Source organism: Streptomyces sp. NPDC006872 (assembly GCF_040635845.1).
Lineage (GTDB): Bacteria > Actinomycetota > Actinomycetes > Streptomycetales > Streptomycetaceae > Streptomyces.
Genome location: NZ_JBEYIL010000019.1, coordinates 113,901 through 170,774 on the forward strand (window position 1 = coordinate 113,901; position 56,874 = coordinate 170,774).

A 56,874-nucleotide genomic window follows, 5' to 3' on the forward strand; every position below is an offset into this window, starting at 1 on the left:
CCGCGCCGCCCTCGACGCCCTGAACGACCTCGGGCGCCCGCGCGCGGTGCAGCTCGCGGTCCTCGTCGACCGCGGCCACCGGGAACTGCCCATCCGCGCCGACTACGTCGGCAAGAACCTCCCCACGTCGTTGCGGGAGACGGTCAAGGTCCTGCTCGCCGAGGAGGACGGTCGCGACACCGTGCTGCTCGGTGTGAAGCAGACCCAGTAGCGGACGTCGCGCGCCCGCCGTTCCGGCGCGCCCTCGCCTGCCCGGAATCTCCCCCAATATCCTGAACTGCCTTACGGAGCCTGACAGATGCAGCGTCATCTCATCTCGGCCGCCGACCTCACCCGCGACGACGCCGTCCTGATCCTCGACACCGCCGAGGAGATGGCCCGGGTCGCCGACCGGCCCATCAAGAAACTGCCGACCCTGCGCGGCCGCACGATCGTCAACCTCTTCTTCGAGGACTCCACGCGCACGCGTATCTCGTTCGAGGCCGCCGAGAAGCGCCTCTCCGCGGACGTCATCAACTTCACCGCCAAGGGATCGTCGGTGTCCAAGGGCGAGTCCCTGAAGGACACCGCGCAGACGCTGGAGGCGATGGGCGTCGACGCGGTCGTCATCCGGCACGGAGCCTCCGGCGCGCCGTACCGCCTGGCCACCTCCGGCTGGATCGACGCGGTCGTGGTCAACGCCGGCGACGGCACCCACCAGCACCCCACCCAGGCGCTGCTGGACGCCTTCACCATGCGCCGCCGCCTGGTCGGACGGGACGCCGGGATCGGCCAGGACCTCGCGGGCAAGCGCATCACGCTCGTCGGGGACGTCCTGCACAGCCGGGTCGCCCGCTCCAACGTCGACCTGCTGCACACCCTGGGCGCCGAGGTCACCCTGGTCGCCCCGCCCACCCTGGTGCCGGTCGGCATCGAGTCCTGGCCCTGCGAGGTGTCGTACGACCTCGACAGCACGCTGCCCAAGTCCGACGCCGTGATGATGCTGCGCGTCCAGCGGGAGCGCATGAACGCCGCGTTCTTCCCGACCGAGCGCGAGTACTCGCGGCGCTACGGCCTCGACGGCGACCGGATGGCGCGGATGCCCGAGCACGCCATCGTGATGCACCCCGGCCCGATGGTCCGCGGCATGGAGATCACCGCCGAGGTCGCCGACTCCCCGCGCTGCACCGTCGTCGAACAGGTCGCCAACGGCGTGTCCATCCGGATGGCCGTCCTGTACCTGCTCCTGGGCGGCAACGAGCCCGCCGTCAGCCACGCCCGTACCACCGAGGAGAAGTAAGAACCCATGAGCAAGATCCTTATCCGTGGTGCGAAGGTGCTCGGCGGCGAGCCGCAGGACGTCCTCATCGACGGCGGCGTCATCGAGGCCGTGGGCGCGGGGCTGTCCGCCGAGGGCGCCGAGGTCGTCGAGGCCGGCGGCAAGGTGCTGCTGCCGGGCCTGGTCGACCTGCACACCCATCTGCGCGAGCCCGGCCGCGAGGACTCCGAGACCGTGCTGACGGGCACCCGCGCGGCCGCCTCCGGCGGCTACACGGCCGTCTTCGCCATGGCCAACACCTTCCCCGTCGCCGACACCGCCGGCGTGGTCGAGCAGGTCTGGCGACTGGGCCGGGAGCACGGCTACTGCGATGTGCAGCCCATCGGCGCGGTCACCGTCGGCCTGGAGGGCAGGAAGCTCGCCGAGCTCGGCGCCATGCACGAGTCGGCCGCCGGTGTCACCGTCTTCTCCGACGACGGCAAGTGCGTCGACGACGCCGTGATCATGCGCCGCGCCCTGGAGTACGTGAAGGCCTTCGGCGGGGTCGTCGCCCAGCACGCCCAGGAGCCGCGGCTGACCGAGGGCGCCCAGATGAACGAGGGCGTCGTCTCCGCCGAGCTGGGGCTCGGGGGCTGGCCCGCGGTGGCCGAAGAATCGATCATCGCCCGGGATGTCCTGCTCGCCGAGCACGTCGGCTCCCGCGTCCACATCTGCCACCTCTCCACCGCCGGGTCGGTCGAGATCGTCCGCTGGGCCAAGTCGCGCGGCATCGACGTCACCGCCGAGGTCACCCCGCACCACCTGCTCCTCACCGACGAGCTGGTGCGCAGCTACAACCCGGTCTACAAGGTGAACCCGCCGCTGCGCACCGAGCGCGACGTGCTGGCGCTGCGCGAGGCGCTCGCCGACGGCACGATCGACATCGTCGCCACCGACCACGCCCCGCACCCGCACGAGGACAAGGACTGCGAGTGGGCCGCGGCCGCCATGGGCATGGTCGGCCTGGAGACCGCGTTGTCGGTGGTCCAGGAGACGATGGTGGACACGGGCCTGCTGAACTGGGCCGGGGTCGCCGACCGCATGTCCTTCACGCCCGCCCGGATCGGACGGGCGACGGGCCATGGACGCCCCGTCTCGGCAGGTGAGCCCGCCAACCTCACGCTCGTCGACACGGAATACCGTGGGCCGGTGGACCCCGCGGGCTTCGCCTCGCGCAGCCGGAACACCCCCTACGAGGGGCGTGAGCTGCCGGGCCGTGTCACGCACACCTGGCTCCGGGGCAAGGCCACGCTCGTCGACGGGAAGCTCACGTGACATCTGCAGCACTACTGCTCGCGGCCGAGAAGGAATCGGCCGAAGTGACCGACTGGGCCGCCCGGCTCGGCTGGGTGGTCGGTCTCGGTCTCTTCGTCGCGCTCGTGTACTGGCTGATGCGCGAGGGCTGGAAGTGGCGCGGCACACTCCAGGGCGACCTGCCCGACCTCTCCACCGCGCCGGACGACCTCGGCCCGGTGAGACTGAGCATGAGCGGCCGCTACCACGGCTCCACCACCGCCGGGCAGTGGCTCGACCGCATCGTGGCGCACGGCCTGGGCACCCGCAGCCGGGTCGAGCTCACCCTGACGGACGCGGGACTGGACGTCGTACGGCCCGGCGCGACCGACTTCTTCGTCCCGGTCGGCGCACTGCGCGAGGCCCGGCTCGACAAGGGCATCGCCGGCAAGGTCCTCACCGAGGGCGGACTGCTGGTGGTGACCTGGGCGCACGGCGACAAGCTGCTCGACTCGGGCTTCCGCTCCGACCGCGCGGCCGAGCACAACGAGTGGGTCGCCACCCTCAACTCCATGATCGACAAGACGGAAACTCCGACGGAAACGGAAGGCGCACGATGACGACCTCCACCAGGGGAACCGCCAAGGTTCCCGCCGTACTCGTCCTGGAGGACGGCCGGATCTTCCGCGGCCGTGCCTACGGGGCCGTGGGGGAGACCTTCGGCGAAGCGGTGTTCTCCACCGGCATGACCGGCTACCAGGAGACCCTGACCGACCCGTCGTACGACCGCCAGATCGTGGTCGCGACCGCCCCGCAGATCGGCAACACCGGCTGGAACGACGAGGACGACGAGTCCGGTCGGATCTGGGTCTCCGGCTACGTCGTGCGCGACCCCGCGCGCGTGCCGTCCAACTGGCGCGCCAAGCGGTCCCTGGACGACGAGCTGGTCAAGCAGAGCGTCGTCGGCATCTCCGGCATCGACACCCGCGCCCTCACCCGCCATCTGCGCGAGCGCGGCTCGATGCGCGCCGGCATCTTCTCCGGCGAGGCGATCGGCACGGAGACCGAGCTCCTCGCGCGCGTGCAGACCCAGCCGCAGATGAAGGGGCTGAGCCTGTACGAGGAGGTCGCCACCAAGGAGGCCTACGTCGTCCCGGCGGTCGGCGAGAAGCGGTTCACCGTCGCCGCCGTCGACCTCGGCATCAAGGGCATGACCCCGCACCGCATGGCCGAGCGCGGCATCGAGGTGCACGTCCTCCCGGCCACGGCGACGGAGGAGGACGTGTACGCCGTCGCCCCCGACGGGGTCTTCTTCTCCAACGGCCCCGGCGACCCGGCCACGGCCGACGGCCCGGTCGCCCTCATGACCGCCGTCCTGGAACGGAAGACTCCGCTCTTCGGTATCTGCTTCGGCAACCAGATCCTCGGCCGCGCCCTCGGCTTCGGCACCTACAAGCTGAAGTACGGCCACCGGGGCATCAACCAGCCGGTCCAGGACCGTACGACCGGCAAGGTCGAGGTCACCGCGCACAACCACGGCTTCGCCGTGGACGCGCCGCTCGACAAGGTCAGCGAGACGCCCTTCGGCCGCGCCGAGGTCTCGCACATCTGCCTCAACGACGACGTCGTGGAGGGGCTGCAGCTGCTCGACCAGCCGGCCTTCTCCGTCCAGTACCACCCCGAAGCGGCAGCGGGCCCGCACGACGCCGCCTACCTGTTCGACCGCTTCGTATCCCTGATGGAGGGCCAGCGTGCCTAAGCGCACCGATATCCAGTCCGTCCTGGTCATCGGCTCCGGCCCGATCGTCATCGGCCAGGCCGCCGAGTTCGACTACTCCGGCACCCAGGCGTGCCGCATCCTGCGCGCCGAGGGCCTGCGGGTGATCCTGGTCAACTCCAACCCGGCGACGATCATGACCGACCCGGAGATCGCCGACGCCACCTACGTCGAGCCGATCACCCCGGAGTTCGTCGAGAAGATCATCGCCAAGGAGCGCCCCGACGCCCTGCTGCCCACCCTGGGCGGCCAGACGGCCCTCAACACGGCGATCTCGCTGGCCGAGAACGGCGTCCTGGAGAAGTACGGCGTCGAGCTGATCGGCGCCAACGTGGAGGCCATCAACAAGGGCGAGGACCGCGACCTGTTCAAGGGCGTCGTCGAGGCCGTCAAGGCGAAGATCGGGTACGGCGAGTCCGCCCGGTCCGTGATCTGCCACACCATGGACGAGGTCCTCGCCGGCGTCGACACGCTCGGCGGCTACCCGGTCGTCGTCCGCCCCTCCTTCACCATGGGCGGCGCCGGCTCCGGCTTCGCCCACGACGAGGAGGAGCTGCGCCGCATCGCCGGGCAGGGCCTCACCCTCTCGCCGACCACCGAGGTGCTCCTGGAGGAGTCCATCCTCGGCTGGAAGGAGTACGAGCTGGAGCTGATGCGCGACAAGCACGACAACGTCGTGGTCGTCTGCTCCATCGAGAACTTCGACCCCATGGGCGTGCACACCGGCGACTCGATCACCGTCGCGCCCGCCATGACGCTCACCGACCGCGAGTACCAGATCCTGCGCGACATCGGCATCGCCGTGATCCGCGAGGTCGGCGTGGACACCGGCGGCTGCAACATCCAGTTCGCGGTGGACCCCGAGGACGGCCGGGTCATCGTCATCGAGATGAACCCGCGCGTGTCGCGTTCCTCGGCGCTGGCCTCCAAGGCGACCGGCTTCCCGATCGCCAAGATCGCCGCCAAGCTCGCCGTCGGCTACACCCTCGACGAGATCCCGAACGACATCACGCGCGAGACGCCGGCCTCCTTCGAGCCGACGCTCGACTACGTGGTCGTGAAGGCCCCGCGGTTCGCCTTCGAGAAGTTCCCGAGCGCCGACTCCACGCTGACGACGACCATGAAGTCGGTCGGCGAGGCCATGGCCATCGGCCGCAACTTCACCGAGGCCTTCCAGAAGGCGCTGCGCTCGCTGGAGAAGAAGGGCAGCCAGTTCACCTTCGTCGGCGACCCCGGCGACAAGGCCGAGCTGCTGCGCGAGTCGGTCCGCCCGACCGACGGCCGGATCAACACCGTCATGCAGGCCATCCGCGCGGGCGCCACGCCCGAGGAGGTCTTCGAGTTCACGAAGATCGACCCCTGGTTCGTCGACCAGCTCTTCCTGATCAAGGAGACCGCCGACGACCTGGCCGCCGCCGACCGCCTGGACGCCGAGCTGCTCGCCGAGGCCAAGCGGCACGGCTTCTCCGACCAGCAGATCGCCGAGATCCGCGGTCTGCGCGAGGACGTCGTGCGCGAGGTCCGGCACGCGCTGGGCGTCCGCCCGGTCTACAAGACCGTCGACACCTGCGCCGCCGAGTTCGCCGCGAAGACGCCGTACTTCTACTCCTCCTACGACGAGGAGAGCGAGGTCGCGCCCCGCGAGAAGCCCGCGGTGATCATCCTGGGCTCCGGCCCCAACCGCATCGGCCAGGGCATCGAGTTCGACTACTCCTGCGTCCACGCCTCCTTCGCGCTGTCCGACGCCGGGTACGAGACCGTGATGGTCAACTGCAACCCGGAGACCGTCTCCACCGACTACGACACCTCCGACCGCCTGTACTTCGAGCCGCTGACGCTGGAGGACGTGCTGGAGATCGTGCACGCGGAGGCGCAGGCCGGCCCGATCGCGGGCGTGATCGTCCAGCTCGGCGGCCAGACCCCGCTGGGCCTGGCGCAGGCGCTCAAGGACAACGGCGTGCCGATCGTCGGCACCCCGCCCGAGGCGATCCACGCGGCCGAGGACCGGGGCGCGTTCGGGCGGGTGCTCGACGAGGCCGGCCTGCCGGCCCCGAAGCACGGCACGGCCACCACCTTCGCCGAGGCCAAGGCCATCGCCGACGAGATCGGCTACCCGGTCCTGGTCCGGCCCTCGTACGTGCTCGGCGGCCGCGGTATGGAGATCGTCTACGACGAGACCCGGCTGTCGTCCTACATCGCCGAGTCGACCGAGATCAGCCCCACCCGGCCGGTGCTCGTCGACCGCTTCCTCGACGACGCCATAGAGATCGACGTCGACGCGCTCTACGACGGCGAGGAGCTCTACCTCGGCGGCGTCATGGAGCACATCGAGGAGGCCGGCATCCACTCCGGCGACTCGGCGTGCGCCCTGCCCCCGATCACCCTGGGCGGCTTCGACATCAAGCGGCTGCGGGCCTCGACCGAGGCGATCGCCAAGGGCGTCGGCGTGCGCGGCCTGATCAACATCCAGTTCGCGATGGCCGGCGACATCCTCTACGTCCTGGAGGCCAACCCGCGCGCGTCCCGTACGGTCCCCTTCACCTCGAAGGCGACCGCGGTGCCGCTGGCCAAGGCCGCGGCGCGGATCTCGCTGGGCGCGACCGTCGCCGAACTGCGCGCCGAAGGCCTGCTCCCGGCCACCGGCGACGGCGGCGAGCTGCCACTGGACGCGCCGATCTCCGTCAAGGAGGCCGTGATGCCGTGGACCCGCTTCCGGGACACCTCCGGCCGCGGCGTCGACACGGTCCTCGGCCCGGAGATGCGCTCCACCGGCGAGGTCATGGGCATCGACTCCGTCTTCGGCACGGCGTACGCCAAGTCGCAGGCCGGCGCGTACGGCCCGCTGCCCACCAAGGGCCGCGCGTTCATCTCGGTCGCCAACCGCGACAAGCGCTCGATGATCTTCCCGGCGCGCGAGCTGGTCGCGCACGGCTTCGAACTGCTCGCCACCTCCGGCACCGCCGAGGTCCTCAAGCGCAACGGCATCAACGCGACGGTCGTGCGCAAGCAGTCCGAAGGCGTCGGCCCGAACGGCGAGAAGACCATCGTCCAGTGCATCCACGACGGCGAGGTCGACCTCATCGTCAACACCCCGTACGGCACCGGCGGCCGCCTCGACGGCTACGAGATCCGTACGGCGGCCGTGGCGCGGTCCGTGCCCTGTCTGACGACGGTCCAGGCGCTCGCCGCCGCCGTCCAGGGCATCGACGCCCTCAACCACGGTGACGTGGGCGTCCGCTCGCTCCAGGAACACGCGCAGCACCTGACCGCGGCCCGCGACTAGCAGCCGAAGAGGGGGACACCGGCAGACGGTGTCCCCCTCTTCGTGAGGGAACCATGTACAAGATCTTCTTCAACCTCGTGTTCAAGCGGATGGACCCGGAGCAGGCCCACCACCTGGCCTTCCGCTGGATCCGGCTCGCCGCCCGCATCCCGGTGCTGCGCACGTTCGTCGCGGCCGCCCTCGCCCCCCGATACCGGGAACTGCGCACGGAGGCCTTCGGGCTGCGCATGCACGGCCCGTTCGGGCTCGCCGCCGGCTTCGACAAGAACGCGGTCGCGATCGACGGGATGTCGATGCTGGGCTTCGACCACGTCGAGATCGGCACGGTCACCGGGGAGCCGCAGCCCGGCAACCCCAAGCAGCGGCTGTTCCGGCTCGTGAAGGACCGGGCGCTGATCAACCGCATGGGCTTCAACAACGAGGGCTCGCTGGTCGTGGCCGCGCGTCTCGCCTCCCGTACGGCCGTCTTCAAGCCCGTGGTCGGCGTGAACATCGGCAAGACCAAGGTCGTCCCCGAGGAGGAGGCCGTCGGCGACTACGTGAAGTCGGCAGAGCGGCTCGCGCCCTACGCCGACTACCTGGTCGTGAACGTGTCCTCGCCGAACACGCCGGGGCTGCGCAACCTCCAGGCCACCGAGGCGCTGCGACCGCTGCTGAGCGCCGTCCGCGAGGCCGCCGACCGTGCGGTGACCGCGCGCCGGGTCCCGCTGCTGGTGAAGATCGCCCCGGACCTCGCGGACGACGACGTCGACGCGGTCGCCGACCTGGCCGTGGAGCTGGGCCTGGACGGGATCATCGCCACGAACACCACCATCGCGCGCGAAGGTCTCGGTCTGACCTCCGAACCCTCCCTGGTGAAGGAGGCGGGCGGACTGTCCGGAGCGCCCCTCAAGGATCGCTCTCTGGAGGTACTGCGACGCCTCTACGCACGCGTGGGCGACCGCATCACCCTCGTGGGCGTCGGCGGCGTCGAGGACGCCGAGGACGCCTGGCAGCGCATCCTGGCCGGTGCCACGCTGGTCCAGGGGTACAGCGCCTTCGTCTACGAGGGCCCCTTCTGGGGCCGCGCGATCCACAAGGGCCTGGCCGCCCGTCTGCGGACGAGCCCCTACGCCACCCTCGCCGACGCCGTCGGCGCCGACGTGAGGAAGACGGCATGACCCTGGAGCCCTTCGGCGCACGGCTGCGTCGTGCCATGGACGAGCGTGGGCCCCTCTGCGTCGGCATCGACCCGCACGCCTCCCTGCTCGCCGAGTGGGGCCTGGACGACGACGTCGCGGGCCTCGAGCGGTTCAGCCGCACGGTCGTCGAGGCGACGGCGGACCGGGTCGCCCTGCTGAAGCCGCAGAGCGCCTTCTTCGAGCGGTTCGGCTCGCGCGGGATCGCCGTCCTGGAGAAGTCGGTGCAGGAGGCGCGGGCGGCCGGCGCCCTGGTCGTGATGGACGCCAAGCGCGGCGACATCGGCTCGACCATGGCCGCGTACGCCGAGTCGTTCCTGCACCCGGACGCCCCGCTGTTCTCCGACGCCCTCACCGTCTCGCCGTACCTCGGCTACGGGTCCCTGTCGCCGGCGGTGGCACTGGCGCGCGAGAGCGGCGCCGGACTGTTCGTACTGGCGCTGACCTCCAACCCGGAGGGCGGCGAGGTCCAGCACGCGGTGCGGGCGGACGGGCGCGACGTGGGCGCGACGATGCTGGCGCACCTGGCCGCCGAGAACGTGGGGGAGGAGCCGCTGGGCTCCTTCGGGGCGGTCGTCGGGGCCACGCTGGGCGACCTCTCGACATACGACCTCGACATCAACGGCCCGCTCCTCGCGCCGGGCGTCGGCGCCCAGGGGGCGACCCCGGCCGACCTTCCCCGGGTCTTCGGGTCCGCGGTGCGCAATGTCGTGCCGAACGTCAGTCGGGGTGTGTTGCGTCACGGTCCCGACGTCGTCGCTCTGCGTGACGCCGTGGAGCGGTTCGCGCAAGCGGTCAGGGTCGCGGTGGCCGCCGCCTGACGGGCGCCGACCGCCCGACCGGGGGCTCGGTCGGGCGGCCCTCGGCCGACTTGAGTCTGGATACATCCTCAAATCCGGGGCAGTATGTCTTAAATGTCCGGCCCTACGGAGGCTGACCAGGACTTTTCCTCTGTTCTCGCTGACTCCGGCGGAGTTGGCCGCTAGTCTCCGACGGAGAGTGAACGGGCAGCGCGTGTTGCTCGTAACTCACCAGGTGTGGGGCGACTAGGTTCCTCACCGGTCCGTATCCGACAGTTCGACATCCGAGGTGACGTAGGCGTGGCTCTTCCGCCCCTTACCCCCGAACAGCGCGCAGCCGCGCTCGAAAAGGCCGCCGCGGCTCGCCGGGAGCGGGCCGAGGTCAAGAATCGACTGAAGCACTCCGGCGCCTCGCTTCACGAGGTCATCAAGCAGGGTCAGGAAAACGACGTCATCGGCAAGATGAAGGTCTCCGCCCTCCTGGAGTCGCTTCCGGGCGTGGGCAAAGTCCGCGCCAAGCAGATCATGGAGCGACTCGGCATCTCCGAGAGCCGTCGCGTGCGCGGCCTCGGTTCCAACCAGATCGCCTCCCTGGAGCGTGAGTTCGGCAGCACCGGCTCCTGATTCCCGGGTCCTGCGGGAAGGGAGTCCCGGGCACTCCGGGATTGCTGGAATAATCGCTGCATGGCTGCAACATTCCGGGGGACGACCCCCGAGCCCCCGGACGTACGTCCGCGGCTGACCGTGCTCTCCGGCCCCTCAGGGGTCGGCAAGAGCACGGTCGTCGCCCATATGCGCAAGGAACACCCCGAGGTCTGGCTCTCGGTGTCGGCGACGACGCGGAGGCCCCGCCCCGGCGAGCAGCACGGAGTCCACTACTTCTTCGTCACCGACGAGGAGATGGACAAGCTGATCGCCAACGGCGAACTGCTGGAGTGGGCCGAGTTCGCCGGCAACCGCTACGGGACTCCGCGCACTGCCGTGCTGGAGCGCCTGGAGTCGGGCGAGCCGGTGCTCCTGGAGATCGACCTCCAGGGCGCCCGGCAGGTCCGCGAGTCCATGCCGGAGGCCCAACTGGTGTTCCTGGCTCCGCCCTCCTGGGAGGAGCTGGTGCGCAGACTGACCGGGCGGGGCACCGAGCCGCCCGAGGTGATCGAGCGCCGGCTCGAGGCCGCGAAGATCGAACTCGCGGCCGAGCCGGAGTTCGACGTGACCCTCGTCAACACCTCCGTCGAGGACGTGGCCCGTGAGCTGCTAGCCTTGATGGATGTTGTGTGATCGCTAATACCGAAACCATCGGTGTACTGATCACGACCGATCTTTTCCCATCCATCGGAAGGTAGAGCGTGTCCTCTTCCATCTCCGCGCCCGAGGGCATCATCAACCCGCCGATCGACGAGCTCCTCGAGGCCACCGACTCGAAGTACAGCCTCGTGATCTACGCGGCCAAGCGGGCCCGCCAGATCAATGCGTACTACTCGCAGCTCGGCGAGGGCCTCCTCGAGTACGTCGGTCCGCTCGTGGACACCCACGTCCACGAGAAGCCGCTCTCCATCGCCCTGCGCGAGATCAACGCCGGGCTGCTGACGTCCGAGGCCGTTGAGGGCCCCGCGCAGTAGTACTTTCAGATCGCGTGTGACTTATCCACAGGCCCGGCAGTGCTCCTGCCGGGCCTGTGGTGTGTGATGGACCCGTACGTTGCCGAGCCGGGGAGAGACGGTGGACAAGCCCAAGGTCGTCCTGGGGGTCAGCGGTGGAATCGCCGCCTACAAGGCCTGCGAGCTGCTGCGCAGACTGACGGAGTCGGGGCATGACGTCCGCGTCGTCCCCACCGCCTCCGCGCTGCACTTCGTCGGCGCCGCCACCTGGTCCGCCCTCTCCGGCCACCCCGTCTCCACGGAGGTCTGGGACGACGTCCACGAGGTCCCGCACGTCCGCATCGGCCAGCACGCCGACCTGGTCGTCGTCGCCCCGGCCACGGCCGACATGCTCGCCAAGGCCGCCCACGGGCTCGCCGACGACCTCCTCACCAACACCCTCCTCACGGCCCGCTGTCCGGTCGTCTTCGCCCCCGCGATGCACACGGAGATGTGGGAGCACCCGGCCACCCAGGAGAACGTGGCCACGCTGCGCCGCCGGGGCGCCGTGGTGATCGAGCCGGCCGTCGGCCGCCTCACCGGCGTCGACACCGGCAAGGGCCGGCTGCCCGACCCGGGCGAGATCTTCGAGGTCTGCCGCCGCGTGCTGGCCCGCGGGGTGCGCGAACCCGACCTGGCCGGCCGGCATGTGATGGTCAGCGCCGGCGGCACTCGCGAGCCCCTCGACCCGGTCCGATTCCTCGGCAACCGCTCCTCCGGCAAGCAGGGCTACGCCCTCGCCCGCACCGCCGCCGCGCGCGGCGCCCGGGTCACCCTGATCGCGGCGAACACCGGCCTGCCCGACCCGGCCGGGGTCGATGTCGTCCAGGTCGGCACGGCCGTGCAACTGCGCGAGGCGGTCCTGAAGGCGGCCGCCGACGCCGACGCGGTCGTCATGGCCGCCGCCGTGGCCGACTTCCGTCCGCAGACATACGCGGCCGGAAAGATAAAGAAGAAGGACGGACAGGAACCGGAACCGATCGTTCTTGTGCGTAATCCGGACATTCTCGCGGAGGTATCGGCCGACCGGGCGCGACCCAATCAGGTGGTCGTCGGCTTCGCGGCCGAGACCGACGACGTCCTCGCCAACGGCCGGGCGAAGCTGCGCCGCAAGGGGTGCGATCTGCTGGTGGTGAACGAGGTGGGGGAGCGCAAGACGTTCGGCTCCGAGGAGAACGAGGCCCTCGTGCTGGGCGCCGACGGCAGTGAAACCCCCGTGGCGCACGGCCCCAAGGAAGCCTTGGCCGAAACCGTGTGGGACCTGGTGACGCAGCGGCTGAGCTGACTGTTTGATGCGCTTCGCCGTTGCCGGTCACCGCGCTCGATTCGGGGCGTGGTGCCCTGGCCAAGGGCGTTCGGCATTCGGCAGAATGCCCGTGCCGCAGGTCACAGCGCTCCCGAGAGGCGAGACAGGTGGGCCGGTGGCAGGGCAGGACCGATAAACTGTTCTCGGACGACGCCGGGCGCAGCTCCCGTCGCGTCCGCCAATGATCAGCCAGCAGCCGCTGCAACCCCAGGGAGCGTTGTGTCCCGTCGCCTGTTCACTTCGGAGTCTGTGACCGAAGGTCACCCCGACAAGATCGCTGACCAGATCAGCGACACCATTCTCGATGCCCTGCTGCGCGAGGACCCGACCTCCCGGGTCGCCGTGGAGACCCTGATCACGACCGGTCTGGTGCATGTGGCCGGTGAGGTCACCACCAAGACCTACGCGCCGATCCCCCAGCTCGTGCGCGACAAGATCCTCGAGATCGGCTACGACTCCTCCAAGAAGGGCTTCGACGGCGCCTCCTGCGGCGTCTCGGTGTCCATCGGCGCACAGTCCCCGGACATCGCCCAGGGCGTCGACACCGCGTACGAGTCCCGGGTCGAGGGCGACGAGGACGAGCTGGACCGCCAGGGCGCCGGCGACCAGGGCCTGATGTTCGGCTACGCCTCCGACGAGACGCCGACCCTGATGCCGCTGCCGATCTTCCTCGCGCACCGGCTGTCGAAGCGTCTGTCGGACGTCCGCAAGAACGGGACCATCCCCTACCTGCGCCCCGACGGCAAGACCCAGGTCACCATCGAGTACGACGGCGACAAGGCGGTCCGCCTGGACACCGTCGTCGTCTCCTCGCAGCACGCGTCCGACATCGACCTGGACTCGCTGCTGGCCCCCGACATCCGCGAGTTCGTCGTGGAGGTGGAGCTGAAGGCTCTCCTGGACGACGGCATCAAGCTCGACACCGAGAACTACCGCCTGCTGGTCAACCCGACCGGGCGCTTCGAGATCGGCGGCCCGATGGGCGACGCCGGTCTCACCGGTCGCAAGATCATCATCGACACCTACGGCGGCATGGCCCGGCACGGCGGCGGCGCCTTCTCGGGCAAGGACCCGTCCAAGGTCGACCGCTCGGCCGCGTACGCGATGCGCTGGGTGGCGAAGAACGTGGTGGCGGCCGGTCTCGCGGCCCGCTGCGAGGTCCAGGTCGCCTACGCGATCGGCAAGGCCGAGCCGGTCGGTCTCTTCGTCGAGACCTTCGGCACCGCGAAGGTCGACGCCGAGAAGATCGAGAAGGCCATCGACGAGGTCTTCGACCTCCGCCCGGCCGCGATCATCCGTGACCTCGACCTGCTGCGTCCGATCTACGCCCAGACCGCCGCGTACGGCCACTTCGGCCGTGAGCTCCCCGACTTCACCTGGGAGCGCACGGACCGCGTGGACGCGCTGCGCAAGGCCGCGGGGCTGTAGGACCGCACGCCCACGGTGTTCCGACTGCATTGACGCAGGGGCCCGGCCTCCTTGGGGAGGCCGGGCTTCGGCGTCTGTCAGTGCTGTTTGGTAGGAATGCAGGTGTGAGCAGCGAGAACGGGCAGGGGGGCGGTGGCGCGGCCGGGGAGGGCGCGCCGCCGGAGCAGCTCGCGCTGATCCGGGAAAGCGTGCGGCAGGCCAAGGTGCCCCGGGCCAAGCCCCGGACATGGCGGGGGGCCGCGCTGGCCGGGGAGCTGCCGGTCGCGCGGGTGCTCGTCGACAAGGGCGTGCTGCATCTGGACCGGTACTTCGACTACGCGGTGCCGGCCGAGCTGGACGCCGACGCGCAGCCGGGCGTGCGGGTGCGGGTGCGCTTCGGCGCCGGGCGAGGGCGGGTGCGGGAAGGGCGGCGCGAGGGCGGCGGACTCATCGACGGGTTCCTCGTCGAGCGGCTCGCCGCCTCGGACTACCCCGGGCCGCTCGCCGCGCTCGCCCAGGTGGTGTCGCCCGAGCCGGTGCTCAGCGAGGAACTGCTGGGGCTCGCGCGGGCCGTCGCCGACCGGTACGCGGGAAGCCTGGCCGATGTGCTGCAGCTGGCCGTGCCGCCGCGCAACGCACGCGCCGAGCAGAAACCCTCGCCCGCGCTGCTGCCGCCGCCGAAGGCGCCGGAGCCCGGCACCTGGGAGCGGTACGAGCGGGGAGGCGCGTTTCTGGCGTCGCTGGCGTCCGGGGGCGCGCCCCGCGCGGTGTGGAACGCGCTGCCCGGGCCCGAGTGGAGCGAGGGGCTCGCCCGGGCCGTCGCCGCGACCCTCGCCTCCGGTCGCGGGGCACTGGTCGTCGTCCCGGACGGGCGGGTCGCCGCGCGGGTCGACGCGGCGCTGACGGCGTTGCTGGGGGCGGGCCGTCATGCGCACCTCACCGCGGAAGCCGGGCCCGAGAAGCGGTACCGGGAGTGGCTCGCCGTGCGGCGCGGGTCGGTGCGGGCGGTCGTCGGGACGCGTGCCGCGATGTTCGCCCCGGTGCACAACCTCGGGCTGGTCGCGCTCTGGGACGACGGGGACGACAGCCACAGCGAGCAGCACGCGCCGCAGCCCCATGCCCGGGAGGTGCTGCTGCTGCGGGCCGCGCAGGACAAGTGCGGTTTCCTGCTGGGGGGTTGGAGCTGCACCGTGGAGGCCGCCCAGCTCGTCGAGAGCGGGTGGGCGCGGCCGCTGGTCGCCGCGCGGGAGGAGGTGCGGCGCAGCGCTCCGCTGGTGCGGACCGTGGGCGACCAGGACCTCGCACGCGACGAGGCCGCCCGGGCCGCCCGGCTGCCCACCCTCGCCTGGCAGGCGGTCCGGGAGGGGCTGCGGCACGGCCCGGTGCTCGTGCAGGTGCCCCGGCGGGGGTATGTGCCGCGGATGGCGTGCGCGCAGTGTCGCGCCGCCGCCCGGTGCCGGCACTGCTCCGGACCGCTGGAGGCGCGGGACGGCGGCCGCGACGGGGGCGCACTGTGGTGCGGGTGGTGCGGGCGGGAGGAGAACGCCTGGCACTGTCCCGACTGCGGGTCGTTCCGGCTGCGCGCTCAGGTCGTGGGGGCGCGGCGGACGGCCGAGGAGCTGGGCCGGGCGTTTCCCGCCGTCCCGGTGCGGACGTCGGGGCGCGAACAGGTGCTGGACACCGTGCCCGGGGCGCCCGCGCTCGTCGTGTCCACGCCCGGGGCGGAGCCGGTCGCCGAGGGCGGCTACGCGGCCGCGCTGCTGCTGGACGGCTGGGCCATGCTGGGGCGGCCCGATCTGCGGGCCGGGGAGGACGCGCTGCGCCGCTGGATCGCGGCCGCCGCGCTCGTCCGGCCGCAGGGGGACGGCGGAACCGTGGTCGTCGTCGCCGAGCCGACCCTGCGGCCCGTGCAGGCGTTGGTGCGGTGGGACCCCGTGGGGCATGCGGTGCGCGAGCTCGCCGAGCGGGCCGAGCTGGGCTTCCCGCCGGTGTCGCGGATGGCGGCGGTGTCGGGGACGGCGGAGGCGGTGGCCGGGTTCCTGGGCGCCGTCGAACTGCCGCGGGAGGCGGAGGTGCTGGGGCCGGTTCCGGTGCCGGCCGGCCCTGCGGGACGGCCTCGGCGGCCGGGGGCGCCGCCGCCCGGGGAGGAGTGGGAGCGGGCGTTGGTCCGGGTGCCGCCGGGGCGGGGGGCCGCGCTGGCCGCCGCCCTGAAGGCGGCGCAGGCGGCCCGGATGGCTCGGGGCGGGGAGGAGGCCGCGCGGGTGCGGGTGCGGATCGATCCGCCGGACATCGGGTGAGGGCGGCGCATTCGGCGGCGGGTGTGCGGCTGCCCTCTCGGGGTGGGCCGAGAGGGCAGGGGCGGGGCGGGGTGGGCTGGTGCGGGTGGGTCAGCCGTTGCGCGGGCCGGGGAAGGCGGTCGGCCGCACCTCGTCGCGCAGGGACGGGCTGCCGGCCGTCGGCTGGGTCGGCATCGAGCGGGCGGCGGGGACCGTGGGAACCGTCGGGATGCCCGTGCTCACGCTGACCGTGCGGGCGCCGGACGGCTCCGTCGGCCGCTCGGCCTCGGCGGTGGTCGCCGTCGCGGCGCCGGAGGCGGAGGTGGTGGCGCGGCGGGCGCCGTAGCGGCGGTGGACCGCCTGCTTGGTGACCCCGAGCGCGGAGCCCACCGCGTCCCACGAGAAGCCGAGCGAGCGGTCGAAGTCCACCGCGGCGGTGACCAGCGTCTCGACGCTGTCGCGCAGTTCCTGGGCGAGGCGGACCGTCGGGGCGGGGGCGCGTCCGTAGACGACGAAGCCCGTGGAGGGGCCGGAGCGGCGGGGGCGGTAGACGTTGCCCAGCTGGGCGGTGAGGGTGCGCAGTGCGTCCACCTGCCGGCGGACCCGCTCGATGTCCCGCACCAGCAAGTGCAGGCTGGCCCGGGCCTGGGCGTCGTGGGTTGCATGGTCGGCCATGAACAAGCCTCTCGAACCGGCGTTGAAGAAGGTGTGGTCAACTCTTTCTTGACCAACGCGGGTTCGCTCCGCTGGTCACGGTGTGGGGGCGTATGGGCATATGCGTACGCCCCCTGGGGCGGGGTGTGCGCGGCTCCCGCGGGGCTTCTCGCCGACGGGGGCCGTTCCGCTCGTCCGTCCTAAACTTGTGCGTTGCCCGTCGTCCGCTTTCCCGAGAGGTCCCGCCCACTCATGAAGCTCGTCTTCGCCGGCACCCCCGAGGTCGCCGTTCCCGCTCTGGACGCTCTCATCGCCTCCGGGCGGCACGAGGTGGCCGCCGTCGTCACGCGGCCCGACGCGCCGGCCGGGCGGGGGCGGCGGCTGGTCGCCTCTCCTGTCGCCCAGCGGGCCGAGGAGGCCGGGATCGAGGTGCTGAAGCCGATCAAGCCCCGGGATCCGGAGTTCCTGGAGCGGCTGCGGGAGATCGCGCCGGACTGCTGTCCCGTGGTGGCCTACGGCGCGCTGCTGCCCAGGGTGGCGCTGGACATCCCGGCCCATGGCTGGGTCAACCTGCACTTCTCACTGCTGCCCGCCTGGCGTGGGGCGGCCCCCGTGCAGCACTCCGTCATGGCCGGGGACGAGATCACCGGCGCCTCCACCTTCCTCATCGAGGAGGGGCTCGACTCCGGGCCGGTGTACGGGACGGTCACCGAGGAGATCCGGCCCACCGACACCAGCGGTGACCTGCTCACCAGGCTCGCCTTCGCGGGCAGCGGGCTGCTCGCCGCGACCATGGACGGCATCGAGGACGGCACCCTGAAGGCCGTCCCGCAGCCGGCCGAGGGGATCACTCTCGCGCCGAAGATCAACGTCGAGGACGCCCAGGTCGACTGGGCCGCCCCGGCTCTTCGCGTCGACCGCGTCGTGCGCGGTTGCACTCCCGCTCCCGGCGCCTGGACCGTCTTCCGGGGTGAACGGCTCAAGCTCATCCACGTTCAGCCGGTGCCCGAGCGGACCGATCTCGCCGCGGGCGCGCTCTCCGTCGGCAAGAACAGCGTGCACGTCGGCACGGGCTCGTACGCCGTCGAGCTGTTGTGGGTGCAGGCGCAGGGCAAGAAGCCGATGCGCGCCGCGGACTGGGCGCGGGGCGTCCGCATCGGGGCCGACGAGGTCGTCGGCGCGTGACACCGGCGAACCCGCGGACCCGCCGACCCGCGGACCCCCAACCCGCGGACCCGCGAACCCGCCCCGCGTCGCCGTCGACGTACGCTGGACGCATCTTTCATCCTGCAATCCGGAGCACCTTTTCGTGAGCGATCAGTCCCACCGTTCCCGCACGCCGGGCAAGCCCTACCGCCGGCCCCAGAAGGACCCCGTCCGTCTGCTCGCCTTCGAGGCGTTGCGGGCGGTGGACGAGCGGGACGCGTACGCCAACCTCGTGCTTCCGCCGCTGCTGCGCAAAGCGCGCGAGAAGGAGGGGCCGGAGAAGTTCGACGCGCGGGACGCGGCCCTCGCCACCGAGCTGGTCTACGGGACGCTGCGTCGGCAGGGGACGTACGACGCCGTCATCTCCGCCTGTGTCGACCGGCCGCTGCGCGAGGTCGATCCGCCGGTCCTCGACGTGCTGAGCCTCGGCGTGCATCAGCTGCTCGGGACGCGCATCCCGACCCATGCCGCCGTCTCCGCCTCCGTCGACCTCGCCCGGATCGTGCTCGGCGACGGGCGGGCCAAGTTCGTCAACGCCGTGCTGCGCAAGGTCGCGGCGCACGATCTCGACGAGTGGATCGAGAAGGTCGCGCCGCCCTACGACGACGACCCCGAGGACCACCTCGCCGTCGTGCACTCGCACCCGCGGTGGGTCGTCTCGGCGCTGTGGGACTCCCTCGGCGGTGGGCGGGCCGGCATCGAGGACCTGTTGGAGGCCGACAACGAGCGGCCCGAGGTGACGCTCGTCGCCCGGCCCGGGCGCGCCACGACCGATGAACTGCTCCGGGAGGAGGCCGCGGTCGCCGGGCGCTGGTCGCCCTACGCGGTGCGGCTCACCGAGGGCGGTGAGCCCGGCGCGATCGACGCCGTTCGGGACGGACGGGCCGGCGTGCAGGACGAGGGCAGTCAGCTGGTGGCGCTCGCGCTGGCCAACGCACCGCTCGACGGCCGTGACGAGAAGTGGCTCGACGGGTGCGCCGGGCCCGGCGGCAAGGCGGCGCTGCTCGCCGCCCTCGCCGCCCAGCGGGGGGCCGCCCTCCTCGCCTCCGAGAAGCAGCCGCACCGGGCGGGGCTCGTCGCCAAGGCACTGGCCGGCAACCCGGGGCCGTATCAGGTCATCGCCGCCGACGGGACGCGGCCGCCGTGGCGGCCCGGGTCGTTCGACCGGGTGCTGATGGACGTGCCGTGCACCGGGCTCGGCGCGCTGCGCAGACGGCCCGAGGCGCGCTGGCGGCGTCGGCCGGAGGACCTCGACGGGTTCGGTCCGCTGCAGCGCGGGCTGCTGCGGACCGCGCTGGATTCCGTCCGGGTCGGGGGCGTCGTCGGGTACGCGACCTGCTCGCCGCATCTCGCCGAGACCCGGGCCGTCGTCTCCGACGTGCTCAAGCAGTACCCGGAGGCCGAGCTGATCGACGCGCGGCCCCTGCTGCCCGGCGTACCGGCGCTGGGGGAGGGGCCCGACATCCAGCTGTGGCCGCATCTGCACGGCACCGACGCCATGTACCTGGCATTGATCAGGAAGACCGGCTGAGAGCCGGGCACCACCGACGGCAGAGGCCGGCTCGAACGCCCAGGGCGTCCGAGCCGGCCTCTGCCGTCGGCAGTCCGTCCCCTCGGGGGTCAGTCCGTGCCGAACTCCATCGCCGCGCGGTCCAGCAGCGCGTCGTCCTCGGAGACCTCGCCGCGTGAGGCGATGGCCTCGGCGCCGCCTTCGGGCAGTTCCGGCATGGTGCCGATGAGTCCGGTCGCGGCCGCCTGGGAGGCGCCGACGGTGGGGCTGCCGGTGCCGATCAGGCCGAGGCCGACGTACTGCTCCAGCTTGGCGCGCGAGTCGGCGATGTCGAGGTTGCGCATGGTGAGCTGGCCGATCCGGTCCACCGGACCGAACGCGGAGTCCTCGGTGCGCTCCATGGACAGCTTGTCCGGGTGGTAGCTGAACGCCGGGCCGGTCGTGTCGAGGAGCGAGTAGTCCTCGCCGCGGCGCAGGCGCAGGGTGACCTCGCCGGTGACGGCCGCGCCGACCCAGCGCTGCAGCGACTCGCGGATCATCAGCGCCTGCGGGTCCAGCCAGCGGCCCTCGTACATGAGGCGGCCCAGGCGCCGGCCCTCGTTGTGGTACTGGGCGAGGGTGTCCTCGTTGTGGATCGCGTTGACGAGACGCTCGTAGGCGGCGTGCAGCAGGGCCATGCCCGGGGCCTCGTAGATGCCGCGGCTCTTGGCCTCGATGATGCGGTTCTCGATCTGGTCGGACATGCCCAGGCCGTGCCGGCCGCCGATGGCGTTGGCCTCCATCACCAGGTCGACGGGGGAGGCGAACTCCTTGCCGTTGATCGTGACCGGGCGGCCCTGGTCGAAGCCGATCGTCACGTCCTCGGGGGCGATCTCGACCAACGGGTCCCAGAACCGCACGCCCATGATGGGCTCGACGGTCTCGACGCCGGTGTCCAGGTGCTCCAGGGTCTTGGCCTCGTGGGTGGCGCCCCAGATGTTGGCGTCGGTGGAGTACGCCTTCTCCGTGCTGTCGCGGTAGGGCAGGTCATGGGCGACCAGCCACTCCGACATCTCCTTGCGCCCGCCCAGTTCGGTCACGAAGTCCGCGTCCAGCCAGGGCTTGTAGATCCGCAGGTGCGGGTTGGCGAGCAGGCCGTAGCGGTAGAACCGCTCGATGTCGTTGCCCTTGAAGGTCGAGCCGTCGCCCCAGATCTGGACGTTGTCCTCGAGCATCGCCCGGACCAGGAGGGTGCCCGTGACGGCACGGCCGAGCGGCGTCGTGTTGAAGTAGGCGCGCCCGCCCGAGCGGATGTGGAACGCCCCGCAGGTGAGCGCGGCAAGGCCCTCCTCGACCAGCGCGGCGCGGCAGTCGACCAGGCGCGCGATCTCGGCGCCGTAGCTCATCGCGCGGCCGGGCACCGAGGCGATGTCGGGCTCGTCGTACTGGCCGATGTCGGCGGTGTAGGTGCACGGGACGGCGCCCTTGTCGCGCATCCACGCGACCGCGACCGAGGTGTCGAGCCCGCCGGAGAAGGCGATGCCGACGCGCTCGCCGGCGGGAAGGGAGGTGAGGACCTTGGACATAGGAAGATTATGCATCAACTCGCATGGTCATGCAAAGAGCCTTGGGGTTCCTCGGTTTTCGCCAGCTCGTTCGGCCACCACACCTTTGCTCCGATGTCCAGGAACAGCGAGGTGACCAGCACCGACCGCACGATGAGGGTGTCCAGGAGCACGCCCAGGGCCACCGCGAAGCCGATCTCCGCGAAGGCGACCATGGGCAGCGTGCCGAGGGCCGCGAACGTGCCGGCCAGGACCAGACCCGCCGAGGTGATCACCGCGCCGGTCGCCGCCAGGCCCGTCACCACGCCCTGCCGGGTGCCCAGGTGGCCGGCCTCCTCGCGGATGCGGGTGGTCAGGAAGATGTTGTAGTCGATGCCCAGGGCCACCAGGAAGACGAAGACGAAGAGCGGGAAGTCCGTGGACTCGCCCGCGTAGTCGAAGACATGGCGGAACGCGAGCGCGCTGATGCCCAGGGCCGCCGCGAAGGACAGGATCACCGTCCCGACCAGCAGCAGCGGGGCGATCAGGGCGCGCAGCAGACCGCAGAGGATGAGCAGGACCACGACCAGGACCAGCGGGATGATCAGCAGGTTGTCGTGCGTGGTCGCCTTGTCCATGTCCAGCAGGGCCGCCGTGCCGCCGCCCACCTGGGCGTCGGCGTCGGGCACCGCGTGCACGGCGTCCCGGACCCGCTCCACGGTCTGTTTCGCGGCCTCGCTGTCGGCCGGGTCGGTCATCGTCGCCTCGAACAGCACCTGGCCGTCGTGGACCGGTTTCGTGCCCGGCGGCAGCCCGAGCGACGTCGGCACGACGCCTTCCGTGGCGGCCACCGCCTGGCCCACCTGCCGGGCCTGGGCCTGGTGGGAGACGATGACGAGCGGATCGCCGCTGCCCGCCGGGAAGTACTTCTCGGACACCTCCTGGCCGGTGACCGAGTCGGGTGTGCCGGTGAAGGCGTCCGCGTTGCTGATGCCCTCCGCGCGCAGCTGGATCAGGCCGAGCGAACAGATCGCCAGGACGAGCGCCGTCACGGCCCAGGTCATGCGCGGGCGGCGGGCGATGCCCTGGCCCGTGCGGGCCCAGACGCCGCGCTCGGTCGGATCGGCGGAGCCGAAGTGCGGGATCACCGGCCAGAAGATCCAGCGGCCGCAGATCACCAGCAGGGCGGGGAAGAGCGTCGTCATCGCCAGCAGCGCCACCGCCACCCCGATGGCCGCGACGGGGCCGAGACCGCGGGTGGAGTTCATCTCGGCGGCCAGCAGCACCAGCATGCTCAGGACGACCGTGGCCCCCGAGGCCAGCACGGCGGGGCCCGCCCGGTGCAGCGCCAGAGCCATCGCCTCGTGCCGGTCCTCGTGACGGCGCAGCTCCTCCCGGTAGCGGGCCACCAGCAGCAGGGCGTAGTCCGTCCCCGCGCCGAACACGAGCACCGTCAGGATCCCGGCGCTCTGTCCGTTCACCGTCAGGCCCGCGTGTTCGGCCAGGAAGTAGATGAGGGCCTGCGCGGTGAACAGCGCGGCGACCACCGCCAGCACCGGGACCAGAAGCAGGGTCGGACTGCGGTAGGTGATCAGGAGCATGACGACGACGACCGCCATCGCCGACAGCAGCAGGGTCGAGTCGATGCCCTCGAAGGCCTCGGAGAAGTCGGCGGAGGTGCCGCCGGGTCCGGTGATGTGCACGGCCAGCCCGGCCCCGCCGTCGCCGACGACGTCACGGATCGAGTCGACGGCCGGGGCGATCCGCTCCCAGCCCTCCTCGTCCATGGTGATCGGCACCTGGATCTGGGCGGCGCGCGGGTCGGCCGGGCGGTCGTAGACCGGGCCGCGGGTCTCGGCGCCCCGGATGCCGTGGTCGGTGAGCTGCTTGAGCTGGACGACGTCACTGTCGATCTGCGCCCGGTCCTGTGCCGTCAGACCCGCTTCACGGGCGTAGACGACGACCGCGGGGATCTGCTCGGGCCGGAAGTCCTCCGAGATCTCCAGCACCTGGGTCGACTCGGCCGACCCCGGCAGCCAGGAGGCCGCGTCGTTGTCCTGGGCGTCGGTGAGCTTCGAGACGAACGGCGCCGTCAGAAACAACAGCACCACCCACAACCCCAGCACCACCCACTTCGCCCGCCGCCCACAGACAAGATGCCCGACCCCACGGTTCCCAGTCATTCCCACCCCCGCACCAGTGCCCCGTAAGGGGCGCGGGGAACTGCGCGACAAGCCACGACGCACCCGCACCCGACAACGAACCCGACTGACCCGAGACCGATGCCGCCGACCCCCGGAGGGCATGGCAGGCTTGGGGCATGGCCGTGCAGATCAACCCCAGCATCCTGTCCGCCGACTTCGCCCGCCTTGCGGACGAGGCGAAGGCGGTCGAAGGAGCCGACTGGCTCCACGTCGACGTCATGGACAACCATTTCGTCCCGAACCTCACGCTAGGTGTGCCGGTCGTAGAGTCACTGGCCCGTGCGACGGACACTCCGCTGGACTGCCATCTGATGATCGAGGCCCCCGATCGCTGGGCCCCGCAGTACGTCGAGGCGGGTGCCTCGTCCGTCACGTTCCACGTCGAGGCGGCTGCCGCGCCCGTGCGACTCGCCCGCGAGATCCGGGCGAAGGGCGCCCGTGCCTCCATGGCGCTCAGGCCTGCGACGCCGATCGAGCCGTACGAAGACCTGCTGCCCGAACTCGACATGCTGCTGATCATGACGGTCGAACCGGGCTTCGGGGGCCAGGCGTTCCTCGACATCATGCTGCCGAAGATCCGCCGCACCCGCGAGTTGATCAGCAAGCACGGCCTCGACCTGTGGCTCCAGATCGACGGCGGGGTCTCGGCCGCGACGATCGAGCGCTGCGCCGAGGCGGGCGCCGACGTGTTCGTGGCCGGTTCCGCCGTATACGGGGCCGATGACCCGGCCGCGGCGGTCCGTGGCCTGCGGGCTCAGGCGGAGGCGGCGACCGCCGGGGCCTCCTGGGCTTGTGAACACTGAACCAACCACTTACCGACAGGAATGTGAACGGCTCCCATCAGAGCTGATCAACTGCGCCGGATCTGCGAGGATGAACGGCGTATCCAGAGTGTGAACAGCAGTGAGGAGATCGCCGTGTCGGGTATGTCGGCGGGCCGGTCAGCCATGCGGATGGGGCCCGCTGAGCTGGTGCAGGCGGCGGCCATGGCCCGCCGCTTCTACCTCGAGGGCAAGTCCAAGATCCAGATCGCGGAGGAGTTCGGCGTCAGCCGCTTCAAGGTGGCCCGGGTCCTGGAGACCGCCCTCGAACGGGATCTCGTACGGATCGAGATCCGCGTGCCGGCCGAACTGGACGCGGAGCGCTCGGACGCGCTCCGCGCCCGCTACGGCCTCAGGCACGCCGTCGTGGTCGAGTCCCCGGCCGAGGCCGAGGAGACCACGGACCCCGAGAACCTCGGGGAAGTGGCCGCCGACCTGCTCGGCGAACTGGTCAACGAGGGGGATGTACTGGGGCTGGCCTGGGGCCGGTCCACGATTCACATGGCGGCGGCGCTGGACCGGCTGCCGCCCTGCACGGTCGTGCAGCTGACGGGTGTGTACGACGCCGGCACCGCCGAGCGCGGCTCGGTCGAGGCCGTCCGCCGCGCCGCCCAGGTGTCCGGCGGCGACGCGCACCCCATCTACGCGCCGATGCTGCTGCCGGACGCGGCCACCGCGATCGCGCTGCGCCACCAGACGGGGATCGCCCGGGCCTTCGAGTACTTCGACAAGGTCACGGTCGCCTGTGTCTCCATCGGCTCCTGGGAGGCGGGCATCTCGACGGTGCACGACATGCTCAGCGACGAGGAGCGGGGCCACTACGCCTCGCTCGGGGTCGCCGCCGAGATGTCCGCGCACCTCTTCGACTCCGAGGGCCGCAGGGTCGGACGCGACCTGGGCGAGCGGTGCATCACGGTGAAGGCCGACCAGCTGCGCCGGGTCCCCGAGGTCGTCGCGATCGCGGGCGGTCAGCGCAAGGCGGCCGCGATCGACGCGGTGCTGCGGTCCGGGCTCGTCACCAGCCTGGTGACGGACACGTCCGCGGCCGACTATCTGATGACGGCGGGCCCGACGCCCAAGCCCGCCCTCAACCGGACGGACCCGGACGGGATCTGACCGGCCCCGGCCGCAGGTCTTGAGGGGGCGGTCGCCACGGCCGTCCCCTCGTTCGTCCCCCTCCGCATTTGTTCGTTCCCCACATCGCTCGTTCCCCCCCCACAACCACGATCGCTTCAGGACGGTGCCGGATGACGGAGCACGTGCTCACGCTGGACCTCGACGGGGTCACGGACAAGGCGGCCCTGATGGACCGCTGCGCCAAGCATCTGGAGCTGCCCGACTGGTTCGGGCGCAACTGGGACGCCCTCGCCGACAGCCTCACCGACCTCCCGGACGGGCCCGAGTCCGGGCCGGTGCTGGTCGTCGTACGGAACTGGCGGTCGTACGCGAAGGCGCGGCCGGAGGAGTGGGAGATCGCGCAGGAGGTGTTCACCTCGGCGGTGAACCAGGTGGCCGCCCTGTCGATCGTGCTCGCTCTCGGAGGAACCTCCTAAGACCCCGGTGAGCTGCTTGGACGTTCGGTCCGGGCATCGCGGCACGGCCCACGTGGGACAATCAAGTACGTGCTTCTCCCCCTGGCTGACCTGTCCGGGGGTCACCTCTGAACGACTGGGATGTGCAGCACGTGCGTTTCCTCAACGACATCCAGCCCGCGTACGACCTCACCTACGACGACGTCTTCATGGTGCCGAGCCGCAGCGCCGTCGGGTCGCGTCAGGGCGTGGACCTGGGCGCCCCGGACGGCACGGGCACCACGATTCCGCTGGTCGTCGCCAACATGACCGCCGTGGCCGGACGCCGGATGGCCGAGACCATGGCCCGGCGCGGCGGGCTCGTGGTGATCCCGCAGGACATTCCGATCGACGTCGTCGCCGACGTCGTCGCCTGGGTCAAGAGCCGGCACCTGGTGCTGGACACCCCGATCGTGCTCGCCCCGCACCAGACGGTGGCCGACGCGCTCGCGCTGCTGCCCAAGCGCGCGCACAACGCGGGCGTCGTCGTCGACGAGGACTCCCGTCCGGTCGGCGTCGTCACCGACTCGGACCTGAGCGGGGTCGACCGCTTCACGCAGCTCGAGGTCGTCATGTCCCGCGACCTGCTGCTCCTCGACGCCGACATCGACCCGCGCGAGGCCTTCAACACGCTCGACGCGGCCAACCGGCGCTACGCTCCCGCCGTCGACGGCGGCGGCAGGCTCGCCGGCATCCTCACCCGCAAGGGCGCCCTGCGCGCCACGCTGTACACGCCGGCCGTCGACAAGGACGGCAGGCTGCGCATCGCCGCGGCCGTCGGCATCAACGGCGATGTCGCGGGCAAGGCCAAGCAGCTGCTCGACGCGGGCGTGGACACGCTCGTCATCGACACGGCGCACGGCCACCAGGAGTCGATGATCAGCGCGGTCCGTACCGTGCGCGCGCTCGACCCGCAGGTGCCGATCGTGGCCGGCAACATCGTCTCGGCCGAGGGCGTCAAGGACCTGATCGACGCGGGCGCCGACATCATCAAGGTCGGCGTCGGCCCCGGTGCGATGTGCACCACCCGCATGATGACCGGCGTGGGCCGGCCGCAGTTCTCGGCCGTCCTGGAGTGCGCGGCCGAGGCGAGGAAGCACGGCAAGCACGTATGGGCCGACGGCGGGGTCCGCCACCCCCGCGATGTCGCCATGGCGCTGGCCGCGGGCGCCTCCAACGTGATGGTCGGCTCCTGGTTCGCGGGCACCTACGAGTCGCCGGGCGACCTTCAGCACGACGCGAACGGCCGCCCCTACAAGGAGTCGTTCGGCATGGCGTCCGCGCGCGCGGTCCGCAACCGCACGTCGGAGGAGTCGGCCTACGACCGCGCCCGCAAGGCGCTGTTCGAGGAGGGCATCTCCACCTCCCGCATGTTCCTCGACCCGGCCCGGCCGGGCGTCGAGGACCTGATCGACTCGATCATCACGGGCGTCCGTTCCTCCTGCACGTACGCCGGCGCGGCCTCCTTGGAGGAGTTCGCCGAGAAGGCCGTCGTGGGCATCCAGAGCGCGGCCGGCTACGCCGAGGGCAAGCCGCTGCACTCGAGCTGGTAGCGCCGTGCTGAACGATCTCGACGAACGCATCGTCCACGCCCTCGCCGAGGACGCCCGCCGCTCCTTCGCGGACATCGGGCAACTGGTCGGCCTGTCCGCGCCCGCCGTCAAGCGGCGCGTGGACCGGCTGCGGGCCACCGGAGCCATCACCGGCTTCACCGTACGGGTCGACCCGGCGGCCCTCGGCTGGGAGACCGAGGGGTTCGTCGAGATCTACTGCCGGCGCAACACCTCCCCGGAGACCATCCAGCGGGGCCTGGAGCGCTACCAGGAGGTCGTGGCCGCCTCCACCGTCACCGGCGAGGCGGACGCGGTCGCCCAGGTCTTCGCCGCCGACATGCGCCACTTCGAGAGAGTCCTGGAGCGGATCGCCGGGGAACCCTTCGTGGAGCGCACGAAGTCGGTGCTGGTCCTCTCCCCACTGCTCCGCCGCTTCTCGCCGACCTAGGGCCTGTCCGGCCGGTCACGTCGCAGGCTTGCGGGCCAGGGCGTTGTTGTCGATCGAGTTGTGCACGCTGAAGCTCACCGCGTCCGAGCGGTAGCGGTCGTCCGACCATTCGACCGGGCGGCCCTCGTACGTCGTGGTGACCCGGCGGACCCGTAGCAGCGGGCTGGTGCGGCGGATGCCGAGCAGCTCGGCGTCCTGCGCGCCCGCCGCCACGGCGTCGATCACATGCTCGCCGTAGGCGAAGACCAGCCCGGTGTCGTCCAGCAGCCGTTGGGTGACGGACGGGCAGTCCGGCTCGATCGGCTCGACGGCAGGGGCGATCCAGTCCGCGTACACGGTCCGTTCGAGGAGCACCGGCTCGCCGTCCAGACCGCGTACCCGCAGGACCTGCAACACCTGTGCGCCCGGGGCGAGTTGGAGCCGCACCGTGTCCTCCGTGCTCGCCGGGCGGTACTCCTGCGCGACCACCAGCCCCGTCGCCTCGCGGCCCATCGCGCGCGCCCACTGGGCGAAGCTGCGCAGTTCGGCGAAGCTCTGGCTGCGGCGGCTGGCCAGGACCACGCGGCGGGCGCCCTGGCGGGAGCCGATGAGGCCTTCGGCGGTGAGGGCGGCGACCGCCTGGCGGACCGTGCCGCGGGAGACGCCGTAGTGGGCCGCGAGATCGGTCTCGGCGGGCAGCAGTGCGCCCACGGTGTACTCCTCGCGGTCGATCGCCCGGCGCAGCTCGTCGGCGATCTCCTCATGTCGCGCAGCCATGCTTCCCCTCTGATCAAGCCCCTGTGCACAGCGTGACCAGCCTAGACGACTCCGGTCCGGGGCGGCCTCCGACTCGGATTGTGCGAGAAATCAGGGCTCAGGGTTTCGCCAGAGTTTACGAAGGGGACACCAGCGGCAGGCGTACTGAGGCCAACTTGTTCAGACAAGTTGCCTCGCCTCCCGCGCTCTCACGCGTCCCCTGGAGTAGCCGTGACCGTGTCCCTGCCGAGAACCGCCGCCCTCGGCGTCATCGCCGCCCTCGCCCTGAGTGCGTGCGGCGCCGCTCCCGACAACACCTCCACCACCGCCGACGGCAAGAACGCCGCCACGGCCGCCTCCGCCGCCGACTTCGGCGGCCTCGACGCCCTCGTCGAGGCCGCGAAGAAGGAGGGCAAGCTCAACGCCATCGCACTGCCCCGCGACTGGGCCAACTACGGCGCCCTCATCGACGGCTTCGAGAAGAAGTACGGCATCAAGATCGCCGTCGAGAACCCGGACGGCGCCAGCCAGGACGAGATCAACGCCGTCACGTCGAGGAAGGGCCAGGACCGGGCCCCCGACGTCCTCGACCTGGGCAGCTCGTTCGCGATCAGCGCCGCCCAGCAGGGGCTGCTCGCGCCGTACAAGGTCGCCGCGTACGCCGACATCCCCGAGGGGCAGAAGGACGCGCAGGCCCGCTGGTACAACGACTACGGCGGCTACATCTCCATCGGCTGCGACGCCAAGCGGGTCAAGACCTGTCCGACCACCTTCGCGGACCTGCTCAAACCGCAGTACAAGGGCCAGGTCGCCCTCAACGGCAACCCCACCAAGTCGGGTTCGGCCTTCGGCGGCGTCTACGCGGCGGCCCTCGCCAGTGGCGGCTCCTTCGACGACATCCAGCCCGGCCTCGACTTCTTCGCCAAGCTGAAGAAGAACGGCAACTACACGCCCGTCGAGTCGACCCCGGCCACCGTCGAGAAGGGCGAGACGCCGATCAGCATCGACTGGGACTACCTCAACGCCGGGTACGCCGACGAGTTCAAGTCCAAGGGCGTGGACTGGAAGGTCGCGGTCCCCAGCGACGGCCAGTTCTCGCAGTTCTACTCCCAGGCGATCAACAAGGACGCCCCGCACCCGGCGGCCGCCCGGCTCTGGCAGGAGTACCTCTACAGCGCCGAGGGCCAGAACCTGTGGCTCAAGGGCTACGCCCGTCCGGCCCTGATGACCGCCATGGAGAAGGCCGGCACCCTCGACAAGACGGCCGCCGCCAAGCTGCCCGAGGTCTCCGGGACCCCCGCCTTCCCGACCGAGGCCCAGCAGAGCAAGGCCAAGACGGTCCTCGGGCAGGGCTGGGCGAAGGCCGTCTCCGGATGACCTCCACCGCCGTACGGGTCGACCTGGGAGCCGCCGCAGAGGTGAAGCGGCGGCGGCTCCCCGGCTGGCTGGCCGTCGTCCCGCTGCTCGCCTTCACCGCGCTCGCCTTCGGGCTGCCCGCCCTGGCCATGCTGGACGGCGCGTTCACCGTCAAGGACCCGGCGACCGGCGCCACGTCGTACACGGCCGACAACCTGACGGCCTCCCTGCGCGGCGCGTATCTGACCGCCCTGCTCGGCAGCGTGAAGCTGTCCGCCGTGTCGGCGCTTCTCGGCGCGCTGCTCGGACTGCCGCTCGCCCAGGCCGTCGTGTCCTCCCGCTTCCGTACGCTGCGCGAGGCCGTGCTCACCGCGTCCGGGGTGCTCGCCAACTTCGGCGGCGTCCCGCTGGCCTTCGCCTTCGTCGCCACGCTCGGCAACGCCGGTGTGCTGACCCGGCACTTCGGCCTCCAGGACAAGGGCTGGGACCTCTACAGCTTCTGGGGCCTGGTCATCGTCTACCTGTACTTCCTGATCCCGCTGATGGTCCTCACCATCACCCCCGCCCTGGACGGCCTGCGCGCCCAGTGGCGCGAGGCCGCGCAGAACAACGGCGCGACTCCCGTGCAGTACTGGCGGCATGTCGCCCTGCCGGTCCTGCTGCCCTCGCTCCTCGGCGGGCTGGTGCTGCTCTTCGGCAGCGCCTTCGCCGCGTACGCCACCGCCGCCGCCATGGTGGGCAGCTCCATCCCGCTGGTCACGCTGCAGATCGCCGACGCCATCTCCGGCAATGTGCTCGTCGGCCAGGAGAACGTGGCGCTCGCCCTCAGCCTCGACATGGTCCTGGTGGCGGGCCTGGTCATGGCCGTGTACCTGCCCCTGCAACGGAGGAGCGCGCGATGGCTCGCCTGACCCTGTGGCGGTGGGGCGTCCTCGGCCTCGCCGGGCTGTACTTCCTGGTGCCGCTGGCCGCGTCGGTCGTCTTCACGGTCGACGTGCCCGGACAGGGGATCACCTTCGACGCCTACCGCCAGATCCTCGCCACCGACGGGTTCGCCTCCAGCCTGCTGCTCTCGCTGGAGCTGGCGCTGGCCACCATCGTCGTCGTCCTGCTGCTGATGGTGCCCGCGACGGTCGCGCTGCGCCTCGGCGCGCCCCGGCTGCGGCCGGTCGTCGAGGTGGTGTGCTCGCTGCCGCTGGTCGTGCCGCCGATCGCGTTCGTCGCCGGCATCGGCACCGTGCTCAAGTGGGGTCCCGAGCACCTCTCCCGGACCCCGCTCTTCCAGACCTTCGTCGCGATCCAGAATCCCGACTTCCCCTTCGTCCTCGTCCTGGCCTACGTCGTGATGGCGCTGCCGTTCGTGTACCGGGCGCTGGACGCCGGGCTGCGCTCCGTCGACGTACGCACCCTCGTCGAAGCCGCCCGCAGCTGCGGGGCCGGCTGGCCGCAGGCGCTCTTGCGGGTCGTCCTGCCCAACCTGCGCGGCGCGCTGCTCAACGCGTCCTTCCTCACGCTGGCCCTGGTCCTCGGCGAGTTCACCGTCGCCCAGCTGCTGGGCTTCCAGCCGTTCGCCGTGTGGATCGTGAACGTCAGCGGCTCGCAGGCCCAGCTCTCCGTCGCCGTGTCCGTGCTCAGCCTGCTCGTGACATGGGTCCTGCTCCTCGCGCTCGCCGGCTTCGGCGGACGCGCCCGTACCGCATCCCGGGGATGACTGCCATGACCGTGCTTGAGAAGACAGCGACGAGGACCGGGGCCGCCACCGTCGAATTCCGGGGCCTGCGCCGGGAGTTCGGCCCGACCGTCGCCCTCGACGGCCTCGACCTGACCGTCCGGCCGGGTGAACTCCTCGCTCTGCTCGGCCCCTCCGGCTGCGGCAAGACCACCGCCCTGCGGATGCTCGCCGGCTTCGAACACCCCGACGCCGGCGAGGTGTTGGTGGACGGCGAGGACGTCACCCGGGTCCCGGCCCATCGCCGTGACGCCGGGATGGTCTTCCAGTCGTACAGCCTCTTCCCGCATCTCGACGCGCTCGACAACGTCGCCTTCGGGCTGCGGATGCGGAAGGTGAGCAAGGCCGAACGGCGGTTCCGGGCCAACGAGTTGCTCCATCTGGTCGGACTCGGCGACAAGGGCGGCCGCTTCCCGCACCAGCTCTCCGGCGGCCAGCAGCAGCGCGTCGCCCTGGCCCGCGCCCTCGCCCTGCGCCCCCGCGTACTGCTCCTGGACGAGCCGTTGTCGGCGCTCGACGCCAAGGTCCGGCTCACCCTGCGCGAGGAGATCCGGCGGCTCCAGCAGGAGCTCGGCATCACCACCCTGTTCGTCACCCACGACCAGGAGGAGGCCCTGTCCATGGCGGACCGGGTCGCCGTCATGCACGCCGGGCGGCTCGAACAGTGCGCCGCCCCGGCCGAGTTGTACGGCCGGCCCGCCACCGCCTTCGTCGCCGAGTTCGTCGGCACGATGAGCCGGATCCCGGGACGGCTCGACGGCGACACCGTCGAGGTGCTCGGGCGGCGGCTGCCGGTCGACGGCCAGGCACCGGCCGACGCTGAGGTGGACGTGCTGGTGCGGCCGGAGGCCGTGGGCGTGCGGCCCGCGGAGGACGGCGACGCGCGTGTGGTCGCCACATCCTTCCTGGGCGCGGCCGTCCGCGTCACCGTCCGGCTCGCCGACGGCACCGAGGTCAAGGCCGACCTGCCCGCCCACGAGGCCACCGCCCTCACCGCGGGCGCGCCGGTGCGCGTCTCGCTGCCGGACCGCCCGGTGCTCGTCGCCGCCCGCGCTTCCTGATCCCACGATCCCGCAACTCCCGTGTCGAAAGAGGCAACCGTGACCCGACTCCCGCTCCAGGCCGTCCTGTTCGACATGGACGGCACGCTCGTCGACACCGAGCGGCTGTGGTGGGAGGCGGTGCAGCAGGTGGCCGGCCGGGCGTTGACCGAGGCGGACCAGCCGGAGGTGCTCGGCCGGCCCGTCGAGCACACCGCCGACTGGCTGGCCGCCGCCACGGGCCGGCCCGCCCCGGCGCTCGCCGACGCGCTCCATCGCGAGTTCGCCGACCGCGTCCACGCCGGGATCGAGCCCCGCCCCGGCGCCCTCGACCTGCTCGACGCCCTCGCCCACGACGGCGTGCCGACGGCCCTGGTGACCGCCTCCCCCCGATCGGTCGCCGACACCGTGCTGCGGGCCCTCGGCGCGAGCCGCTTCGCCGTCACCGTCACCGCCGACGACACCGAGCACACCAAGCCCGCCCCCGACCCCTACCTCGCCGCCTGCCGCGCCCTCGGCGTCGACCCGGCGGCCTGTGTGGCCGTCGAGGACACCGAGACCGGCGTGACCTCCGCCGAGGCGGCCGGCTGCACGGTGCTCGCGGTGCCGTCCCTCGCGCCCATCGGCGCGGCCCCCGGCCGGACCGTCCTGGCCGGACTGGCGGGCGTCACCCCCGAACGGCTGCGCGCCCTGCTGCCGCACCGGCTCCGCGTCATGACCTGGAACCTCTGGTACGGCGGCACGAAGGTGCGCGACCACCGGGCCAAGCAGCTCAAGGTCATCGCGGAGACCGACGTGGACGTGATCGGCCTCCAGGAGACCCACGGCACGGCTGCGGAGGAGCTCGCCGCGGCCCTCGGCTGGCACTGCCACCGGGCCGGGGAGAACCTCGGGATCATCAGCCGCCACCCGATCACGGCCGCCCTCGGCGACCCCGACGTGGGCTTCTACGGAGCGACGGGCGCCCGCATCGAGGTCGGCGGCACCGACGGCAGCGGCGCCACCGAGGTCGACATCTGGACGGCGCACCTCGACTACACGCCGTACGGCCCCTACGAGGAGGCCTTCGACGGGCTGCCGGCCGTCGACCTGATCGCCCACGAGGAGGTGCGGCTCGCCCAGCTCCGGGACGTCCTGGACCGGATCGGCGAGGACACCGGCGTGCCCGTCGTCCTCGTCGGCGACTTCAACAGCCCCTCCCACCTGGACCGGCCGGACGTCGAGTGGCCGGTGACGAAGGCGGCCGAGGACGCGGGCTTCACCGACTCCTACCGCGAGGCCCACCCCGACCCGGTACGGGACCCCGGCCACACCTGGTCCCCGGTGCACGCCGAGCACGAGGACGGCAGCGGCCGCCCGGAACCGCAGGACCGGATCGACTTCGTGCTCCACCGGGGCGGGCAGCGGGGTGCTCTGAAGGTGCTCGGCTCCCGGACGTACGTCAGCGGCGTCCCCCGGACCTGGCCGGACGTCGAGGACAACGACTGGCCGTCCGACCATGCGGCCGTGATCACCACCTATGCCCTGGGCGGCGCGGCCTGAGTTGTCTAACATCGGTGGCATGACCTGGCGACATTGATCCACTGCCGGCCCCGACGTCCGTCGACCGACCGCGACGCTGTACGCGTACGCGTTCCTCGACGAGTTCGTGCTGCTCTACCCGGTGTACGCGCTGCTGTTCGCGGACACCGGGCTGTCGGTGGGGCAGATCTCCTCCCTCTTCGTGCTGTGGTCGCTGACCGGCGTCCTCTTCGAGGTCCCCTCCGGCGCCTGGGCCGACGCGGTCTCCCGGCGGCTGCTGCTGTGGCTGGGCCCGCTCCTGGGCGGGGCCGGCTTCGCGCTGTGGGTGCTCTTCCCGTCGTACTGGGCGTTCGCGGCCGGATTCGTGCTGTGGGGAATCCGCGGAGCGCTCGGCTCCGGTGCGCTGGAGGCCCTCGTCTACGAGGAACTGGAGCTGCTCGGCGCCGCCGACCGGTACGCCCGCGTCATGGGCCGCTCCCACGCGGTGGGCCAGTCGGCCGCGATGGCGGCGATGGGGCTGGCGGGGCCGGTCTTCGCGGCCGGCGGCTACCGGGCTGTCGGCGCGGCCAGCGTGCTGGCCTGCGTCCTGTGCGCCGCGATCGCGACCCGCTTCCCCGAACACCGGCCGCCCACGGGCGACGGCGACGGCTGGGCCGCGACCCTGCGGACCGGACTCGCCGACGCCCACCGGGACCGCTCGGTGCGCGGCGCCCTGCTGCTCGTCCCGGCCGTGACGGCGGTGTGGGGCGCCCTCGACGAGTACACGCCCCTGCTGGTCCGGGACACGGGTGTGCCCGAGCCGGCCGTCCCGTACTGGCTGATGCCGATCTGGGCCGGCGTCACGGCCGGCAGCCTGCTGTCCGGGCCCGCCGAGCGGCTGGGCCGCGCCGGATTCGCCGCCGTGCTCACGGGCTCCGCGCTCGCCCTGGCCCTCGGCGCGCTGACCGGGGCCCCCGCCGGCATCGCCCTGGTCGCTCTCGCGTTCGGCGGCTTCCAGCTGGCGACCGTCCTGGCCGACGTCCGGCTCCAGCACCGTATCGAGGGCACCGGCCGGGCCACGCTGACCTCGGTGGCGAGCCTCGGCACCGAGGTGCTGACCATCGCCGTGTACGGCGCGTACGGCGGCCTCGGCTCGGCGTTCGGGCACGGCACGGTCTTCGCGCTGTGCGCCGTGCCGTACCTGGTGACGGCGGCGGCGGTGGCCCGGGGGTGGGGCGGGCCGGGAGGACGCAATGAATCGCCGTGAGAGCGCCCACGCGCGCAACGAATCGTTCACCCCTGCGCAACGGGTGCCGCTTGTCGGCCTGTCGGGAGCGCCCGTACCGTTGGGTGGCCCCCACAACCACTCTTCCACCCGACTTCCGCCAGGTGAGGATCACGCATGCGCACCGCCCTGCTCCAGAGCTCCGGCCGCCCCGGATCGGTCGTCGAGAACCTCAAGGTCCTCGACGAGGCCGCGGGCCGGGCCGCCGCCGCGGGCGCCGGGCTGCTCGTCGCGCCGGAGATGTTCCTCACCGGCTACGCGATCGGCGACGACGTGGCTCGCCTCGCCGAGCCCGCCGACGGGGACTCGGCGGACACGGTCGCGGAGATCGCCGGACGGCACGGGCTCGCGATCGCGTACGGCTACCCGGAGCGCTCCGGCGAGACCGTCTTCAACTCCGCCCGGCTGATCTCCGCCGACGGCGTCCGCCTCGCGAACTACCGCAAGACCCACCTCTTCGGCTGCTTCGAGCGCGACCACTTCACGCCGGGGGAGCAGCCGGTCGTCCAGGCCGAGCTGAACGGCCTCACCGTCGGCCTCATGATCTGCTACGACGTCGAGTTCCCGGAGAACGTCCGCGCCCACGCCCTCGCCGGGACGGACCTCCTGGTGGTGCCGACGGCTCAGATGCACCCGTTCCAGTTCGTCGCCGAGTCGATGATCCCGGTGCGCGCCTTCGAGAACCAGATGTACGTCGCGTACGTCAACCGGGTCGGCCGGGAAGGGGAGTTCGAGTTCGTCGGGCTCTCCACGCTGGCCGGTCCCGACGGGGTCGCCCGGGCCCGTGCGGGGCGGGGCGAGGAACTGGTGTTCGCCGATGCCGACCCGGTCGCCCTGGCCGTCTCCCGCCGGGCGAACCCGTATCTGACGGACCGCCGCCCCGGCCTCTACGCATCCCTCGTCTGACCCCCTGTCTTCACCTGTCTTCATCTGCCTTCACCCGCAGCTTTCGCAAGGAGTCCCCGCCCCATGACGTCCACCGTGCCCAACGCCGTCGAGCACGCAGACGCGCAGCAGCCGCCGATCACCATGTTCGGCCCGGACTTCCCGTACGCGTACGACGACTTCCTCGCCCACCCGGCGGGCCTCGGCCAGATCCCCGCGACCGAGCACGGCGCCGAGGTGGCCGTCATCGGCGGTGGGCTGTCCGGCATCGTGGCCGCGTACGAGCTGATGAAGATGGGCCTGAAGCCGGTCGTGTACGAGGCCGACCGGATCGGCGGCCGGCTGCGGACGGTGGGCTTCGAGGGCTGCGACCCGTCGTTGACCGCCGAGATGGGCGCGATGCGCTTCCCGCCGTCCTCGACGGCGCTCCAGCACTACATCGACCTGGTGGATCTGCGGACCGAGCCGTTCCCCAACCCCCTCGCGGAGGCGACCCCCTCGACGGTCGTCGACCTCAAGGGCGAGTCGCACTACGCCGAGACGGCCGAGGACCTCCCGCAGGTCTACCGTGACGTCGCCGAGGCCTGGAGCAGGTGCCTCGAGGACGGCGCCGACTTCTCCGACATGAACCGCGCCCTGCGCCGACGCGACGTGCCGCGCATCCGCGAGATCTGGGCGAGGCTCGTCGAGAAGCTCGACAACCAGACCTTCTACGGCTTCCTCTGCGACTCCGAGGCCTTCAAGTCCTTCCGGCACCGCGAGATCTTCGGCCAGGTCGGCTTCGGCACCGGCGGCTGGGACACGGACTTCCCGAACTCCATCCTGGAGATCCTCCGCGTCGTCTACACCGAGGCCGACGACCACCACCGGGGCATCGTCGGCGGCAGCCAGCAGCTTCCGCTCCGGCTGTGGGAGCGCGAGCCGGAGAAGATCGTCCACTGGGCCCGGGGGACCTCGCTCGCGAGCCTGCACGACGACCGGGAGCCCCGCCCGGCCGTGACCCGGCTGCACCGCACCGCGGGCGACCGGATCACCGTGACGGACGCGAACGGCGACATCCGCACCTACCGGGCGGCCGTCTTCACCGCCCAGTCCTGGATGCTGCTCTCGAAGATCGACTGCGACGACTCGCTCTTCCCGATCGACCACTGGACGGCGATCGAGCGCACCCACTACATGGAGTCCAGCAAGCTCTTCGTGCCCGTCGACCGGCCGTTCTGGCTCGACAAGGACGAGCAGACGGGCCGGGACGTCATGTCGATGACCCTCACCGACCGTATGACGCGCGGCACTTACCTCCTCGACGACGGCCCCGACAAGCCCGCCGTCATCTGCCTCTCCTACACCTGGTGCGACGACAGCCTGAAGTGGCTGCCGTTGTCGGCGAACGAGCGGATGGAGGTCATGCTGAAGTCGCTCGGCGAGATCTATCCGAAGGTCGACATCAGGAAGCACGTCATCGGCAACCCGGTGACCGTCTCCTGGGAGAACGAGCCCTACTTCATGGGCGCGTTCAAGGCGAACCTGCCCGGCCACTACCGCTACCAGCGGCGCCTGTTCACCCACTTCATGCAGGACCGGCTGCCCGCGGACAAGCGGGGCGTCTTCCTCGCCGGCGACGACATCTCCTGGACGGCGGGCTGGGCCGAGGGCGCCGTGCAGACCGCGCTGAACGCGGTCTGGGGCGTCATGCACCACTTCGGCGGGACGACCGACGCGACCAACCCGGGCCCGGGCGACGTGTACGACGAGATCGCGCCGGTCGAACTCCCGGAGGACTGACCGACGGGCCTCACAGCGGTGTGAGCATCATGCGGCCCGCGAAGCCGACCGCCGTGTCGAGCCGGTCGGTGAACTCCTCGGCGACGTCCGGCAGTCGGCGCAGCGCCCACAGCGCGCGGGCCGCCGTCCAGGTGGCGTCCCGGGCCCGCTCCAGGCTCCAGGAGCCCAGCAGATGGGTGAGCGGATCGGCGATCTGCAACAGATCGGGCCCCGGCATCAGCTCTTCGCGGATGCGCTCCTCCAGCGAGACGAGGAGATCGCCCACGCGGTCGAACTCGTCCTCCAGCTCGACCGGTTCGCAGCCGAGGCTACGACAGGCGTCCACGACGGCGAGCGCGAGATCGTGCCCGATGTGCGCGTTGATGCCGGAGAGCGCGAACTGCAGCGGACGTACGCCGGGATGGCGGCGGAACTGCAGCAGCGGGCGCCAGCAGGCCGGCGCGCGCCGGTCGGCCGACGCCGGGTCCACCGCGTCCAGGTAGCGCTCCGCGAACCGTACGTCCAGCGTGATCGCGGCCTGCGGGTCCGTGAACCGGCCTCTGTCGATGCGCCGGCCGACCTCCTGGGTCACCGCGAGGTAGACGCGGTTGAAGACCGCGACCCCGTCGAGCGGAGGCAGGGCCGCGTCGAGGGCGCGCATGCGGGCGAGCACGTCGTCGACGCTCGTGGCGACGGCGCCGAACGCGTCGACGCCCGTCTCGACGGGAGCGGTGAACTGTTCCGATTGCGGCATGGGGGCAGATTCGCAGCCCTAGGCTGGCCCGCGTGTCGGCGGGCCCGACGCTTCCCCGGAACGGGGGAACGAGCCCGTCGCGCGGGAGGGGGAACAGCACGGTGCAGGGCTTACGTGTGCGGCGGGCCGGCCGACGCAGTGTCATGGTCGCCGTCGCCTCGGCCGTGGTCGCCCTGGGCGCCGCGACCGGGACGATGACCGCGCTCGGCGACGACGCCGACGACGGCGGACGCGACACCGAGCGGGCCCGCCCGAAGGCGGGTGCGACGCTTGTGTCCCCTTCGCCGCCGCCCTCCCCGCGCCCGTCCGCGTCCCCCTCGGTCGCCGCCTCGACGACGAAGCCGACGCCCTCGGCCGCCCGCACCACGAGCCGACCCCGGGCGGCCGCCGCGCCCGTGAGCCTCTACCGCCACCCCGAGTCCCAGATCCTCGACTGGGTGCGCGACAACCCGGCCGATCCGCGCGCCGACGTCATCGAGTCACGGATCGCGAGCCGGCCGGCGGCCGTGTGGATCGCCGACTACGCCCCCGACACGGTCACCGCACGGGTCCGCGCGGTCACCGCGGGCGCCGCCGCCCAGGGCCGGGTGCCCGTCCTGGTGGCGTACGCGATCCCGGAGCGCGACTGCGGCGGCGCCTCCGAGGGCGGGGCGCCCGACGTCGACTCCTACGCCGACTGGATCGACCGGTTCGCCGCCGGGCTCGGCTCCCACGAGGTCGTGGTCGTCCTGGAACCGGACTCGATCGCCCAGGCCGACTGCCTCGACGAGGGCGGACGGGCCGACCGCTTCGCCGCCCTGGCCCGCGCCGGGCGCGTGCTCAAGACGGCGAACCCGAAGGCGCACGTCTACTACGACGCGGGCCACTCCGGCTGGAACGCCCCGGCCGAGCAGGCCGCACTGCTGAAACAGGCCGGGGCCGCCTCGGCGGCGTCCTCCGACGGGATCTTCAGCAACGTCTCCAACTTCCACGACACCGCCGACGAGGCCGCCTACGACCGGCGGGTCCTGGACGCCCTCGGCGGCCCGCCCGGCCTGGGCGCGGTCATCGACACCAGCCGCAACGGCAACGGCGCGCCCGCCGACGGCGAGTGGTGCGACCCGGACGGCCGGAAGATCGGCCGAGCCCCCACGTTCGCCACCGGCGAGGACCGGATCGACGCCTACCTGTGGGTGAAGCTGCCGGGGGAGTCGGACGGCTGCAAGGGGGCGGCGGGCGAGTTCAGCCCGTCGTACGCCTACGAGCTGGCCTCGTCGTAGCTGCTCGTGCCCTCGTCCAACAGGGGCCGCTGCGACGTGAGATGGGCGGGCGCGAAGGCGCGCAGCGCGTGGTAGCCGGTGATGACGACGAGCGTGCCGAGCGCGATGCCGCTCAGCGAGAAGGTGTCGGTGAACTTCATCGTCACGTTCCCGACGCCGATGACGATGCCCGCCGCGGCCGGCACCAGATTCAACGGGTTGCGCAGGTCGACCCCGGCGTTGAGCCAGATCTGCGCACCGAGCAGACCGATCATGCCGTACAGGATGACGGTGATGCCGCCGAGGACGCCCCCGGGGATCGCGGCGACGACCGCGCCGAACTTCGGGCACAGGCCGAACAGGAGCGCGAACCCGGCGGCGGCCCAGTAGGCGGCCGTGGAGTAGACCCGGGTCGCGGCCATCACGCCGATGTTCTCGGAGTAGGTGGTGTTGGGCGGGCCGCCCACCGCCGTGGACAGCATCGAGCCGACGCCGTCGGCGGAGATCGCCGTGCCGAGCCGGTCGTCCAGGTCGTCGCCGGTCATCTCGCCGACCGCCTTGACGTGCCCGGCGTTCTCCGCGACCAGCGCGATCACGACCGGCAGCGCCACCAGGATCGCCGACCACTCGAAGGAGGGGCCGTGGAACGTGGGCAGGCCGATCCAGTCGGCCTGCCCGACGCCGGACAGGTCGAGGCGCCAGTGGTCGGTGACCTTGCCGCTCGCGTCGGCGGAGTGGATCCGGCCGAAGATCCGGTCGAACGCCCAGGAGACGACGTACCCGAACACCAGGCCGAGGAAGATCGCGATCCGGGACCAGAAACCGCGCAGGCACACCACCGCCAGACCGGTGAACAGCATGACCAGCAGGGCCGTCCACTGATCCTGCGGCCAGTAGGTGGCGGCGGTGACCGGGGCGAGGTTGAAGCCGATCAGCATCACGACCGCGCCCGTCACGATCGGCGGCATCGCGGCGTGGATGATCCGCGCCCCGAACCGCTGCACCGCCAGTCCGACGACGAACAGCGCGGCCCCGACGACGAACACCGCCCCGGTGACGGTGGCGCTCGTGCCGCCCTGCGCCCGGATGACCGCGGCCACGCCGACGAAGGACAGGGAGCACCCGAGGTAGCTGGGCACCCGGCCGCGGGTCGCGAGCAGGAAGATCACGGTCGAGACGCCGGACATCATGATGGCGAGGTTCGGATCCAGGCCCATCAGGACGGGCGCCACGAAGCTCGCCCCGAACATCGCCACCACGTGCTGGGCGCCGAGCCCGGCCGTGCGGGGCCAGGAGAGCCGCTCGTCGGGGCGGACCACCGCCCCGGGCGCCGGGGTGCGTCCGTCGCCGTGCAGTTTCCAGCGGACGCCGAGATCCATGGTGCGAGGTCGCTTTCATGAGGATGCGGATGTCCGGATCATTCTCACGTGCAACCAGAGGCCGAACGACCGCTCAGCTACCCGAAACCGTCTCGGCCTGCGGAGCGACCTTCGTGGCGGCCGTCCGCTCTGCGCCCCGCAGCACACCCGCGAACGCCACCAGCCCGCACGACAGCACCGTCACCACGCCGAACGACACCACCAGGCTGGTCGCCTGCGCCACCCCGCCGATCAGGCTGGGGGCGATCAGACCGGAGGTGTACGTGATCGTCGCCACGCCCGCGATGGCCTGGCTGGGATTCGGCCCGCTGCGCCCCGCCGCGGCGAAGCAGAGCGGTACGACGACCGCGATGCCGAGCCCCATCAGCCCGAACCCGCCGATCGCCACCGCCGGGTCGTCCGCGACGACGATCAGCAGCCCGCCCAGCACGGCGAGGACGCCGCCCGCCCGGACGGTACGCACCGCGCCGAACCGGTTCACCGCCGCGTCGCCCGCGATCCGGGCCACCGCCATCGTGAACATGAAGCCGGTCGTACAGGCCGCCGCGAGCCCGGCCGACGACTCGAGCCGGTCGCGCAGATACACGGCCGACCAGTCCAGACTCGCGCCCTCCGCGAACACCGCGCAGAACCCGACCGCGCCGATCAGCAGCGCCGAGCGGGGCGGCAGCGTGAACCGCGGCGGCGGCTCCTCGTCGTCGGCAGGACGCAGATCCAGCACCCAGTGACAGGCCAGCAGACCGAGGGCGGTGAGGACGGCCGCCGCCAGCACATGGTGCAGCCGCGCGTCCGAGCCCAGGTGTGCGGCGAGCGTCCCGCCGGCCGAGCCGATCAGGGCGCCCGCGCTCCACATGCCGTGCAGCCCCGACATGATCGACCGGTCGAGCAGCCGCTCCACCTCGACGCCGAGGGCGTTCATCGCGACGTCGGCCATGCCCGCGCTGGCTCCGTACGCGAACATGGCCAGGCACAGGGTGAGCAGGTTCGGTGCGAGGGCGGGCAGGGTCAGCGACAGCGTCCACATCGCGAGCAGTGCGCGCAGGGCCGCCCGGCTGCCGAAGCGGTGGGTGATCGAGCCCGCCAGCGGCATCGCGCAGGCCGCCCCGAACGCCGTGAAGGCCAGGGCGAACCCGAGTTGGCCGGTGGAGACGCCGGCGTGGTCCTGGATCCACGGCACCCGGGTGGCGAACGAACCGGTGACCGCGCCGTGCACGGTGAACACGGCCGCCACGGCGTACCGGGCGCGCCGTGCCTCCGACGGTGCGCAGACCACTTCACTCATTCTGCTGGCCCTCCTGACTCCCTGCTCGGTACCGCCCGGCCGCGGTGCCGTCGTAAACTATCAGGAACCCTGCCTGATAAATAGAGGACGTCCGGAGCCTCCGACCGGGTCGGCCATGGGAGGATTCCGCGCATGCCCGCATCCCCGAGCACCGCCCGGGCCATCAACGACCGGCTCGCCCTACGGCTGCTGCAGAGTGAAGGCCCGTTGACGGCGGGGCAGTTGAAGCAGCTCACCGGCCTGTCCCGGCCCACTGTCGCCGACCTCGTCGAACGTCTTGCCGCCGCCGGCCTGATCGAGGTCGCGGGGGAGACGGGCGGGCAGCGCCGCGGGCCGAACGCGAAGCTCTACGGCATCGTCGCGGACCGCGCCCACCTGGCCGCGCTGGACGTACGCACCGAGGGCGTCGCGGTGCTCGTCTGCGACCTCGTCGGCCGGGTGCTAGCCGAGGCGTCCGTGCCGATCGGCGGTGACACGGGCACCGGGACGGCCGTGGAGCAGGCGGTCACGCTCGTCGAGCGGGCGGTGAAGGAGGCCGGCGCCGACCGGCTGCACACCCTCGGCATCGGCGCGCCCGGCCTGATCGACCCCGCGAGCGGCGAACTGCGCGACTCCAGCGGCCTGCCCGAGTGGCACCGCCGCCTGGTCGCCGCCCTCCAAGAGCGATTGCCCCACGCGCGGGTGAACGTCGAGAACGAGACCAACCTCGCCGCCCTGGCCGAACAGCGCGAGGGCGCCGCCCGGGACCGCGACACCTTCGTCCTGCTGTGGCTGGGACACGGCACCGGCGCGGCGGTCGTCCTGGACGGCGCCCTGCGCCGCGGGGCCTCCGGCGGCACCGGCGAGATCGGCTTCCTGCCGGTCCCCGGCACGAGCGGCCTGCCGTCGGCGACGGACTGCGAGGGCGGCTTCCACTCCCTGGCCGGCTCGGCGGCGATCGCCGCACTGGCGGCGGAGCACGGCCTGACGGCGGACGCGCACGCCGACGAGCCGGTGGCGGCGGCGCTGGTCCGGCAGGCGCTGGCCCAGGAAGCGGAGCTTGCGGTTCACACGGCCCCCGCCGCCCGCTTCCTCGACGCTCTCGCCGACCGTCTCGCCCTCGGGGCCGCCTCCGTCGTCGCCGTCCTCGACCCGGGCTGTGTGGTCCTCGGCGGTGAGGTCGGGCAGGCCGGCGGCGAGGTGCTCGCGGGCCGGGTGGCGCGGCGGCTCCGGCGGATGGCGCCGCTGCCCACGGAGGTACGCCCCAGCGTGCTGGGCGGCGGCGCGGTGCTGCGCGGCGCGCTGCTCACCGCCCGCGAGTCCGCCCAGGAGGAGCTGTTCGGGGCGGCGCCGAGAACCGACGCCGGCCGGCGGCAGCCCTAGGACCTGTCCTGGCGTCGGATGCGGGTCGCCAGGTAGTCCTCGAACGTTCCCTTGCCCACCGCCCGCTCCGGCGCCAGGTGGCCGCCCTCGCGAAAGGCCCGGTAGGCCGTGCCCCACAGGGGTACGTTCGCCACCGCGCACCGCCTGCCGCTCGCCTTCAGGAACGCGCGGGCCAGTGACTCGAGCGTGCGGACCTCGGGCCCGGCCATGTCGTCGACCCGGCCGGCCGGCGCGCCCGCCGCCAGTTCCGCGAGCCGGTCGGCGACCTCCGCGACCTCCACCGGCTGGTCGCCGACCCCGGCCGGCAGGACCATCACCGGCACCTTGGCCAGCATCTGGAAGAGCTGGACGAGCAGGTCGTGGAACTGGGTCGTGCGCAGCACGGTCCAGCCCAGTCCCGACTCCTCCACCAGCTGTTCCACCGCGAGCTTCGTCCTGTAGTAGGGGAGCGGCACCCGGTCCACGCCGATGATCGAGATGTAGAGCAGATGCCTCACCCCGGCCTTCTGCGCCGCGGCGATCAGGTTCGCGGCGGCCTGTTCGTCGCCCCCGCGCGGGGTGGTCGCGCAGTGCACGATCGTGTCCACGCCCGCGACGGCCGCGTCCAGACCGGCCCCGCCCTCGCGCAGGTCCACGGCGTACGGCCGGCTGTGCCGGCTCAGCGCGCGCACCTCGTGCCCGTCGGCCAGCAGTCGCGGGGCGACGAGCCGGCCGAGGGTTCCGGTGGCTCCGGTCACCAGGATCGTGGTCATTCCGTTCAGCCCCTTCGGACTCTGCACCGACGCTCTACGAAGTCCAGCCTGCCCGGGTTCGCCGTGGCCCGCACCTGAAAGAGCCCGGCGGCGGGCAAGGGCCGTCGTCACCGCCACCGGGCCGCACCCGTCGACCCTAGAAAGGACTAGACCAACACGTCAATAGGTGCGGACCGGGACCGGGTTGACGCTCTGTGAGCCAACCCACACGGTTCACCTGTATGGACCAGCATCGGGCGTGGCACACTGGCCCTGTACCTAAAGCAGCGCACTCCGGGGTCGGTGAAAGTCCGAACCGGCGGTTATAGTCCGCGACCCGGTCGCTTCCAGCGACCGGTTGACCAGGTGAAATTCCTGGACCGACGGTTAAAGTCCGGATGGGAGGCAGTGCGCGGCGGGCGGGCATTCGTGCGCGCCGCCGTATGTGCTCGTCCGTATGGGCGGGTCTGTCCGGCGTCGCTCCCGGTGTCGTCGCTCGTACATTCTGTCGTCCTCGACAGGCCCCGGAGTCCGTGCCCCTATGTGGCAGGAGGACCCGGGAAGTGTTCACCGGAATCGTCGAAGAGCTGGGTGAGATCACCGCCGTCGAGAACCTCGGCGATGCCTCCCGCTTCCGGCTGCGCGGCCCCGTCGTGACCGACGGTGCGAAGCACGGCGACTCCATCGCCGTGAACGGCGTGTGTCTCACCGTCGTCGAGCACGAGGGCGATGAATTCACCGCCGACGTCATGGCGGAGACCCTGACCCGCTCCAGCCTCGGCGCCCTCGGCGTCGGCTCGCGCGTCAACCTCGAACGCCCCACCGCCGTCGGCGACCGCCTCGGCGGGCACATCGTGCAGGGCCATGTCGACGGCACCGGCGCGGTGTTGGAGCGCAAGCCCTCCGAGAACTGGGAGATCATCAAGATCTCCCTCCCCGCCGACCTCGCCCGGTACGTCGTGGAGAAGGGCTCCATCACCGTCGACGGCATCAGCCTCACCGTCGTCGACGCGGGCCTCGACCACTTCACGGTCAGCCTCATCCCCACCACCCTCGCCCTGACCACGCTCGGCCTCAAGCAGCCCGGCGACCCGGTCAACCTCGAGGTGGACATCGTCGCCAAGTACGTCGAGCGGCTGCTGACCACCACCCAGGGGGCAGGGCAGTGAACTCGCTGAACTCCGAGGCGTTCACCCTTCTCGACCAGCACATCCTCTGGTCGGACATGATCGGCAACATCCTCGGCCTGATCACCCTCGCCCTCGGCTGGCGCCGCTCCCTGTGGACCTGGCCGGTGCAGTTCCTCTCCGGGCTCGTCCTGTTCGGCGCCTTCTACGGCCATCTGACCGGCAGCGCCGGCAAGCAGGTCGTCGTCATGGTCGTCGCCCTGTACGGCTGGTGGCAGTGGAACCGGAGCAAGGGGCGGTCCGCGGACGGCCAGATCACGCCCCGGTTCGCCAACTGGCCCGAACGCGCGAGCATGGTCGGCGCCGCCGCCGTCGGCACGGTCGCCGTCGCCCTGCTCTTCAAGGCCTATCCGACCCTGTCCTGGGACCCCTGGCCGGACGCCTACATCTTCGTCGGCACCATCGTCGCCATGTACGCCCAGGCTCGCGGGATGGTCGAGTTCTGGATCGCCTGGCTCCTCGTCGACGTCGTCGGCGTCCCCCTCAACTTCGCCAACGGCTACGCCTTCTCCGGCTTCGTCTACGTCATCTACGGCGCGCTCGTCCTGTGGGGCATGCGCGACTGGTGGCTGCGCTCCCGCAAGGCTTCGCACCCCGCTCTGGAAGGAGCGCCGGCATGAGTACCGCACCGATCCTCTACAGCACGGACGGCGTCGAGGACTTCGCGCTGGACCCCGTCGAGCAGGCCATCGCCGACATCGCCGCCGGCCGCCCCATCGTGGTCGTCGACGACGAGGACCGCGAGAACGAGGGCGATCTCGTGGTCGCCGCCGAGAAGGCCACCCCCGAGATCATCGCCTTCATGATGAGCGAGTGCCGCGGCCTGATCTGCGCCCCCATGGAGAGCGAAGAGCTGGAGCGCCTGGAGCTCCCGCAGATGGTCGCGGACAACACCGAGTCGATGCAGACGGCGTTCACGGTCTCCGTCGACGCCTCCGCCGCCCATGGCGTCACCACCGGCATCTCGGCCGCCGACCGCGCCACCACGCTCCGACTGCTGGCCGGCGGCCAGGCACAGGCCACGGACTTCGTCCGGCCCGGGCACATCTTCCCGCTGCGCGCCAAGCCCGGCGGCGTCCTCACCCGCAACGGCCACACCGAGGCCGCCGTCGACCTCGCCCGGCTCGCGGGGCTGCGCCCGGCCGGCGCGATCGTCGAGATCGCCGGCGAGGACGGCCGGATGCTCCGGCTGCCCGAACTGATCCCCTTCGCCCGCAAGCACGGCCTGACGATCATCTCCATCGAGGACCTGATCGCCTACCGCCGCAGTGCCGAGCCCACCGTCCGGCGCGAGGCCGAGACCCGACTGCCCACCGTCCACGGCACGTTCACCGCGTACGGCTACCGCTCCACCGTCGACGGCGTCGAGCACGTCGCCCTCGTCCACGGCGAGATCGGCGACGGCAAGGACGTCCTGGTCCGGGTCCACTCCGAGTGCCTCACCGGCGATGTCTTCGCCTCCCTGCGCTGCGACTGCGGCCCCCAGCTCGACGCGTCCCTGGAGCGCATCCAGAGCGAGGGCCGGGGCGTGGTGGTCTACCTGCGCGGACACGAGGGCCGCGGCATCGGCCTGCTGTCCAAGCTGCGGGCGTACGAGCTCCAGGAACAGGGCCACGACACCCTGGACGCCAACCTGGAGCTGGGCCTGCCCGCCGACGCCCGCGACTACGGGGCGGGCGCGCAGATCCTCGAGGACCTCGGCGTGCACAGCGTCCGGCTGATGACGAACAACCCCGAGAAGACCGACGCGCTCGTCCGGCACGGCCTCGAGATCACCGCGCGCGAGCCGATGCCCGTACAGGCCGGCGAGCACAACATCCGCTACCTGCGCACCAAGCGGGACCGGATGGGACACGACCTGCCCTGGCTGGACACGGCTCCCGTGTCCCCCTGCGGCAACCAGTAAGAACAGCGTCACCAGTACCGACAGCGTCAGAGGAGAGAAGTGAGCGGCAAGGGTGCACCGGAACTGTCCGTACGCAATGTGGGTGACCTGCGGGTCGCCGTCATCGCGGCACAGTGGCACGAGAAGGTGATGGACGGTCTGGTCGACGGCGCGCTGCGCGCCCTGCACGACCTCGGCATCGACGAGCCGACCCTTCTGCGGGTCCCCGGCAGCTGGGAGCTCCCGGTCGTCGCCAAGGTGCTGGCGGGGCGGGGCTACGACGCGATCGTCGCCCTCGGAGTCGTCATCCGCGGCGGCACCCCGCACTTCGAGTACGTGTGCCAGGGCGTCACCCAGGGCCTCACCCAGGTCTCCGTGGAGACCGGCGTCCCCGTCGGCATGGGCGTCCTCACCTGCGACACCGAGGAGCAGGCCCTGGACCGGGCCGGCATCGAGGGCTCGAACGAGGACAAGGGACACGAGGCGGTGACGGCGGCCGTGGCGACCGCGGCCACCCTCCGCTCAGTATCTGAACCCTGGCGCTAGGCCGGCCGACATAACGGCTAGGGTGGGATCACCATGTCCAAGAAGACGTTCGAGGAGCTCTTCGTCGAGCTCCAGCAGAAGGCCGCCAGCGGCGACCCCGCCACTTCCCGCACCGCAGAACTGGTCGGCAAGGGCGTCCATGCCATCGGCAAGAAGGTCGTCGAAGAGGCCGCCGAGGTCTGGATGGCTGCCGAGTACGAGGGCAAGGAGGCAGCCGCCGAGGAGATCTCGCAGCTGCTCTACCACGTCCAGGTGATGATGGTCGCCCGCGGAATCTCGCTCGACGACGTGTACGCCCACCTGTAAAACCGCTTACCGACAAACCCCCTTTCAAGCGAAGGAAGCCGACCTCATGCTGCGCATCGCCGTCCCCAACAAGGGTTCCCTGTCAGGCCCTGCGGCGGAGATGCTGCATGAGGCCGGCTACCAGCAGCGCCGGGAGTCCAAGGAGCTGCGGATCGTCGACCCGGTCAACGAGGTCGAGTTCTTCTACCTCCGCCCCCGCGACATCGCGATCTACGTCTCCTCCGGCCGCCTCGACATCGGCGTCACCGGCCGCGATCTGCTGATCGACTCCGGCGCCAACGCCGAGGAGATCCTGCCGCTCGGCTTCGCCCGCTCCACCTTCCGCTTCGCCTCCAAGCCGGGCGCGGCGGCCGGCGTCGAGGACCTCAAGGGCAAGACGGTCGCCACCTCCTACGAGGGGATCGTGGCCAAGCACCTCGCCGACAACGGCATCGACGCCTCCGTCGTCCACTTGGACGGCGCCGTCGAGACCGCCATCGAGTTGGGCGTCGCCGAGGTCATCGCGGACGTCGTCGAGACCGGCACCTCGCTGCGCAACGCGGGCCTGGAGGTGTTCGGCGACCCGATCATGAAGTCCGAGGCCGTCGTGATCCGCCGCACCGGCGCGGACGTCGAGGAGCCGAAGGTCCAGCAGTTCCTGCGCCGCCTGCAGGGCGTCCTGGTTGCCCGGACGTACGTGATGATGGACTACGACTGCCGCGTCGAGCAGCTCGAGAAGGCCGTCGCGCTGACCCCGGGCCTGGAGTCGCCGACCGTCTCCCCGCTGCACAACGAGGGCTGGGTCGCCGTCCGTGCCATGGTCCCCGCCAAGGAGGCCCAGCGGATCATGGACGACCTGTACGACATCGGCGCCCGCGCCATCCTGACCACGGCCATCCACGCCTGCCGCCTCTGAGGCCCCGAGAGACCTACGCGAAGATGCCCGATTCCCCGGGTGGCGAGCTGCCCACCCTCCCCGTCACCTTCCGGCCGGGCCGCACCCGTGTGGTGCTGCTCACGGCCGGAGTCGCGATCCTGCTCGTCATCTCCGCCGTGGCGATGCTGCTGGAGCAGCTCGGCCCGGGGGAGCGGCTCAGCTTCATCCTCACCGGCGCCCTCGTCTTCTGGGTGCTGGCCCAGCTCGCCCGGGTGCGGGTCGTCGCCGACGACTCCGGTGTCACGGTCGTGAACATCGCCTCCAGACGACGCCTGGCCTGGGCGGAGATCCTCAAGGTGAACCTCCGGCCGGGCGATCCCTGGGTGTTCCTCGACCTCAGCGACGGCACCAGCCTGCCGGCGCTCGGCATCCAGCCGGGCATCGACAAGCAGCAGGCCATCGCCGACGCGCGGGCCCTGCGCGCGCTCGCCGAAGCCAGGTCGATCCGGGACCCCGAGAAGGACTCCGAGCAAGATCAGGGCTGACTCGGGGCCGTCCACCCTGCCGCAGAAGCCCCTGTCTTGATTAATCTGGTGACGGAGGCGTTCCCCTTGCGCCTCCGCCCCTGTTGTGCCCTGCCGGGCGCACGGGGGTTCCTGCTACCCGAGGAGTGACCCTCTCCGGCGATGGACGGTTCGTCCTGTAGTACCTGCGCCGCCCCCATCCGACATAGCTCGGAGGCGGCGGCAACATGACCACCCCCCTGCTGCTCCTGGCAGCCGCGTTCCTGCTCATCCTCGCCAACGGCTTCTTCGTCGCCGCCGAGTTCGGCCTCGTCACGGTCGAGCGCCCGGAGGCCGAGAAGGCCGCCGCCGAGGGCGACAAACGAGCCCGTACGGTCGTCGAGTCGCTGAAGGAACTGTCCTTCCAGCTCTCCGGCACCCAGCTCGGCATCACCATCACCTCCCTCGTCGTCGGCATGCTCGCCGAACCGGCGCTCGCGGAGCTGCTGCACGGCCCGTTCACCGCGATCGGCATCCCCGAGGGCGCCGTCTCCGGTGTCGCCGTGGTCGTCGGCATGCTGCTGGCGTCCGCCGTGCAGATGGTGATCGGCGAGCTCGTGCCCAAGAACTGGGCGGTGTCCAAGCCCCTGCAGGTCGCGCGGTTCGTCGCGGGCCCGCAGGCTGCCTTCTCACGCCTGTTCCGGCCGGTGATCTCGGCCCTCAACACCGTCGCCAACCGTCTGGTGCGCGCGCTGGGCGTCGAGCCCACCGAGGAGCTGGCCTCCGCCCGAACCCCGGGCGAACTGGTGTCCCTGGCCCGTCACTCGGCCCAGGCCGGCGCCCTCGAACAGGACACGGCCGACCTGTTCGTACGGACCCTGTCGCTGGCCGAGCTGACCGCGCAGCACGTCATGACCCCGCGGGTGAAGGTCAGTGCCCTGCAGTCGTCGGCCACCGCCGAGGACGTGGTCAACCTGACCAGGGCCACCGGCCTGTCCCGGTTCCCGGTCTACCGCGAGAAGATCGACGAGATCGTCGGCATGGTCCACCTCAAGGACGCCCTGGCGATCCCCGTCCACGACCGGCTGCGCACCCCGCTCGGCCGGATCGCCCGCCCGGCGCTGCTGGTCCCCGAGACCCTGCCCGTCCAGCCCCTGCTGGCCCGGCTGCGCAGCGAGCAGCCCATCGCCGTCGTCGTCGACGAGTACGGCGGCACGGCCGGCGTGGTCACCCTGGAGGACATCGTCGAGGAGATCGTCGGCGAGGTCCGCGACGAGCACGACGGCCAGGACACCCCCGAACTCGCCGCGGCTCCGCCCGAGGAGGGCAGGCCCGCATGGGACGTGGACGGCAGCTGCCGCGTCGACACCCTCCAGCGCATAGGCCTGGAGGTCCCCGAGGGACCGTACGAGACGGTCGCCGGGCTCGTCGCCGACCTGCTCGGGCGCATCCCGGCGGTCGGTGACCGGGCCGAGCTGCCCGGCTGGCGGCTGTCGGTGCGCAGGGTCGGCCACTACCGGGCCGAACGGGTCCGGCTGGTGCGGACCGGCCAGGTCGTGGAGGTCTCCCGATGAGCGCCCTCCAACTCGTCTTCGCCGCGCTGCTCGTGCTCACCAACGGCTTCTTCGTCGGCGCAGAGTTCGCGCTCGTCTCCGTCCGGCGCAGCCAGATCGAGCCATTGGGCACCGCGCGGGCCCGCCAGGTCCTGCACGGCCTGGAACGCCTGCCCCAGATGATGGCGGCGGCCCAGTTCGGCATCACCGTCTGCTCCCTCACCCTGGGCGCGGTCGCCGAACCGACGGTCGCCCAGCTGCTGGAGCCGCTGTTCGAGTGGATCCACCTCCCGCACGGGATGATCCATCCGCTGGGCTATGTCATAGCCCTCGCGGCCGTGGTCTTCTTCCACCTCGTCATCGGCGAGATGGTCCCGAAGAACCTCGCCATGGCGGCCCCCGAGAAGGCCGCGCTGTGGCTCGGCCCCGGCCTGGTCGCCTTCGCCCGGCTGTGCCGGCCGATCACCGTGGCCCTCGGCGCCTGCGCCCAGGGCATCCTGCGGCTCTTCCACGTGGAGCCCCGGGACGAGGTGGAGGCCGTCGTCACCAGCGAGCAGCTGAACCGGCTGCTGGAGGACTCCGGCCAGGCCGGTCTGCTCGGCCGCGAGGAGCAGGAGCGGCTGGAGGACGCGCTGGAGCTGGGCTCCCGTCCGGTGACGGACGTGCTGTTGAAGCGTGAGTCCCTGGTCACGGTGGGCCCGGCGGTCACCCCGGGCCAGATCGTCGAGCTGACCGCCCGCACCGGCTACTCGCGCTTCCCGGTCGCCGCGGAGAACGGCGCCTACATGGGTTACCTGCATGTGAAGGACGTCCTCGACGTGGAGGACTCCCAGCGGGCGGTGCCGCAGCAGGTGTGGCGTCCGATGACGACACTCCGCTCCGACCTGCCGCTGGACGACGCCCTGACGGTCATGCGCCGGGCGGCGACCCATCTGGCGCAGGTCGCCGACGCCTCCGGCAAGGTCCTCGGCCTGGTCACGCTGGAGGACGTGCTGGAGCTGCTGGTCGGCGAGGTCACCGACCCCGCCCACCGGGAGATTCCGGAGGTCAGACTGACGGAGCCGAGGGTGAGCGACGATCCGGAGGAGGCGCTGGCGAGCTGACGCTCCGCGGGCCGTCAGGTCGGGGAGGGATCCTGCGGGCCCCTCCCCGAGAGGACCTCGCCGTACGCCTGCATCAGGTCCGGCAGCCGCAGTGTCGACAAGTCGTCCCGGGTCAGGGCGCCCGGGTAGGTCGACAGGCGCAGATCCCGGTAGGCGCAGCTCTTCTCGTACAGGGTCCGCAGGAACCGTCCGTTGCCCAGCTCGTCGATCCAGCCCTGGTCGACCACGTGCCCGGCGATCGAGCGCAGCTCGTCCAGGGCCTCCTCGTCCCACACGTCACCGTTCTCCGCGGCCAGCACCTCGCCGATGGAGGTCAGCTCGAGAGGGCGGTAGGAGGGGAAGTCGACGCGGGTCGTGAAGCGGGAGGACAGTCCGGGGTTCGCGGCCAGCAGCCGGTCCATGCCCTCCGGGTAGCCGGCCAGGATCACCACCAGGTGGTCCCGGTTGTCCTCGGCCCGCTTCAGCAGCACCTGCAACGCCTCGTCGCCGTACGCGTCGCCCTTGCCGTAGCCGGAGTTGGAGAGCGAGTACGCCTCGTCGACGAAGAGCACCCCGCCCAGCGCGGAGTCGATCAGCTCGTTGGCCTTCACGGCCGTCTGGCCGAGGTACTCGCCCACCAGGTCGGCCCGCTGGGCCTCCACGAGATGGTCGCCGCCCAGCAGCCCGAGGGCGTAGAAGACGCGACCCAGGATGCGGGCCACCGTGGTCTTGCCGGTGCCGGAGGGCCCGGAGAAGACGAAGTGCCGCTTCGGCGGCTGGACCGGAAGGCCCTGCCCGGTCCGCAGCCGGGCCATGTTGAGCTGTGCCGACAGGGCTTTGACCTGGCGTTTCACCGGCTCCAGGCCCACCATGCGCTCCAGTTCGGCGAGCGCCTCCTCGAGTAACACGGGGTCGGTGGGCCCGGCCGGCAGCGGGGAGGCGACGAGGTTCTTCTCGCGCACCGCGGGGTCGGTCACCGACGGCAGCGGGACCACCGGCGGCAGGTCGGCCGGCTCGGTGAGCCGCAGGTCCCGGCCCTCCGTGCCGAACAGCGGGTCGAAGCCGTCCGGCCCGTCCACCATGTCCTGCCCGACCCCGGTGAGCGTGATCGCCGCGAAGTCGGCCGTGTCGTCGTACCCGTCGCCCTCGGCGATCGCGGCGAGCCGGGCCGTGGTGTCCATGAAGGCGGCGTCGACGCGGTGCACCGCCCGGTACAACGGGAGCGCGGCCGCCGAACGGCCGGTGCCCTCGTGCGCCCGGGCCAGCCAGTACCGCAGCTCCTTGCGCTGCGGCTGCTCGCTGCGGCAGCGCATCAGGGCCGCCGAGAGCAGCGGCTCGGCCTGTCCGTACATCTCCAGCCGCACCCGGGCCATCCCGCCGAACAGCCCGGCCTCGATGCCCAGCAGCGGATCGTCGAGCAGCGGGTCGGTGTGCCGGACCAGCTGTTCCCAGTCCTTGACGAGGTAGGCGCGGCAGGCGTGCAGGAAGCGGACCTGGTGGTCGGTGTCGACGGGCGGGAGCCCGGCGAGCGCCCGGTCCAACTCGGGCACATGACGGCCGTCCAGCCAGTGCGAGGCGTGCGCGAGGAGCAGATCGCGCGGACTCTCCAGCACCGGTTGGACCCACCAGCCCAGCCAGTACCAGGAGTTGAGGGTGCGGCGGTGCCTGGTCCGCTGCTCGCCGAAGCGCTCGCGGTGCCGGAACATCCGCAGCAGCGCGGTCGTCGTGTCGACGCGCAGCGCGTGCAGCCCGAGCCAGCCGTCGGCCATCCCCGGATCGATCCGCACCGCGGTGCGGAACTCCTCCTCCGCCTGCGGATACGCGCCCATGGTGTAGGCGTCCACGCCGCGTAGCCAGGCGAGGTCGGCCGGGGCCTCCAGACCCTGCGTTCCGAAGTCCATCACGTCCCCCACGAACCGTGCCCCCGTCGGTAGACAGCCGAGCCGTCGCTCGCCGGCTGCCTTGGTCGAACCGCTGTGCCGCGGACCGGAGTTGCCAGGTGCGCGTAAGCCCTGTCCAGGTCGCACCGAGGGCATCGTACCTGCGTGGGCACGGCCCGCCGTAGGGTGCCGCACAGGCCGTTTGACGAGGTGGGAGCAGGATGGGGCGCATACCGGGCGGTGACCCAGGGTGAGCGAAACCTGCCGCGTCGCGTCCGGAAAAGGGGCGGCGAACGGGCTGAGGACAGAACGAAGCCCCCGATCACGGGGGAACAACCGGGGGCTTCGCGTCTGAGGGCGGCTTCGTATGCCGCACATTCAGAACGTAAGTCCTGTACGGGCCGCCGGTCAAGCGGAGTTGGAGCACTTGGCGAACTTCGAATGTGGGAGCCTTCACAGGTTCACCACATCGCGGGTGGTCCCTCACGGTGGGTGACATCCTGGTGCGGACCAATGCCTCCCACGGGCCCCGGCAGCACCTCGTACCCCTGCTGCAACTGCCGCACCAGCAGATCCGCATACGGTCGCGAGGGATCCTCGGCGAAGTGGCGGACTTCGGCCGGAACCCACCCGTCCCAGAACTCCCGCTGCTCCTCGCCGTCCCGCGACCGTCCACGCGCCCAGGCCTCCTCGGCCGGCACATCCATCCACAGCAGACACGCCAGGAACGGCCGCAGGGCGCGGCGGCCCGCGCCGACCCCCTCGACCAGGACGACGGGCGCGGCGGGCAGTGCCCCGGCCGGGCCGAAGCGGCGGGCGCGCCAGTCGTAGGAGGCGTAGCGCGCGCTCTCGCCGCGGCCGAAGGGCTCGATCACCTGGGCGAGCAGGCGGTCGGTCCAGGCGAAGAGCTCGTCGTGGCTGGCGATGTCGTCGAGGCGCAGCACCGGCGCACCGCCCAGCGCCTCGGCCAGCCGCCCGGCGAAGGTCGACTTCCCCGAGCCGGCGTGTCCGTCGACGGCGATCAGCCGCACCGGCCCGCAGGACGGGGGCAGACGGCGGAGCCGGGCGGCGAGCTGGTCGATGACGGGTCCTGGGGTGGGAGGAGCGGGGGAGCGGGCGGGTCCTGGAGGGGGCGGGAAGGCGTCGGTACCGGCGCGAAAGTCTACGGCCGCCGGCCCACACGACTGGCTCAGGCCCGCTGCCGCCGTGGGCGTGGCACCGGCGGAAGTGCCGGTGGGCGAGTCCATAGTGGGCGCACAGCCGTGCAGACACCTTGGGGGTCCCCGCCCATGAGCAGAGTCGAACCGCCGTCCCGTAGATCGGTCCTCGCCACCGTGGTCGCCGCCGCGCTGGCAGGGGGCTCGGCACCGTCCGCGGCGGCCGCCGACGCGGTGGACGCGGGGAGCTCCACAGGCGTCGGGGACGCGGAATCGGCCCCGGTCCGCTCCGTCGACTACCGCGCCTGGACCACCTACGCCGACTGGAGCGCCGGCACCGCCCGGGGCGTCCGTGCCGTCGCGGGCGACCGTCCGGGCGTCGCCGTCGCCACCCCGCTCGGCGCCGTCGACTACACCGACCCGCACACCAGGACCACCGCCGCCTGGGAGCACGCGACCTGGACCTCGCCGCTCCACACGCTCGCCGTCCCCTCGACGGAGGTGATCGCCTCCTGGAACGCGAGCACCCCGGCCGGAACCTGGCTCCAGGTCGAGCTGAAGGGCTCCTACTCCGACGGCACCGACACCCCCTGGTACGTGATGGGCCGCTGGGCCTCCGGCGACCAGGACGTCAAACGGACCTCGGTCGACGGCCAGAGCGACGGCAGAAGCACCGTCTGGACCGACACGCTCGCGATCGACGACGCCTCGACGGGCCTGCGCGTCGCCTCGTACCGGCTCCGGCTCACCCTGTACCGCCGGCCCGGCACCCAGCTCACCCCGACCGTGTGGCGGCTGGGCGCGATGGGCTCCGACGTCCCGGACCGCTTCACCGTGCCGGCCTCCGTGCCCGGCCTCGCGCACGAGCTGGACGTCCCGCGCTACTCGCAGGAGATCCACCAGGGCCAGTACCCCGAGTACGACAGCGGCGGCGAGGCCTGGTGCAGCCCGACCTCCTCGCAGATGATCGTCGAGTACTGGGGCGGCCGGCTCAGCGCCCAGCAGCTGGCGTGGGTCGACCCCGCCTACGCCGACCCGCAGGTGTGCCACGCGGCCCGCTTCACCTACGACCACCAGTACGGCGGCTGCGGCAACTGGCCGTTCAACGCCGCCTACGCGGCCACCTTCGCCGACCTGCAGGGCGTGGTCACCCGGCTCGGCTCGCTCACCGACCTCGAGACGCTGATCGCCGCCGGGA

51 protein-coding genes and 1 riboswitch (2 of these 52 running past the window's edge) are annotated in these 56,874 nt (G+C 71.8%); of the genes, 41 read left to right on the forward strand and 10 right to left on the reverse strand.

Annotation, left to right across the window (positions count from 1 at the left end):
* The 14 genes from pyrR to ABZ725_RS41135 form a co-directional block, all read left to right on the forward strand.
* On the forward strand, positions 1-211 hold the final stretch of the coding sequence (gene pyrR, locus ABZ725_RS41070; RefSeq protein WP_358807460.1) for a bifunctional pyr operon transcriptional regulator/uracil phosphoribosyltransferase PyrR. 380 nt of this gene lie to the left of the window's left edge; the window shows 211 of its 591 coding nt (coding positions 381-591); its start codon lies beyond the left edge, outside the window; the stop codon is at positions 209-211.
* 87 nt (positions 212-298) lie between these two features.
* Positions 299-1,279, forward strand: a complete 981-nt coding sequence (locus tag ABZ725_RS41075) for an aspartate carbamoyltransferase catalytic subunit (RefSeq protein ID WP_358807461.1) — start codon at positions 299-301, stop codon at positions 1,277-1,279.
* A gap of 6 nt (positions 1,280-1,285) precedes the next feature.
* Positions 1,286-2,572, forward strand: coding sequence for a dihydroorotase (locus tag ABZ725_RS41080; RefSeq protein WP_358807462.1), 1,287 nt, complete (start codon positions 1,286-1,288; stop codon positions 2,570-2,572).
* Entirely contained in the window at positions 2,569-3,150 is a 582-nt protein-coding gene (locus ABZ725_RS41085) for a hypothetical protein (RefSeq protein WP_358807463.1), read from the forward strand. Before ABZ725_RS41080 ends, ABZ725_RS41085 begins: the two co-directional genes overlap by 4 nt.
* On the forward strand, positions 3,147-4,289 hold the full coding sequence (gene carA / locus ABZ725_RS41090) for a glutamine-hydrolyzing carbamoyl-phosphate synthase small subunit (protein ID WP_358807464.1): 1,143 nt from the start codon (positions 3,147-3,149) through the stop codon (positions 4,287-4,289). Before ABZ725_RS41085 ends, carA begins: the two co-directional genes overlap by 4 nt.
* The gene (gene carB / locus ABZ725_RS41095; RefSeq protein WP_351919860.1) at positions 4,282-7,590 is read left to right on the forward strand and encodes a carbamoyl-phosphate synthase large subunit; all 3,309 of its coding nucleotides are present in this window, start codon (positions 4,282-4,284) and stop codon (positions 7,588-7,590) included. The genes carA and carB overlap by 8 nt, the downstream gene beginning before the upstream one ends.
* A 53-nt stretch (positions 7,591-7,643) precedes the next feature.
* Positions 7,644-8,750 (forward strand): quinone-dependent dihydroorotate dehydrogenase, encoded by a 1,107-nt coding sequence (locus ABZ725_RS41100; RefSeq protein ID WP_358807465.1) that lies wholly within the window; start codon positions 7,644-7,646, stop codon positions 8,748-8,750.
* Complete coding sequence (gene pyrF, locus ABZ725_RS41105; RefSeq protein ID WP_358807466.1) at positions 8,747-9,589, forward strand: orotidine-5'-phosphate decarboxylase; 843 nt, start codon at positions 8,747-8,749, stop codon at positions 9,587-9,589. Before ABZ725_RS41100 ends, pyrF begins: the two co-directional genes overlap by 4 nt.
* Before the next feature lie 279 nt (positions 9,590-9,868).
* Positions 9,869-10,192: an integration host factor gene (locus ABZ725_RS41110; RefSeq protein ID WP_003977346.1), complete on the forward strand. Its 324-nt coding sequence runs from the start codon at positions 9,869-9,871 to the stop codon at positions 10,190-10,192.
* 60 nt (positions 10,193-10,252) lie between these two features.
* A complete protein-coding gene (gene gmk / locus ABZ725_RS41115) occupies positions 10,253-10,846 on the forward strand; it encodes a guanylate kinase (protein WP_351919865.1) in 594 nt (197 codons plus the stop codon).
* Between the two features lie 68 nt (positions 10,847-10,914).
* On the forward strand, positions 10,915-11,187 hold the full coding sequence (rpoZ, locus tag ABZ725_RS41120; protein ID WP_003988945.1) for a DNA-directed RNA polymerase subunit omega: 273 nt from the start codon (positions 10,915-10,917) through the stop codon (positions 11,185-11,187).
* 100 nt (positions 11,188-11,287) lie between these two features.
* Positions 11,288-12,490, forward strand: coding sequence for a bifunctional phosphopantothenoylcysteine decarboxylase/phosphopantothenate--cysteine ligase CoaBC (gene coaBC / locus ABZ725_RS41125; protein WP_358807467.1), 1,203 nt, complete (start codon positions 11,288-11,290; stop codon positions 12,488-12,490).
* Positions 12,491-12,730: 240 nt separating this feature from the next.
* Complete coding sequence (metK, locus tag ABZ725_RS41130) at positions 12,731-13,939, forward strand: methionine adenosyltransferase (protein ID WP_351919869.1); 1,209 nt, start codon at positions 12,731-12,733, stop codon at positions 13,937-13,939.
* Between the two features lie 104 nt (positions 13,940-14,043).
* On the forward strand, positions 14,044-16,215 hold the full coding sequence (locus ABZ725_RS41135) for a primosomal protein N' (RefSeq protein WP_358807468.1): 2,172 nt from the start codon (positions 14,044-14,046) through the stop codon (positions 16,213-16,215).
* Between the two features lie 90 nt (positions 16,216-16,305).
* Here ABZ725_RS41135 and ABZ725_RS41140 read toward each other — a convergent pair whose 3' ends face one another.
* Positions 16,306-16,869 (reverse strand): hypothetical protein, encoded by a 564-nt coding sequence (locus ABZ725_RS41140; RefSeq protein ID WP_358807469.1) that lies wholly within the window; start codon positions 16,867-16,869, stop codon positions 16,306-16,308.
* A gap of 231 nt (positions 16,870-17,100) precedes the next feature.
* Between ABZ725_RS41140 and fmt the strand changes: the two genes are divergently transcribed.
* Together fmt and ABZ725_RS41150 are read left to right on the forward strand one after the other, a co-directional pair.
* On the forward strand, positions 17,101-18,033 hold the full coding sequence (fmt, locus tag ABZ725_RS41145; protein ID WP_358807470.1) for a methionyl-tRNA formyltransferase: 933 nt from the start codon (positions 17,101-17,103) through the stop codon (positions 18,031-18,033).
* 124 nt (positions 18,034-18,157) lie between these two features.
* On the forward strand, positions 18,158-19,585 hold the full coding sequence (locus tag ABZ725_RS41150; protein WP_351919877.1) for a transcription antitermination factor NusB: 1,428 nt from the start codon (positions 18,158-18,160) through the stop codon (positions 19,583-19,585).
* Between the two features lie 89 nt (positions 19,586-19,674).
* Here the strand turns inward: ABZ725_RS41150 and argG are convergent, their stop codons facing one another.
* Positions 19,675-21,129: an argininosuccinate synthase gene (gene argG / locus ABZ725_RS41155; protein ID WP_351920605.1), complete on the reverse strand. Its 1,455-nt coding sequence runs from the start codon at positions 21,127-21,129 to the stop codon at positions 19,675-19,677.
* A gap of 14 nt (positions 21,130-21,143) precedes the next feature.
* Positions 21,144-23,270 carry an MMPL family transporter gene (locus tag ABZ725_RS41160; RefSeq protein ID WP_358807471.1) on the reverse strand — a complete coding sequence of 709 codons (2,127 nt, stop codon included), beginning with the start codon at positions 23,268-23,270 and terminating at the stop codon, positions 21,144-21,146.
* Positions 23,271-23,407: 137 nt separating this feature from the next.
* On the opposite strand from ABZ725_RS41160, the gene rpe reads away from it, so the two are divergent.
* From rpe to ABZ725_RS41185, 5 genes are all read left to right on the forward strand, one after another.
* Positions 23,408-24,094, forward strand: coding sequence for a ribulose-phosphate 3-epimerase (gene rpe, locus ABZ725_RS41165; protein WP_351920608.1), 687 nt, complete (start codon positions 23,408-23,410; stop codon positions 24,092-24,094).
* A gap of 90 nt (positions 24,095-24,184) precedes the next feature.
* The gene (locus ABZ725_RS41170; protein ID WP_351920610.1) at positions 24,185-25,228 is read left to right on the forward strand and encodes a sugar-binding domain-containing protein; all 1,044 of its coding nucleotides are present in this window, start codon (positions 24,185-24,187) and stop codon (positions 25,226-25,228) included.
* Between the two features lie 131 nt (positions 25,229-25,359).
* Positions 25,360-25,665, forward strand: coding sequence for a barstar family protein (locus ABZ725_RS41175; protein WP_358807472.1), 306 nt, complete (start codon positions 25,360-25,362; stop codon positions 25,663-25,665).
* A 131-nt stretch (positions 25,666-25,796) separates the two neighbouring features.
* Positions 25,797-27,236: a GuaB1 family IMP dehydrogenase-related protein gene (locus tag ABZ725_RS41180; protein ID WP_358807535.1), complete on the forward strand. Its 1,440-nt coding sequence runs from the start codon at positions 25,797-25,799 to the stop codon at positions 27,234-27,236.
* A gap of 4 nt (positions 27,237-27,240) precedes the next feature.
* A complete protein-coding gene (locus ABZ725_RS41185; RefSeq protein ID WP_351920614.1) occupies positions 27,241-27,684 on the forward strand; it encodes an Lrp/AsnC family transcriptional regulator in 444 nt (147 codons plus the stop codon).
* Between the two features lie 15 nt (positions 27,685-27,699).
* Here ABZ725_RS41185 and ABZ725_RS41190 read toward each other — a convergent pair whose 3' ends face one another.
* The gene (locus tag ABZ725_RS41190) at positions 27,700-28,440 is read right to left on the reverse strand and encodes a GntR family transcriptional regulator (RefSeq protein WP_358807473.1); all 741 of its coding nucleotides are present in this window, start codon (positions 28,438-28,440) and stop codon (positions 27,700-27,702) included.
* 210 nt (positions 28,441-28,650) lie between these two features.
* On the opposite strand from ABZ725_RS41190, the gene ABZ725_RS41195 reads away from it, so the two are divergent.
* The 8 genes from ABZ725_RS41195 to ABZ725_RS41230 all read left to right on the forward strand — a co-directional run bounded on the left by ABZ725_RS41195 (position 28,651) and on the right by ABZ725_RS41230 (position 37,996).
* Complete coding sequence (locus ABZ725_RS41195) at positions 28,651-29,796, forward strand: extracellular solute-binding protein (RefSeq protein ID WP_358807474.1); 1,146 nt, start codon at positions 28,651-28,653, stop codon at positions 29,794-29,796.
* Entirely contained in the window at positions 29,793-30,686 is an 894-nt protein-coding gene (locus tag ABZ725_RS41200; RefSeq protein WP_358807475.1) for an ABC transporter permease subunit, read from the forward strand. Before ABZ725_RS41195 ends, ABZ725_RS41200 begins: the two co-directional genes overlap by 4 nt.
* Positions 30,674-31,486 carry an ABC transporter permease subunit gene (locus ABZ725_RS41205; RefSeq protein ID WP_358807476.1) on the forward strand — a complete coding sequence of 271 codons (813 nt, stop codon included), beginning with the start codon at positions 30,674-30,676 and terminating at the stop codon, positions 31,484-31,486. Before ABZ725_RS41200 ends, ABZ725_RS41205 begins: the two co-directional genes overlap by 13 nt.
* A 5-nt stretch (positions 31,487-31,491) precedes the next feature.
* Positions 31,492-32,565, forward strand: coding sequence for an ABC transporter ATP-binding protein (locus tag ABZ725_RS41210; RefSeq protein WP_358807477.1), 1,074 nt, complete (start codon positions 31,492-31,494; stop codon positions 32,563-32,565).
* 39 nt (positions 32,566-32,604) lie between these two features.
* On the forward strand, positions 32,605-34,086 hold the full coding sequence (locus ABZ725_RS41215) for an HAD-IA family hydrolase (protein ID WP_358807478.1): 1,482 nt from the start codon (positions 32,605-32,607) through the stop codon (positions 34,084-34,086).
* 76 nt (positions 34,087-34,162) lie between these two features.
* A complete protein-coding gene (locus ABZ725_RS41220) occupies positions 34,163-35,311 on the forward strand; it encodes an MFS transporter (RefSeq protein ID WP_358807536.1) in 1,149 nt (382 codons plus the stop codon).
* 135 nt (positions 35,312-35,446) lie between these two features.
* Entirely contained in the window at positions 35,447-36,235 is a 789-nt protein-coding gene (locus tag ABZ725_RS41225) for a carbon-nitrogen hydrolase family protein (protein ID WP_358807479.1), read from the forward strand.
* A gap of 63 nt (positions 36,236-36,298) precedes the next feature.
* Positions 36,299-37,996, forward strand: coding sequence for an NAD(P)/FAD-dependent oxidoreductase (locus tag ABZ725_RS41230; RefSeq protein ID WP_358807480.1), 1,698 nt, complete (start codon positions 36,299-36,301; stop codon positions 37,994-37,996).
* 10 nt (positions 37,997-38,006) lie between these two features.
* Here ABZ725_RS41230 and ABZ725_RS41235 read toward each other — a convergent pair whose 3' ends face one another.
* On the reverse strand, positions 38,007-38,729 hold the full coding sequence (locus ABZ725_RS41235) for a DUF5995 family protein (RefSeq protein ID WP_358807481.1): 723 nt from the start codon (positions 38,727-38,729) through the stop codon (positions 38,007-38,009).
* A 143-nt stretch (positions 38,730-38,872) separates the two neighbouring features.
* On the opposite strand from ABZ725_RS41235, the gene ABZ725_RS41240 reads away from it, so the two are divergent.
* The gene (locus tag ABZ725_RS41240) at positions 38,873-39,988 is read left to right on the forward strand and encodes a glycoside hydrolase family 6 protein (protein WP_358807537.1); all 1,116 of its coding nucleotides are present in this window, start codon (positions 38,873-38,875) and stop codon (positions 39,986-39,988) included.
* Here ABZ725_RS41240 and ABZ725_RS41245 read toward each other — a convergent pair.
* Both ABZ725_RS41245 and ABZ725_RS41250 read right to left on the reverse strand, forming a co-directional pair.
* Positions 39,967-41,346 carry a solute carrier family 23 protein gene (locus tag ABZ725_RS41245; RefSeq protein WP_358807482.1) on the reverse strand — a complete coding sequence of 460 codons (1,380 nt, stop codon included), beginning with the start codon at positions 41,344-41,346 and terminating at the stop codon, positions 39,967-39,969. The two genes, ABZ725_RS41240 and ABZ725_RS41245, sit on opposite strands and share 22 nt — an antisense overlap.
* Positions 41,347-41,419: 73 nt before the next feature.
* Positions 41,420-42,628, reverse strand: a complete 1,209-nt coding sequence (locus ABZ725_RS41250) for an MFS transporter (RefSeq protein ID WP_358807483.1) — start codon at positions 42,626-42,628, stop codon at positions 41,420-41,422.
* A 132-nt stretch (positions 42,629-42,760) separates the two neighbouring features.
* On the opposite strand from ABZ725_RS41250, the gene ABZ725_RS41255 reads away from it, so the two are divergent.
* Entirely contained in the window at positions 42,761-43,990 is a 1,230-nt protein-coding gene (locus ABZ725_RS41255; protein ID WP_358807484.1) for an ROK family transcriptional regulator, read from the forward strand.
* On the opposite strand, the gene ABZ725_RS41260 is transcribed toward ABZ725_RS41255, so the two are convergent.
* Positions 43,987-44,742 (reverse strand): SDR family oxidoreductase, encoded by a 756-nt coding sequence (locus ABZ725_RS41260; RefSeq protein WP_358807485.1) that lies wholly within the window; start codon positions 44,740-44,742, stop codon positions 43,987-43,989. The two genes, ABZ725_RS41255 and ABZ725_RS41260, sit on opposite strands and share 4 nt — an antisense overlap.
* A gap of 264 nt (positions 44,743-45,006) precedes the next feature.
* Positions 45,007-45,137, forward strand: a riboswitch (FMN riboswitch).
* Positions 45,138-45,284: 147 nt separating this feature from the next.
* On the opposite strand from ABZ725_RS41260, the gene ABZ725_RS41265 reads away from it, so the two are divergent.
* The 9 genes from ABZ725_RS41265 to ABZ725_RS41305 all read left to right on the forward strand — a co-directional run bounded on the left by ABZ725_RS41265 (position 45,285) and on the right by ABZ725_RS41305 (position 52,660).
* The gene (locus ABZ725_RS41265; RefSeq protein ID WP_358807486.1) at positions 45,285-45,890 is read left to right on the forward strand and encodes a riboflavin synthase; all 606 of its coding nucleotides are present in this window, start codon (positions 45,285-45,287) and stop codon (positions 45,888-45,890) included.
* Positions 45,887-46,528 carry a nicotinamide riboside transporter PnuC gene (pnuC, locus tag ABZ725_RS41270; protein ID WP_358807487.1) on the forward strand — a complete coding sequence of 214 codons (642 nt, stop codon included), beginning with the start codon at positions 45,887-45,889 and terminating at the stop codon, positions 46,526-46,528. The genes ABZ725_RS41265 and pnuC overlap by 4 nt, the downstream gene beginning before the upstream one ends.
* Positions 46,525-47,814, forward strand: a complete 1,290-nt coding sequence (locus tag ABZ725_RS41275; protein ID WP_358807488.1) for a bifunctional 3,4-dihydroxy-2-butanone-4-phosphate synthase/GTP cyclohydrolase II — start codon at positions 46,525-46,527, stop codon at positions 47,812-47,814. The genes pnuC and ABZ725_RS41275 overlap by 4 nt, the downstream gene beginning before the upstream one ends.
* 39 nt (positions 47,815-47,853) lie before the next feature.
* Positions 47,854-48,339, forward strand: coding sequence for a 6,7-dimethyl-8-ribityllumazine synthase (ribH, locus tag ABZ725_RS41280; RefSeq protein WP_030613284.1), 486 nt, complete (start codon positions 47,854-47,856; stop codon positions 48,337-48,339).
* Positions 48,340-48,372: 33 nt separating this feature from the next.
* Positions 48,373-48,645 (forward strand): phosphoribosyl-ATP diphosphatase, encoded by a 273-nt coding sequence (locus ABZ725_RS41285; protein WP_358807489.1) that lies wholly within the window; start codon positions 48,373-48,375, stop codon positions 48,643-48,645.
* A gap of 46 nt (positions 48,646-48,691) precedes the next feature.
* Positions 48,692-49,540: an ATP phosphoribosyltransferase gene (gene hisG / locus ABZ725_RS41290; protein ID WP_351918806.1), complete on the forward strand. Its 849-nt coding sequence runs from the start codon at positions 48,692-48,694 to the stop codon at positions 49,538-49,540.
* Between the two features lie 23 nt (positions 49,541-49,563).
* On the forward strand, positions 49,564-50,046 hold the full coding sequence (locus ABZ725_RS41295; RefSeq protein ID WP_358807490.1) for a PH domain-containing protein: 483 nt from the start codon (positions 49,564-49,566) through the stop codon (positions 50,044-50,046).
* Between the two features lie 206 nt (positions 50,047-50,252).
* The gene (locus ABZ725_RS41300) at positions 50,253-51,578 is read left to right on the forward strand and encodes a hemolysin family protein (protein ID WP_358807491.1); all 1,326 of its coding nucleotides are present in this window, start codon (positions 50,253-50,255) and stop codon (positions 51,576-51,578) included.
* Positions 51,575-52,660 (forward strand): hemolysin family protein, encoded by a 1,086-nt coding sequence (locus tag ABZ725_RS41305; RefSeq protein WP_358807492.1) that lies wholly within the window; start codon positions 51,575-51,577, stop codon positions 52,658-52,660. The genes ABZ725_RS41300 and ABZ725_RS41305 overlap by 4 nt, the downstream gene beginning before the upstream one ends.
* Before the next feature lie 14 nt (positions 52,661-52,674).
* On the opposite strand, the gene ABZ725_RS41310 is transcribed toward ABZ725_RS41305, so the two are convergent.
* Positions 52,675-54,540 carry an AAA family ATPase gene (locus tag ABZ725_RS41310; protein WP_358807493.1) on the reverse strand — a complete coding sequence of 622 codons (1,866 nt, stop codon included), beginning with the start codon at positions 54,538-54,540 and terminating at the stop codon, positions 52,675-52,677.
* Positions 54,541-54,980: 440 nt separating this feature from the next.
* Positions 54,981-55,601, reverse strand: a complete 621-nt coding sequence (locus ABZ725_RS41315; RefSeq protein WP_358807538.1) for a hypothetical protein — start codon at positions 55,599-55,601, stop codon at positions 54,981-54,983.
* Between the two features lie 207 nt (positions 55,602-55,808).
* On the opposite strand from ABZ725_RS41315, the gene ABZ725_RS41320 reads away from it, so the two are divergent.
* Positions 55,809-56,874, forward strand: the 5' portion of a protein-coding gene (locus tag ABZ725_RS41320) for a peptidase C39 family protein (RefSeq protein ID WP_358807494.1). The gene runs 320 nt beyond the window's last position; the window shows 1,066 of its 1,386 coding nt (coding positions 1-1,066); its start codon is at positions 55,809-55,811; its stop codon lies off the right edge, out of view.

Excerpts from the sequence above, each read along its gene's own strand:
- ABZ725_RS41075 (WP_358807461.1), top strand. The coding sequence starts at position 299 with ATGCAGCGTCATCTCATCTCGGCCGCCGACCTCACCCGCGACGACGCC.
- ABZ725_RS41080 (WP_358807462.1), top strand. The coding sequence starts at position 1,286 with ATGAGCAAGATCCTTATCCGTGGTGCGAAGGTGCTCGGCGGCGAGCCG.
- carA (WP_358807464.1), top strand. The coding sequence starts at position 3,147 with ATGACGACCTCCACCAGGGGAACCGCCAAGGTTCCCGCCGTACTCGTC.
- ABZ725_RS41100 (WP_358807465.1), top strand. The coding sequence starts at position 7,644 with ATGTACAAGATCTTCTTCAACCTCGTGTTCAAGCGGATGGACCCGGAG.
- pyrF (WP_358807466.1), top strand. The coding sequence starts at position 8,747 with ATGACCCTGGAGCCCTTCGGCGCACGGCTGCGTCGTGCCATGGACGAG.
- gmk (WP_351919865.1), top strand. The coding sequence starts at position 10,253 with ATGGCTGCAACATTCCGGGGGACGACCCCCGAGCCCCCGGACGTACGT.
- ABZ725_RS41140 (WP_358807469.1), bottom strand. The coding sequence starts at position 16,869 with ATGGCCGACCATGCAACCCACGACGCCCAGGCCCGGGCCAGCCTGCAC.
- fmt (WP_358807470.1), top strand. The coding sequence starts at position 17,101 with ATGAAGCTCGTCTTCGCCGGCACCCCCGAGGTCGCCGTTCCCGCTCTG.
- argG (WP_351920605.1), bottom strand. The coding sequence starts at position 21,129 with ATGTCCAAGGTCCTCACCTCCCTTCCCGCCGGCGAGCGCGTCGGCATC.
- ABZ725_RS41160 (WP_358807471.1), bottom strand. The coding sequence starts at position 23,270 with ATGACTGGGAACCGTGGGGTCGGGCATCTTGTCTGTGGGCGGCGGGCG.
- rpe (WP_351920608.1), top strand. The coding sequence starts at position 23,408 with ATGGCCGTGCAGATCAACCCCAGCATCCTGTCCGCCGACTTCGCCCGC.
- ABZ725_RS41175 (WP_358807472.1), top strand. The coding sequence starts at position 25,360 with ATGACGGAGCACGTGCTCACGCTGGACCTCGACGGGGTCACGGACAAG.
- ABZ725_RS41190 (WP_358807473.1), bottom strand. The coding sequence starts at position 28,440 with ATGGCTGCGCGACATGAGGAGATCGCCGACGAGCTGCGCCGGGCGATC.
- ABZ725_RS41200 (WP_358807475.1), top strand. The coding sequence starts at position 29,793 with ATGACCTCCACCGCCGTACGGGTCGACCTGGGAGCCGCCGCAGAGGTG.
- ABZ725_RS41205 (WP_358807476.1), top strand. The coding sequence starts at position 30,674 with ATGGCTCGCCTGACCCTGTGGCGGTGGGGCGTCCTCGGCCTCGCCGGG.
- ABZ725_RS41210 (WP_358807477.1), top strand. The coding sequence starts at position 31,492 with ATGACCGTGCTTGAGAAGACAGCGACGAGGACCGGGGCCGCCACCGTC.
- ABZ725_RS41225 (WP_358807479.1), top strand. The coding sequence starts at position 35,447 with ATGCGCACCGCCCTGCTCCAGAGCTCCGGCCGCCCCGGATCGGTCGTC.
- ABZ725_RS41230 (WP_358807480.1), top strand. The coding sequence starts at position 36,299 with ATGACGTCCACCGTGCCCAACGCCGTCGAGCACGCAGACGCGCAGCAG.
- ABZ725_RS41235 (WP_358807481.1), bottom strand. The coding sequence starts at position 38,729 with ATGCCGCAATCGGAACAGTTCACCGCTCCCGTCGAGACGGGCGTCGAC.
- ABZ725_RS41240 (WP_358807537.1), top strand. The coding sequence starts at position 38,873 with ATGGTCGCCGTCGCCTCGGCCGTGGTCGCCCTGGGCGCCGCGACCGGG.
- ABZ725_RS41245 (WP_358807482.1), bottom strand. The coding sequence starts at position 41,346 with ATGGATCTCGGCGTCCGCTGGAAACTGCACGGCGACGGACGCACCCCG.
- ABZ725_RS41250 (WP_358807483.1), bottom strand. The coding sequence starts at position 42,628 with ATGAGTGAAGTGGTCTGCGCACCGTCGGAGGCACGGCGCGCCCGGTAC.
- ABZ725_RS41255 (WP_358807484.1), top strand. The coding sequence starts at position 42,761 with ATGCCCGCATCCCCGAGCACCGCCCGGGCCATCAACGACCGGCTCGCC.
- ABZ725_RS41260 (WP_358807485.1), bottom strand. The coding sequence starts at position 44,742 with ATGACCACGATCCTGGTGACCGGAGCCACCGGAACCCTCGGCCGGCTC.
- ABZ725_RS41275 (WP_358807488.1), top strand. The coding sequence starts at position 46,525 with ATGAGTACCGCACCGATCCTCTACAGCACGGACGGCGTCGAGGACTTC.
- ABZ725_RS41285 (WP_358807489.1), top strand. The coding sequence starts at position 48,373 with ATGTCCAAGAAGACGTTCGAGGAGCTCTTCGTCGAGCTCCAGCAGAAG.
- hisG (WP_351918806.1), top strand. The coding sequence starts at position 48,692 with ATGCTGCGCATCGCCGTCCCCAACAAGGGTTCCCTGTCAGGCCCTGCG.
- ABZ725_RS41295 (WP_358807490.1), top strand. The coding sequence starts at position 49,564 with ATGCCCGATTCCCCGGGTGGCGAGCTGCCCACCCTCCCCGTCACCTTC.
- ABZ725_RS41300 (WP_358807491.1), top strand. The coding sequence starts at position 50,253 with ATGACCACCCCCCTGCTGCTCCTGGCAGCCGCGTTCCTGCTCATCCTC.
- ABZ725_RS41305 (WP_358807492.1), top strand. The coding sequence starts at position 51,575 with ATGAGCGCCCTCCAACTCGTCTTCGCCGCGCTGCTCGTGCTCACCAAC.
- ABZ725_RS41310 (WP_358807493.1), bottom strand. The coding sequence starts at position 54,540 with ATGGACTTCGGAACGCAGGGTCTGGAGGCCCCGGCCGACCTCGCCTGG.